The organism is Methylobacterium sp. EM32, from assembly GCF_040593685.1.
Classification (GTDB): Bacteria; Pseudomonadota; Alphaproteobacteria; order Rhizobiales; family Beijerinckiaceae; genus Methylobacterium.
Genome location: NZ_JBEXZS010000197.1, coordinates 1 through 55,618, shown reverse-complemented (window position 1 = coordinate 55,618; position 55,618 = coordinate 1). Strand labels below are relative to the sequence as shown.

At 71.2% G+C, this 55,618-nt stretch carries 52 protein-coding genes and 1 pseudogene; 26 read left to right on the top strand and 27 right to left on the bottom strand.

Annotation, left to right across the window (positions count from 1 at the left end; all coding sequences use genetic code 11):
* Positions 1–342: 342 nt before the first annotated feature.
* From ABZT49_RS26655 to ABZT49_RS26635, 5 genes are read right to left on the bottom strand one after another with little or no spacing between them, the layout of a single operon-like run.
* Positions 343–1,503 (bottom strand): DegT/DnrJ/EryC1/StrS family aminotransferase, encoded by a 1,161-nt coding sequence (locus tag ABZT49_RS26655; RefSeq protein ID WP_355290586.1) that lies wholly within the window; start codon positions 1,501–1,503, stop codon positions 343–345.
* On the bottom strand, positions 1,500–2,510 hold the full coding sequence (locus tag ABZT49_RS26650; RefSeq protein ID WP_355290584.1) for an NAD-dependent epimerase/dehydratase family protein: 1,011 nt from the start codon (positions 2,508–2,510) through the stop codon (positions 1,500–1,502). The genes ABZT49_RS26655 and ABZT49_RS26650 overlap by 4 nt, the downstream gene beginning before the upstream one ends.
* A 10-nt stretch (positions 2,511–2,520) precedes the next feature.
* Positions 2,521–3,636, bottom strand: a complete 1,116-nt coding sequence (locus ABZT49_RS26645) for a DegT/DnrJ/EryC1/StrS family aminotransferase (RefSeq protein ID WP_355290582.1) — start codon at positions 3,634–3,636, stop codon at positions 2,521–2,523.
* Positions 3,636–4,667: a Gfo/Idh/MocA family oxidoreductase gene (locus ABZT49_RS26640; RefSeq protein ID WP_355290580.1), complete on the bottom strand. Its 1,032-nt coding sequence runs from the start codon at positions 4,665–4,667 to the stop codon at positions 3,636–3,638. Before ABZT49_RS26640 ends, ABZT49_RS26645 begins: the two co-directional genes overlap by 1 nt.
* On the bottom strand, positions 4,664–5,221 hold the full coding sequence (locus ABZT49_RS26635) for an acyltransferase (RefSeq protein WP_355290578.1): 558 nt from the start codon (positions 5,219–5,221) through the stop codon (positions 4,664–4,666). Before ABZT49_RS26635 ends, ABZT49_RS26640 begins: the two co-directional genes overlap by 4 nt.
* A 248-nt stretch (positions 5,222–5,469) precedes the next feature.
* On the opposite strand from ABZT49_RS26635, the gene ABZT49_RS26630 reads away from it, so the two are divergent.
* Positions 5,470–6,282: a WecB/TagA/CpsF family glycosyltransferase gene (locus tag ABZT49_RS26630; RefSeq protein ID WP_355290576.1), complete on the top strand. Its 813-nt coding sequence runs from the start codon at positions 5,470–5,472 to the stop codon at positions 6,280–6,282.
* Between the two features lie 265 nt (positions 6,283–6,547).
* Here ABZT49_RS26630 and rplS read toward each other — a convergent pair whose 3' ends face one another.
* Complete coding sequence (gene rplS / locus ABZT49_RS26625; RefSeq protein ID WP_093567864.1) at positions 6,548–6,946, bottom strand: 50S ribosomal protein L19; 399 nt, start codon at positions 6,944–6,946, stop codon at positions 6,548–6,550.
* Between the two features lie 278 nt (positions 6,947–7,224).
* Here rplS and ABZT49_RS26620 point away from each other — a divergent pair, with 278 nt between their 5' ends.
* Positions 7,225–7,512, top strand: a complete 288-nt coding sequence (locus ABZT49_RS26620) for a GCG_CRPN prefix-to-repeats domain-containing protein (RefSeq protein ID WP_407943576.1) — start codon at positions 7,225–7,227, stop codon at positions 7,510–7,512.
* Positions 7,513–7,563: 51 nt separating this feature from the next.
* On the opposite strand, the gene ABZT49_RS26615 is transcribed toward ABZT49_RS26620, so the two are convergent.
* The 4 genes from ABZT49_RS26615 to ABZT49_RS26600 are packed head-to-tail and all read right to left on the bottom strand — an operon-like array spanning position 7,564 to position 11,127.
* Positions 7,564–9,240 (bottom strand): SpoIIE family protein phosphatase, encoded by a 1,677-nt coding sequence (locus tag ABZT49_RS26615; protein ID WP_355290574.1) that lies wholly within the window; start codon positions 9,238–9,240, stop codon positions 7,564–7,566.
* Positions 9,237–10,178 (bottom strand): GGDEF domain-containing protein, encoded by a 942-nt coding sequence (locus ABZT49_RS26610; protein WP_355290572.1) that lies wholly within the window; start codon positions 10,176–10,178, stop codon positions 9,237–9,239. The genes ABZT49_RS26615 and ABZT49_RS26610 overlap by 4 nt, the downstream gene beginning before the upstream one ends.
* Positions 10,175–10,561, bottom strand: coding sequence for a DUF1987 domain-containing protein (locus ABZT49_RS26605; RefSeq protein WP_355290570.1), 387 nt, complete (start codon positions 10,559–10,561; stop codon positions 10,175–10,177). Before ABZT49_RS26605 ends, ABZT49_RS26610 begins: the two co-directional genes overlap by 4 nt.
* A gap of 11 nt (positions 10,562–10,572) precedes the next feature.
* Entirely contained in the window at positions 10,573–11,127 is a 555-nt protein-coding gene (locus ABZT49_RS26600) for a SiaB family protein kinase (protein WP_355290568.1), read from the bottom strand.
* A gap of 461 nt (positions 11,128–11,588) precedes the next feature.
* Between ABZT49_RS26600 and ABZT49_RS26595 the strand changes: the two genes are divergently transcribed.
* From ABZT49_RS26595 to ABZT49_RS26540, 12 genes are all read left to right on the top strand, one after another.
* Complete coding sequence (locus tag ABZT49_RS26595) at positions 11,589–12,092, top strand: universal stress protein (RefSeq protein WP_355290566.1); 504 nt, start codon at positions 11,589–11,591, stop codon at positions 12,090–12,092.
* 135 nt (positions 12,093–12,227) lie between these two features.
* Positions 12,228–12,794, top strand: a complete 567-nt coding sequence (locus ABZT49_RS26590; RefSeq protein ID WP_093567869.1) for a NifU family protein — start codon at positions 12,228–12,230, stop codon at positions 12,792–12,794.
* Between the two features lie 249 nt (positions 12,795–13,043).
* Positions 13,044–13,742 carry a tRNA (adenosine(37)-N6)-threonylcarbamoyltransferase complex dimerization subunit type 1 TsaB gene (gene tsaB / locus ABZT49_RS26585; protein WP_355290563.1) on the top strand — a complete coding sequence of 233 codons (699 nt, stop codon included), beginning with the start codon at positions 13,044–13,046 and terminating at the stop codon, positions 13,740–13,742.
* Positions 13,743–13,753: 11 nt separating this feature from the next.
* Positions 13,754–14,236, top strand: a complete 483-nt coding sequence (locus ABZT49_RS26580) for a GNAT family N-acetyltransferase (RefSeq protein ID WP_355290562.1) — start codon at positions 13,754–13,756, stop codon at positions 14,234–14,236.
* 117 nt (positions 14,237–14,353) lie between these two features.
* Entirely contained in the window at positions 14,354–15,223 is an 870-nt protein-coding gene (locus ABZT49_RS26575; RefSeq protein ID WP_355290560.1) for a lysophospholipid acyltransferase family protein, read from the top strand.
* Between the two features lie 69 nt (positions 15,224–15,292).
* Entirely contained in the window at positions 15,293–16,684 is a 1,392-nt protein-coding gene (miaB, locus tag ABZT49_RS26570) for a tRNA (N6-isopentenyl adenosine(37)-C2)-methylthiotransferase MiaB (RefSeq protein ID WP_355290558.1), read from the top strand.
* 11 nt (positions 16,685–16,695) lie between these two features.
* The gene (locus tag ABZT49_RS26565; protein WP_355290556.1) at positions 16,696–17,826 is read left to right on the top strand and encodes a PhoH family protein; all 1,131 of its coding nucleotides are present in this window, start codon (positions 16,696–16,698) and stop codon (positions 17,824–17,826) included.
* Positions 17,823–18,311 (top strand): rRNA maturation RNase YbeY, encoded by a 489-nt coding sequence (gene ybeY, locus ABZT49_RS26560; RefSeq protein ID WP_355290554.1) that lies wholly within the window; start codon positions 17,823–17,825, stop codon positions 18,309–18,311. Before ABZT49_RS26565 ends, ybeY begins: the two co-directional genes overlap by 4 nt.
* A 33-nt stretch (positions 18,312–18,344) precedes the next feature.
* Positions 18,345–19,382, top strand: coding sequence for a hemolysin family protein (locus tag ABZT49_RS26555; protein ID WP_355290552.1), 1,038 nt, complete (start codon positions 18,345–18,347; stop codon positions 19,380–19,382).
* Between the two features lie 156 nt (positions 19,383–19,538).
* Positions 19,539–21,239 (top strand): apolipoprotein N-acyltransferase, encoded by a 1,701-nt coding sequence (lnt, locus tag ABZT49_RS26550; protein ID WP_355290550.1) that lies wholly within the window; start codon positions 19,539–19,541, stop codon positions 21,237–21,239.
* A complete protein-coding gene (locus tag ABZT49_RS26545) occupies positions 21,236–21,658 on the top strand; it encodes a helix-turn-helix transcriptional regulator (RefSeq protein ID WP_355290548.1) in 423 nt (140 codons plus the stop codon). Before lnt ends, ABZT49_RS26545 begins: the two co-directional genes overlap by 4 nt.
* Before the next feature lie 124 nt (positions 21,659–21,782).
* Positions 21,783–23,003, top strand: a complete 1,221-nt coding sequence (locus ABZT49_RS26540; protein ID WP_355290546.1) for an MFS transporter — start codon at positions 21,783–21,785, stop codon at positions 23,001–23,003.
* A gap of 238 nt (positions 23,004–23,241) precedes the next feature.
* On the opposite strand, the gene ABZT49_RS26535 is transcribed toward ABZT49_RS26540, so the two are convergent.
* From ABZT49_RS26535 to ccrA, 3 genes are all read right to left on the bottom strand, one after another.
* Positions 23,242–24,438, bottom strand: a complete 1,197-nt coding sequence (locus ABZT49_RS26535; protein WP_355290544.1) for a lytic murein transglycosylase — start codon at positions 24,436–24,438, stop codon at positions 23,242–23,244.
* A gap of 175 nt (positions 24,439–24,613) precedes the next feature.
* The gene (gene leuD / locus ABZT49_RS26530; RefSeq protein WP_355290542.1) at positions 24,614–25,216 is read right to left on the bottom strand and encodes a 3-isopropylmalate dehydratase small subunit; all 603 of its coding nucleotides are present in this window, start codon (positions 25,214–25,216) and stop codon (positions 24,614–24,616) included.
* Positions 25,217–25,373: 157 nt separating this feature from the next.
* Positions 25,374–26,669, bottom strand: coding sequence for a crotonyl-CoA carboxylase/reductase (ccrA, locus tag ABZT49_RS26525; RefSeq protein WP_355290540.1), 1,296 nt, complete (start codon positions 26,667–26,669; stop codon positions 25,374–25,376).
* A gap of 202 nt (positions 26,670–26,871) precedes the next feature.
* Between ccrA and ABZT49_RS26520 the strand changes: the two genes are divergently transcribed.
* Positions 26,872–28,890, top strand: a complete 2,019-nt coding sequence (locus tag ABZT49_RS26520; protein ID WP_355290538.1) for a protein meaA — start codon at positions 26,872–26,874, stop codon at positions 28,888–28,890.
* A gap of 412 nt (positions 28,891–29,302) precedes the next feature.
* Here ABZT49_RS26520 and ABZT49_RS26515 read toward each other — a convergent pair whose 3' ends face one another.
* Entirely contained in the window at positions 29,303–32,443 is a 3,141-nt protein-coding gene (locus ABZT49_RS26515) for an autotransporter domain-containing protein (protein WP_355290536.1), read from the bottom strand.
* A 273-nt stretch (positions 32,444–32,716) separates the two neighbouring features.
* Here ABZT49_RS26515 and ABZT49_RS26510 point away from each other — a divergent pair.
* From ABZT49_RS26510 to ABZT49_RS26500, 3 genes and pseudogenes are all read left to right on the top strand, one after another.
* Positions 32,717–33,603, top strand: a pseudogene (locus ABZT49_RS26510) (MBL fold metallo-hydrolase).
* 152 nt (positions 33,604–33,755) lie between these two features.
* A complete protein-coding gene (locus tag ABZT49_RS26505; protein ID WP_355290534.1) occupies positions 33,756–33,986 on the top strand; it encodes a hypothetical protein in 231 nt (76 codons plus the stop codon).
* A gap of 291 nt (positions 33,987–34,277) precedes the next feature.
* The gene (locus tag ABZT49_RS26500; RefSeq protein WP_355290533.1) at positions 34,278–34,520 is read left to right on the top strand and encodes a hypothetical protein; all 243 of its coding nucleotides are present in this window, start codon (positions 34,278–34,280) and stop codon (positions 34,518–34,520) included.
* A 4-nt stretch (positions 34,521–34,524) separates the two neighbouring features.
* Here the strand turns inward: ABZT49_RS26500 and ABZT49_RS26495 are convergent, their stop codons facing one another.
* Together ABZT49_RS26495 and ABZT49_RS26490 are read right to left on the bottom strand one after the other, a co-directional pair.
* Positions 34,525–35,292, bottom strand: a complete 768-nt coding sequence (locus tag ABZT49_RS26495) for a glycerophosphodiester phosphodiesterase family protein (RefSeq protein WP_355290532.1) — start codon at positions 35,290–35,292, stop codon at positions 34,525–34,527.
* 144 nt (positions 35,293–35,436) lie between these two features.
* Positions 35,437–35,910: a RidA family protein gene (locus ABZT49_RS26490; protein ID WP_109974542.1), complete on the bottom strand. Its 474-nt coding sequence runs from the start codon at positions 35,908–35,910 to the stop codon at positions 35,437–35,439.
* A gap of 315 nt (positions 35,911–36,225) precedes the next feature.
* Here ABZT49_RS26490 and ABZT49_RS26485 point away from each other — a divergent pair, with 315 nt between their 5' ends.
* From ABZT49_RS26485 to ABZT49_RS26465, 5 genes are all read left to right on the top strand, one after another.
* A complete protein-coding gene (locus ABZT49_RS26485; protein WP_355290530.1) occupies positions 36,226–37,419 on the top strand; it encodes an aspartate aminotransferase family protein in 1,194 nt (397 codons plus the stop codon).
* Complete coding sequence (gene argF / locus ABZT49_RS26480; protein WP_355290528.1) at positions 37,419–38,366, top strand: ornithine carbamoyltransferase; 948 nt, start codon at positions 37,419–37,421, stop codon at positions 38,364–38,366. Before ABZT49_RS26485 ends, argF begins: the two co-directional genes overlap by 1 nt.
* Before the next feature lie 437 nt (positions 38,367–38,803).
* Positions 38,804–39,841 (top strand): Hsp33 family molecular chaperone, encoded by a 1,038-nt coding sequence (locus tag ABZT49_RS26475; RefSeq protein ID WP_355290526.1) that lies wholly within the window; start codon positions 38,804–38,806, stop codon positions 39,839–39,841.
* Between the two features lie 106 nt (positions 39,842–39,947).
* Positions 39,948–40,469, top strand: a complete 522-nt coding sequence (locus ABZT49_RS26470) for a PRC-barrel domain-containing protein (protein ID WP_355290524.1) — start codon at positions 39,948–39,950, stop codon at positions 40,467–40,469.
* Between the two features lie 71 nt (positions 40,470–40,540).
* Positions 40,541–41,152, top strand: coding sequence for a LysE family translocator (locus tag ABZT49_RS26465; RefSeq protein ID WP_355290522.1), 612 nt, complete (start codon positions 40,541–40,543; stop codon positions 41,150–41,152).
* Positions 41,153–41,399: 247 nt separating this feature from the next.
* Here the strand turns inward: ABZT49_RS26465 and argE are convergent, their stop codons facing one another.
* Positions 41,400–42,584, bottom strand: a complete 1,185-nt coding sequence (gene argE / locus ABZT49_RS26460) for an acetylornithine deacetylase (RefSeq protein ID WP_355290520.1) — start codon at positions 42,582–42,584, stop codon at positions 41,400–41,402.
* A gap of 108 nt (positions 42,585–42,692) precedes the next feature.
* A complete protein-coding gene (gene apaG, locus ABZT49_RS26455; RefSeq protein ID WP_355290518.1) occupies positions 42,693–43,085 on the bottom strand; it encodes a Co2+/Mg2+ efflux protein ApaG in 393 nt (130 codons plus the stop codon).
* A 180-nt stretch (positions 43,086–43,265) separates the two neighbouring features.
* Between apaG and ABZT49_RS26450 the strand changes: the two genes are divergently transcribed.
* Together ABZT49_RS26450 and ABZT49_RS26445 are read left to right on the top strand one after the other, a co-directional pair.
* Positions 43,266–43,715 carry a hypothetical protein gene (locus ABZT49_RS26450; protein WP_355290516.1) on the top strand — a complete coding sequence of 150 codons (450 nt, stop codon included), beginning with the start codon at positions 43,266–43,268 and terminating at the stop codon, positions 43,713–43,715.
* A gap of 60 nt (positions 43,716–43,775) precedes the next feature.
* On the top strand, positions 43,776–44,861 hold the full coding sequence (locus ABZT49_RS26445) for a 2'-deoxycytidine 5'-triphosphate deaminase (RefSeq protein ID WP_355290514.1): 1,086 nt from the start codon (positions 43,776–43,778) through the stop codon (positions 44,859–44,861).
* Between the two features lie 133 nt (positions 44,862–44,994).
* Here the strand turns inward: ABZT49_RS26445 and pgl are convergent, their stop codons facing one another.
* The 9 genes from pgl to rpmH form a co-directional block, all read right to left on the bottom strand.
* On the bottom strand, positions 44,995–45,714 hold the full coding sequence (pgl, locus tag ABZT49_RS26440) for a 6-phosphogluconolactonase (protein ID WP_355290513.1): 720 nt from the start codon (positions 45,712–45,714) through the stop codon (positions 44,995–44,997).
* The gene (gene zwf, locus ABZT49_RS26435; protein WP_355290511.1) at positions 45,711–47,243 is read right to left on the bottom strand and encodes a glucose-6-phosphate dehydrogenase; all 1,533 of its coding nucleotides are present in this window, start codon (positions 47,241–47,243) and stop codon (positions 45,711–45,713) included. Before zwf ends, pgl begins: the two co-directional genes overlap by 4 nt.
* Before the next feature lie 11 nt (positions 47,244–47,254).
* The gene (gene gnd, locus ABZT49_RS26430) at positions 47,255–48,229 is read right to left on the bottom strand and encodes a phosphogluconate dehydrogenase (NAD(+)-dependent, decarboxylating) (protein WP_355290509.1); all 975 of its coding nucleotides are present in this window, start codon (positions 48,227–48,229) and stop codon (positions 47,255–47,257) included.
* 278 nt (positions 48,230–48,507) lie between these two features.
* Positions 48,508–51,339, bottom strand: coding sequence for a bifunctional transaldolase/phosoglucose isomerase (locus ABZT49_RS26425; protein WP_355290508.1), 2,832 nt, complete (start codon positions 51,337–51,339; stop codon positions 48,508–48,510).
* Between the two features lie 113 nt (positions 51,340–51,452).
* Complete coding sequence (locus ABZT49_RS26420; RefSeq protein ID WP_355290506.1) at positions 51,453–51,842, bottom strand: DUF423 domain-containing protein; 390 nt, start codon at positions 51,840–51,842, stop codon at positions 51,453–51,455.
* A complete protein-coding gene (yihA, locus tag ABZT49_RS26415) occupies positions 51,842–52,510 on the bottom strand; it encodes a ribosome biogenesis GTP-binding protein YihA/YsxC (RefSeq protein ID WP_355290504.1) in 669 nt (222 codons plus the stop codon). Before yihA ends, ABZT49_RS26420 begins: the two co-directional genes overlap by 1 nt.
* Before the next feature lie 13 nt (positions 52,511–52,523).
* The gene (gene yidC / locus ABZT49_RS26410) at positions 52,524–54,362 is read right to left on the bottom strand and encodes a membrane protein insertase YidC (protein WP_355290502.1); all 1,839 of its coding nucleotides are present in this window, start codon (positions 54,360–54,362) and stop codon (positions 52,524–52,526) included.
* 111 nt (positions 54,363–54,473) lie between these two features.
* A complete protein-coding gene (locus ABZT49_RS26405; RefSeq protein WP_355290500.1) occupies positions 54,474–54,965 on the bottom strand; it encodes a ribonuclease P protein component in 492 nt (163 codons plus the stop codon).
* A gap of 29 nt (positions 54,966–54,994) precedes the next feature.
* On the bottom strand, positions 54,995–55,129 hold the full coding sequence (gene rpmH / locus ABZT49_RS26400; protein WP_010300405.1) for a 50S ribosomal protein L34: 135 nt from the start codon (positions 55,127–55,129) through the stop codon (positions 54,995–54,997).
* A gap of 209 nt (positions 55,130–55,338) precedes the next feature.
* Between rpmH and ABZT49_RS26395 the strand changes: the two genes are divergently transcribed.
* Entirely contained in the window at positions 55,339–55,530 is a 192-nt protein-coding gene (locus ABZT49_RS26395) for a DUF1192 domain-containing protein (protein WP_355290497.1), read from the top strand.
* The last annotated feature ends 88 nt before the right edge of the window (positions 55,531–55,618 follow it).

Sequence of the window (55,618 nt, the reverse complement as noted above, 5' to 3'; positions counted from 1 at the left end):
TCAATGCGTCAGCGGCGGCCCGGTTCTCGGGCGCCGGCTTCCGGAACGGCGTGGCCCGCACCAGTCCCGACGGGGATGAGGGCGGGAAGCGGCTTCCGTCCTTCGTCCTCGACCCACCTCATCACCGCTCCCATACATCAATCTATGTATATAATTCGACATTAGCGCCGCAACGCGGCGCGCTTCGTCCGCGCTTAACAATCATCTGAAGCATGTCCAGTCAACCATATCGTTTGATAATTTTTAACGGTAAATGTCCCGCTGTGCCGAACCAGTCCAGAAAAGATCAGCGGCGGGCCTGGTGGCCCGCCGCTGCTGCGACCCGGTGATGAACCCGAAACCTCAGGCGCTGAGGGGCAGGGCGGGACGGCCCGCCAGGGCCTCCGCCAGGGCGCCCGCGACGGCGTGGACGGTGTCGTCGCCCATGCCGGAATAGAGCGGCAGCAGGATGCAGCGGTCGCGCGCGGCCTCCGAGTGGGGCAGGGGCGCTCGCAATCTCAAGTCGGCATAGGCCGGCTCGAGGTGGATGCACATCACGCCGCGGCGGCTGGCGATGCCGCGGTCGAGCAAGCCCTGCATCACGGAAACTTGATCGGCTCCGTCGTCCAGGCGCACGGCGTAGCTCTGCCAGTTCGACCGGGCCCAGTCCGGCTCGGCCGGGACCGCGACGGGCAGGCCCGCCAGGGCCTCGGCGTACAGAGCGGCGAGGCGTCGGCGTTCCGCCACGATGGCATCGAGCCGCGCGAGCTGCACACGGCCGATCGCCGCCTGCAGATCGGTCAATCGGTAGTTGTATCCCATCGTCGGGTAGTCTTCGAAGACCACCGCCCGGCTGGCGTGGCGGGCGACGTCCGAGACCCCCATCCCGTGCTGGCGCCAGAGCCGGAACTGGCGGTCGAACGCCGCGTGGCGGGTCGTCAGCATGCCGCCCTCGCCGGTGGTGAGGATCTTGCGCGGGTGCATCGAGAAGCAGGCGACGTCCCCGAGCGGCCGGCCGATCCGCTGCCACGCGCCGTCGATCCGGATCTCCGAGCCGATCGCGCAGGCGGCGTCCTCGACGAGGCGGATCCCGTGCCGGCGGGCAATGCCGATCAGCCGGGCCATGTCGCAGGGCATGCCGATCTGGTGCACCGCGAGGATGGCCTTGGTGCGCGGCGTGATCGCGGCCTCGGCGAGGTCCGGGTCGATGGTGAGGGTGACGGGGTCGATGTCGACCAGCACCGGCTCGGCCCCGCATTGCCGGATGGCGTTGGCGCAGGCGATGAAGGTGTGGCTGACGGTGATGACCTCGTCGCCGGGCCCGACGCCGGCGGCGAGCAGCGCCAGGTGCAAGCCGGTGGTGCAGTTCGAGACCGCGCAGGCATGGGGGGCGCCGACGGCCTGCGCGAACTCGGCCTCGAAGGCGCCGACCTGCGGCCCCTGGGTGAGCCAGCCGGACCGAATGACGGCGCTCGCCGCCTCGACCTCGGCTTCGCCGAGGCTCGGCTTGATGATCGGGATCACGAGGCGAGCTCCATCACGGGGGCGACGGCGGGGGCGGCGGGCCTGCTGTTCGCCCGCCACCAGGCGACCAGGGCGTCGAGGCCCTCGTCGAGGCCGATGGCTGCCTGGAAGCCGGTCAGCTCGCGGGCGAGGCGGGTGTCGGCGAGGCGCCGGGGCACCGGGTTGACGCTGCGCTCGGCCTCGTGGACCGGCACTAGGTCCGGCCGGCCCATCACCGCGGCGAGGCGTTGCGCCAGTTCGAGGAGCGAGGTCTCCTGTGCGCGCCCGACATTGAGCGCCACGTCGCTCGCCGAGGAGAGCGCCGCCAGGATGTTGGCCCGGGCGACGTCGCGCACGTCGATGAAGTCCATGGTCTGCAGCCCGTCGCCGAAGATCAGCGGCGCCTCGCCGCGGGCGATCCGCTCCATCCAGCGGATCAGCACTTCGGTGTAGCGCCCGTGCAGGTCCATGCGCGGGCCGTAGACGTTGAAGTAGCGGAGCGCGACGTAGTCGAGCCCGTTCATGTCGTTGTACGAGCGCAGCAGGCCCTCGCCGAAGCTCTTGGCCGCGCCGTAGAGCGTGCGGTTGCCGGAATGCGCCTCGGATTCGGGAGTCGGGAAGGTCGTCGCCATGCCGTAGACCGAGGCCGAGGAGGCGTAGACCACCTTGCCCACCTGTTCCGCGACGCAGAGCTCGACGAGGCTCGCGGTCGCGTCGACCATCACCTCGATCGCCTCGCGCGGCTCGGCGGCGCAATGGGTGATGCGGAGGGCCGCCTGATGGAAGACGGTGTCGCAGCCCGCCACCAGCCCGGCCATCAGGTCGCGGTCGCGGATGTCGCCGATGACGAGCTCGACCGCGCCCGAGGCCATGGCGCCCGACAGGTTCTCGGTCCGGCCCCGGATCAGGTTGTCGACCACCACGATCTCGCGGCAGCCGCGCGCCACCAGGAGGTCGACGATGTGGGAGCCGATGAAGCCGGCCCCGCCGGTGACGAGGACGCGGCCCAGCTCGCGGGAGGGTTTCACGAGAGACGGCTCACACGGCTTCAGCATAACCATCTCCCAGGCTGTCGGTGAGGGCCGAGACGACCGTCGCGATCTGGCGCTCGGTGATCTCGGGGAAGAGCGGCAGGGACAGCCACTCGCCGGCCAGGGCCTCCGAGACCGGGCAGGGCGTGCCGAGGCGCACGCAATCGGCGTAGGCCGGCTGGTGGTGCACCGCCTTCGGGTAGTGGATGCCGGTGGCGACGCCCATGTCCTGCATCCGGGCCCGCACCGCGTCCCGGTCCGGCACCCGCACGGCGTAGACGTGGTAGACGTGGTCGCGCCCGCCGGCCTTCGGCGCCTTGAGGCCGGCCTGCGAGAGCAGCGCGTCGTAGCGCGCGGCCGCCCGCCGCCGCCCTTCGGTCCAGCCGTCGAGGTAGCGCAGCTTCACCCCGAGGGCCGCCGCCTGCACGGTGTCGAGGCGGTAGTTGAAGCCCGGGCGGACGTGGTTGTAGCGCCCCTCCTGGCCCCAGTCGCGCAACGAGCGCAGGGTCTTGGCGATGTCGGGATCCTCAGTGGTGATCGCCCCGCCCTCGCCGCAGGCGCCGAGGTTCTTGCCCGGGTAGAAGCTGAAGCAGCCGACCGTCCCGAAGGCGCCGGCCCGCTTGCCGCCGCGCTCGGCGCCGTGGGCTTGGGCGGCATCCTCCACCACCGTGATGCCGTGGCGCTCGGCGATCGAACAGATCGCCGCCATGTCGGCGAGGCGGCCGTGCAGGTGGACCGGCACCACCGCGCGGGTCCGGGTTGTGATCGCCGCCGCGAAGGCCGCCGGGTCCATGGTGTAGGTCTGGGGGTCGACGTCGACCAGGACGGGCTTGGCGCCGGCATAGAGGATCGCCGCGACGGTGGCGACGAAGGTCATGCCGACGGTGATCACCTCGTCGCCCGGGCGCACCCCGGCGGCGATCAGCCCGAGATGGAGGGCGGCGGTGCCGGTCGACACCGACACGGCCTCGGCGGTCCCGCAATGGGCCGCGAAGTCGCGCTCGAAGGCGGCGACCGGGGGCCCGAGCACGTAGGCGCCGCTGCGGAGCACCGCCAGCACCGCCTCCTCCAGGGGCTCCTGCACGGCCCGGTACTGGGCCTCGAGGTCGAGAAGCGGGATCATCAGGCAGCCCTCAGGGGAGACAGGTCGATCGGGTGGCCGCGCTGGGCCAGGGACTGGGAGGCGGCCTCGAGCAGGCGCACCACGCGCAACCCGCTCTCGCCGGAGGTCAGCGGCGCCTCGCCGGTGGTGATGCAGCGGGCGAAGTGCTCGATCTCGGTGACGAGCGCTTCCTTGACCGGGATGTGCGGGGTCCAGACGTCGCCCATGCGGTAGGACGGCAGGATGCGCCGGATCTCCTCCTGCGAGGGCCGCTCGTCGATCTCGACGCCGCGGTCGTAGACCTTCACCTTCTCGCTCGGCTCCATGTCGTCGAACACGATCATCCGGCGGCTGCCGCCGATCAGGGTGCGGCGGATCTTCACCGGGGCGAGCCAGTTCACGTTGAGATGCGCAGTGACCCCGCCCTCGAGGTAGAGGGTGATGTGAGCGAGGTTCTCCGGGCTGCCCTTGATGTGGCCGGCGCCGGTGGCGGAGATCGCCAGCGTCTCGGCCGGCAGCAGGTAGTCCAGGATGGCGAGGTCGTGGACCGCCAGGTCCCAGATCACGTTCACGTCGTCCTGGAACAGGCCGAAGTTGATCCGCGTCGAGTCGTAGTAGAACAGGTCGCCGGTGACGCCGGTATCGATCAGCTCGCGGATCTTCTGGACCGCGCCGGTATACACGAAGGTGTGGTCGACCATCAGCGTGAGGCGGCGCTTGGCCGCTTCCGCCACGAGGCGGGCCGCCTCGCGGGAGGTCGGCGTGATCGGCTTCTCGACCAGCACGTGCTTGCCGGCCATGAGCGCGGCGAGCGCGATCTCGTAGTGCAGCTTGGTCGGCGTCGCGATGGCGATCGCGTCGATCTCCGGATCGGCCAGCATCCGCTGCCAGCTCCCGTCGATCGTCACGCCCGGATGGCGGGTGGCGGCCCGTCCTTGCGCGGCCGGCGACGGATCGGCGATCGCCTTCAGGACCGTGCCGTTCGCCTCCGCGACGCAGCGGGCGATGTTCGGCCCGAAATAGCCGTAACCGATGACTCCGATCCCGATCATGACGCCTCCGCGAGGTTGAGCAGGGAAGAGGGGTGGGAGAGGGGGGCGCCGGCGGCATCGCCGGACGGCTGGGCGGCTCGGGCGGGCACGCCCGCCGACTGGCCGGCTCTGGCGGGCACGCCCGCCACGTGGGCGCCGGGCGGCACGTCGCGGGTGACGACCGAGCCGGGGGCGATCCGGGCGCCGGCGCCGATCGCGAGCCCGCACAGGATCGTGGCGTTGGCGCCGATGACCGTGCCCGCCCCGACCCGGGTCGTCTCGAGGGTCCAGTCCTCCGGCCCCATCAGGGTGCCGGCGGCCGTGACGGCGCGGGGATGGCGGTCGTTGGTGAACATCACGCCGGGACCGACGGTGACGTCGTCCTCCAGGCTCACGCCCTCGCACAGGAAGGCGTTGGCGCCGATTCGGCAGCGCGCCCCGACGGCAGCGCCGCGCTGGATCTCCACGAAGGGCTCGATCCGCGTGCCCGGCCCGACCGTGCAGCCATAGACGTTGACGAGGGCGGGATCGACGAACTCCGCGCTGGCATCGATCCTCGCATTCACGACCGGCATTCCGTCCCCCGTCGCATCCCAGTGATGGGACGCTAGGCGGCCGGCGCGGCCAAGTAATCGTGCCAATGCGAGGGTACGCGTTACACCCTAATCACCCCGATCGACGTCAGAACGGCCCAGTCATTCTACCGCTTCGGATGTAGAGGCCGGCGAGAAAACCAATCCGGCGGGGAGCGACGCCTCGCCGTTTTCCGCTCTGGGCAGGGGATGCCTTCGATTCCGACACTCGTCGGCAAAGGAGCACCGACATGCCGACCATAGCGGACAAAGCCCCGACCTGCGTGGTCCGGGGCCTGAGCTTCGACGCCCTGGCGACGGCCTTGAACAGGGGCCGGACTACGATCTTCACCCTCAACATGATGCATATGCGACTCCTGGCCCGGGAGCCGGAATTCCGCGAGAGCTACCGCCAGGCCTCGATCGTCACCCTCGACAGCAACCTGCTCAACACCGTCTTCCTGCGCCGGCGGATGACGGTGGCGACCGGCAGCGACCTGGTGCAGCACCTCTCGGCCCGGCGCTCCTTACGCGACCGTTCGGTCCTGGTGATCGGCAACGTGACCGTGGAGGAGGCGTCCGCCGTGATGGCGAGCCGGCGCCTTGACGTCGTGCGCCCGCCCTTCGGCTTCATCCACGACCCGGCGGCAGTGGACGACGTCATCGCCCGGGTGCGGGAGGCCGCGCCCGACATGGTATTCATCGCCGTCGGGGCGCCGCAGAGCGAGATGCTCGCTCTGCGCCTGCGCCGCGCCGGCCTCGCCGAGCCGTCGATCCTGTGCTGCGGCGCGGCCTTCGAGTTCGCGCTCGGCAAGCAGACCCGCTCGCCGGCGATCCTGCGCCGCACCGGCCTCGAATGGGCCTGGCGGCTCGCGAGCAACCCGAGGCGGCTCGCCGGCCGCTACGCTTCGGATGCCGGCTTCCTGCTGTCGATGCTGGGGCCGCTGACCCGGCTCGCCCGCTCCGGCGCGCTCAAGGTCGGCGGGCTGCAATTGCAGTTCCGGCAGGAGGCCGGCTTGGCGCGCAAGGCCGGGTTCGGGCCGGGGGCGCTCGGGGCGGGGTAATCTGAGAACCCGGTCGGACGACTCGACAAATTTACTATCCCACCCGCAACCTCATCCGGAGGTGCTGCGTAGCAGTCTCGAAGGAGGCCTCCAGTAACCTCTGCGATCCCTGGAGGCCTCCTTCGAGGCTCCCTTCGGTCGCACCTCAGGATGAGGTCGTGGGTGGGGAAGAAACGACTCGATTGAACAGGCTCCGACATGCAAAAAGGCCGCCTCGACCCGATCGGGGAGGCGGCCTTTTCGATTTCGCGCTCTGCGAAAACTCTTACTCCGCGGCGGCGGGCTTCTTGGTCTTGCCCTTCTCGGCGCCACGCTCGGCGCGCTCGGCGATGCGGGCCGACTTGCCGCGGCGATCGCGCAGGTAGTACAGTTTGGCGCGACGCACCTTGCCGCGGCGAACCACCTTGATCGAGTCGATGTTCGGCGAGTAGATCGGGAAGACGCGCTCGACACCCTCGCCGTACGAGATCTTGCGGACGGTGAAGCTCTCGTTGATGCCGCCGCCGGAACGGGCGATCACGACACCCTCGTAGGCCTGGACGCGGCTGCGCTCGCCTTCCTTCACCTTGACGTTCACGATGACCGTGTCGCCGGGCTCGAAGTCGGGGATCGTCTTGTTGAGCTGAGCGATCTGCTCCTGCTCGAGCTGCTGGATGATGTTCATCGGTCAAACTCCTGCCGTCGCCGCCGCGCCCCGGGATGGGATCCGGCGTCAGGATTTCGGCGTCCTGTTGTGAGTTGCCGGCTCCTTACAGGAACGGCCGCGGCTTGTCGACACGCGCCGACACGGCATTTTTCGCAGCAGGCGACCGGCCAATCGCGGTCGACCGGGGAACCGAATGGCGGGAAGCGTGTTGCTTCGGCTCGGCGCGGCGTCGCCCCCCGGTGCCGGCCGCTCCTCTGGACCCACAGGTCCGGGGACCATACGGAGGACCATCCACCATGCTGATGCGTTGGAAGATCGCCGGCCTCGCGGCCCTGGCGTTCGGCGGTCTCGCCGCCGCTCCCGCGAGCGCGGCCCCGGCCGGGCCCGGCCTCGCCGGCCTGCTCGCCCCCGAGGCGCCGGTGACGCAGGTCGCCCAGGGCTGCGGCCCCGGCTTCGCCCGCGGGCCGTACGGCCGCTGCCGGCCGATGTATGGCCGCCGCTTCTATGGTCCGCCGCGGGTCTACGGCCGCCGCTGCTTCATCCGTCCGACGCCGTACGGGCCGCGCCGGGTCTGCCGGTTCTGACCGGCGACGCGTGACGATCCGGGCGGGGACCGCAACGGTTCCCCGCCTCGGTCACCCGAGCGTCGGCCGGAACGCCACCAGCGCCATGTCGTCCCGGCGCGGCTCGGGCCCGCGATGGACGGCGAGCGCCGCCTCCAGGGCCGCCACCTGCCCGGCGAGGGGCAGATCCCGGTGCTTTCCCAAAATCTCCGCGACGCCGCGATAGCCGAGGAGCCGCCGGGACGCCCCGCCCATCTGGTCGCTGACTCCGTCGGTCATCAGGAAGAAAGTCGGGGAACCGCAAAGCGGAATCTCCACCGCGGCGAGCGGCTCCTCCCGCCCGGTGCGCCGGTAGCCCAGCCCGTGGCGCCGACCCTTGATCCGAGAGGTCTCACCGTCGGCCAGCACCGTCAGGGCGAGGCCGGCGCCGGCGAAGTGCACGACCCCACTCGGCCGGTCGATCACGCAGATCCCGCAATCGAGCCCGTCATCCGACCCGTCGGGCGCGCTCGTCTCTTGCCGCAACTCTTGCCGCAGCCGCGCCCGCACCACGCCGTCGAGGGCAGCGAGAATCTCGTCCGGACGGCGCAAGCGCTGGTCGTGCAGGATCCGGTCGAGGGCGGTCGCGACGATCAGGGTCAGGAAGGCGCCGGGCACGCCGTGGCCGGTGCAATCGGCCACCACCACGATGCCGAGGCCGTCGATCTCCTCGATCCAGTAGTAATCGCCGCCGACGACGTGCAGCGGCTCCCACAACACCGCGACCTCCAGGCCGGCCCCGCGCAGGGCGGCGGGCCCCGGCAGCACCGCCTGCTGGATGCGGCGGGCGTAGCCGAGGCTCTCCATCACGAGGCCGTTCGCCTCGGCGAGGCGGGCATGGGTGCGCTCCAGCTCGGCCAGCAGGTGGCGGGCCTCGTCGCCGCTCTTCAGCCCCTCGACCATGCGGTTGAAGGCGGCGGAGATGTCGGCGATCTCGCGGCTCGGCCGCCGGCGGCCGGCGAGGTCGACCGTGATCCACTGTTTGTGCTCGACCTCGCCCATGGCGGCGAGGAGCCGGCGCAGGGGCGCCAGCACGTGGCGGCCGACCGCGAGCCGCAAGGAGAGGGCGAAGGCCAGGATCAGCGCCAGGCTGGCGCCGAGCACCATCACGAACTGCTTCTCGGCATTGGCCCGCAGGCCCTCCGCCGACAGGACCAAGGTCAGGCTGCCGGCGGGCTGGGCGGCCGCGCCGGGCTCGATCTCGGCCGAAACCTGGATGCGCTCGAAGTTGCGCCCCCGCGGCTCCTCGCCGAGCCGTCCGACGACGCCCCCCGCGGCGTCGCGCAAAAGGGCGAAGCGGAAGGCGGGATCGAGGGCGAGGGCCTGGAGCTGCGAGGCGTGGTCGCCGGTCCAGCCCGGCCGGGCCAGCGCCCGGGCGGTCATGTCCGCCATCATCTGGGCCCGCCCGCCTTCGATCCGGATCTGGTCGCCGTAATTGACCCAGGCGATCACCACCTGGGTCGCCAGCACCACGGCGGCGATCACCGGCGACAGGCGCAGGAACAGGGTATGGGCGAGGCCGTCGAGGTTGCGGCCCCGCGCCGCGCCCCGCAGGGCCCCGGGGCGCATCGTGTCGGCGCCGCCGTCCTGCGTCGTCGGCACCTCGGTGAAGCCGAGATCGGCGAGCGCATCGCCCCGGCGCAGCGGCCCGGCGCCGCGCAGGGAACCGCCGCGGCGGGGTGCTCCGTCCGCCAGAGGTTCGCCGCTCACCCCTGAGCCTCCGGGGAGGGGGCCCGCTCGATCCGGTTGCGGCCGCCGTGCTTGGCGGCGTAGAGGGCCGCGTCGGCCCGGCGCATCGCGGCTTCGAGGCTCTCCTCCGGCCCGGATGCGGCAAGGCCGATGCTGACCGTGATGCCGATCGGCCCGCCCTCGGTGGCGACCGGGTTCGCCGCGACCGCCGCGCGGATGCGCTCGGCGATCAGGGCCCCGTCCTCGGGCCCGGTCTCGACCAGGAGGATCGCGAATTCCTCGCCCCCGAGCCGCCCGACCGCGTCGAGGGAGCGCAGGGCCGAGCGGCAGGCCGCCACGAAGGCGACCAGCGCCGCGTCGCCGGCGGCGTGGCCGTTCCTGTCGTTGACGAGCTTGAACCGGTCGATGTCGAGCATCAGCAGGCAGGCCTGCTGCCCGGGGCGGCGCGGCCAGTCACGGGCGCAGACCTCCAGGAAGCGCCGCCGGGCGAGCGCCCCGGTCAGCGGGTCGGTGTCGGCGAGCCGGCGCAGCTCCGCCTCCAGGCGGGCGCTGGTCTCGATCTCGCCCGAGAGGGCCTCGTTGAGGGTCTGCAGGTCGCGCTGCTGCTCGGCGAGGCGCTTGTTGGCCTTCTGCAGGTCGGCCTGCATCCGGTCGCTCAGCCGCACCAGCCGGCGCTGCTCGCGATAGCCCCGGCGATAGGCTTCGGCCAGCACCTTCACCCCGTCCGCCACCGCGGCGAGCTGGGTCAGCATCACCTCGGTCCGGTCGAGGACGGCCTCCTCGTTGTCGAACAGGCTGAAGACGTTGGCCGGCGCGGCGCGCTTGCCGCCCTCGCTCCGCTTGCCGGCCTCGTCATGGTGCCTGTCGGGATGACCTTCTGCGGGCTCCGGGGGCGCGCCGCCGTCGGTCGTCGCGATCCGCCCGGTCGTGCGCCCGCCCTGGCCCGCCCTGGTCGTCATGCCGCCGTCTCCTGCACCATCTCGAACCGGGCATGCGAGAAATCTGCCGCAAAATCCTCGCCGGCCTCCGCGATGGTGTCGTCGCCCTCGGCGTAGAGCCAGCGGATCGTCACGTCGCGGCCCGCCTCGGCGGCGTCCTCGAGGGGCATGAACAGGTTCATCAAGGCCTTGGCGCTCGACGAGTTGAAGTACGACAGGGCGACGTCGAATGTCAGCGCGCCGCTCCCCTCGTCGAGGCAGGCGCGCAGGGCCTGGAGCAGCGGGCCGTAGAAGGCGGCGGCATCCTCGGGGTAGGATTCGCCGCGCAGGAGCAGGCGCCCGGCGGAGAAGTCGAAATCGACCAGCGGCGAGCGGCTGGTGGCGGGGATCTGGATCCGGTCCATGTCGCGGCGCCTCAGATGAAGGCCTTGAGGCAGAAGAACGCGCGGTCGTCGCCGCGCGCCTGGAAGTCGTACTCGACCGGGGCGCTCGAGCGCCGGGCGATCTCGATCAGCCCGATGCTGCCGCCGAGGCTGCCCTCGTCGGCGGGCTGGCGCAGCCGCTCGCGGTAATATTTCTTCAATTCGTCGCCCGACAGGCCGGCGATGTGGTCGAGCCGGGCGCGCAGGGTCGCGACGTGCTCGCCCGGGACCTCGTTGCCGCAGGCGACGAAGAAGCGCCCATTCTCGATCCCGACCACGATCAGGCCGGCGCTCACCATGCCGCCGGCGGGCGAGCCGTGCGGCACGAGCTTGTCGGCGGAGTAGCGGATGACGTTCTGGGCCTGCTCGACGAAGATCGAGAACACGCGCTTCGACACCGCCGCGTCGGTGTCGCCCTGCTGCATGCGCAGCTTCAGCACCTCGCCGAGGGAGAACAGCACGTTCTCGGACAAGTCGCCGCCGAACGACAGGATGATGCCGTTGCGCCGGGACGCCTCGTGGAACGCCAGGAAGTCAGTTGCGAGCACCGCTCTCTCCCGCCCGGGACATCACCGGCCCGAGGCCTTCGGCCCGGGCCGCCCGCATATCGGGGTGCGGACCCGCCGGACGCCATGTTAGCCCACAGAGGCTGACCAGAGTGTTACTGCGCCGGTCAAGGGAAGTCCCGCGCCGCGTCGAAGAAAAAATCATCGAGTGGTCGTCCGGACGCGATCTCCGGCCAGGATGCGCTGAAAAAATTCGCGATCTGCTTGCCGGTTGTGCAACCGAGGTCGATCCTGCCTCAGGGACAGGTCTCGGGCGAAGCGGTCGATCGGGGCGATAGCCGGATTCCCGTCGCGTGCGAAGTCCCGCCTTCTGGGATTTTTCGGTCGCCGATTCGTGCGGGCGGTACTGGTTGCCGCGCCCCGCATCCCCGCCCCGCATTCCTGTCCCACTTGCGGCGGGCCGGCCGCGCGGGCAGCATCGCGGCGGCGGAGCGCGTCCGGGCATGGTCGAGATCAAGCGGCGCCGGTCCTTCGAGGCCGGGCATCGGCTCAAGTTCATGGTGCTGGTCGACGAGACGCCGGAATGCGACCGCGCGGTGCATTTCGCCGTGCGCCGGGCGGCGCGGATCGGGGCCCGGGTGGTGATGCTGGCGGTGGCCGAGCCGCCCGAGACGATGGAGTGGCTCGGCGTCGGCGACGCGATGCGGGCCGAGGCCGAGGCCGAGACGGCCGCGCGCCTGGAGGCCCTGGCAGCCGCCGCGCGCCAGGCGGCGGGCGTCGATCCGGAGCTGGTGGTGCGCACCGGCGAGCGCGCCGACGCGATCCTGCGCCAGATCGAGGCCGACGAGGATATCGGCTTCCTCGTGCTCGCCGCCGCCCCCGGCAGCGACGGGCCTGGGCCGCTCGTCACCTCGATCGCCGGGCGCAGCGCCGGCAGCTTCCCGGTGCCGGTGGTGATCGTGCCCGGCGCCCTGAGCGAGGCGGAGATCACGGCGCTCGCCGGTTGAGCCCTCTGCTCCATTGAGCTTTCGCCGGTTCGGGTCCACATCTGCCGGCAGGCGCGAGGGGCCCTGGCTCAGGAACCCGCGCGCCGTTCCCGGCCGGCCTTGAACCGGCGCAGAGAACTATTTCGAGGATCACCGATGTTCATCCAGACCGAAGCCACCCCGAACCCCGCCACCCTGAAGTTCCTGCCCGGCAAGGTCGTCTTGTCCGACGGCACCTTCGAGGCGCGGGACGAGGGCGCCGCGGCCCGCTCGCCGCTCGCCCGCGCGCTGTTCGGCGTCGAGGGCGTCTCGGGCGTCTATCTCGGCCACGACTTCATCTCGGTGACCAAGGCCGAGGGCGAGCCCGGCTGGCCGCAGGTCAAGCCCGCGGTGCTCGGCGCCATCATGGAGCACTTCATGTCGGGGGCCCCGGTCCTCGAGGCCGGCCACGCTCCGGAGGAGGCGGCCGAGGAGTTCTTCGACGAGGCCGACGCCGACACGGTCGCCACGATCAAGGACCTGCTCGAGACCCGGGTGCGCCCGGCGGTGGCCGGCGACGGCGGCGACATCACCTTCCGGGGCTTTCGCGATGGCGTGGTCTTCCTGGAGATGAAGGGCGCCTGCTCGGGCTGCCCGTCCTCCACCGCCACCCTGCGCCAGGGCGTCCAGAACCTCTTCCGCCACTTCCTGCCGGACGTGCGCGAGGTCCAGGCGGTCTCGTGAGCCGGCACGGCGCCTGAAACGGCGCCGCTTTCCACCGTCGGCGGTTTCCCCGGCGGCGAGGGATGATCTAAAGGCTGAGCCGAACCGGGCCGCCCCGCCTGACGCGGGGTGGTCCTTCTTGTGTTAACCTGTGCGTGCCATGCTGGGATTCCAGCGGCGGGTCGGCGAACGACCCGGCGCGGCCGGCGGCACGGACCCGGCCGCGGCGTTCAAGACCCGCGGGCGGCGAGAGGGCGGAGCCTGACGGTGATGCGGATCCTGGCCATCGACACGGCGCTCGAGCGCTGCGCGGCCTGCATCATGGCGGACGATTCGCCCGAGCCCCTCGCCCAGGAGAGCATGGACCTCGCCCGCGGCCACGCCGAGGCGCTGCTGCCCCTCGTCGAACGGGTGACGGCCCGGGTCGAGGGCGGGTTCGAGAGCCTCGACCGGGTTGCCGTCACGGTCGGTCCCGGCTCCTATACCGGCCTGCGGGTCGGCCTCTCGGCCGCACGCGCCGTGGGCCTCGCCTGCGGCATCCCGGTCGTCGGCGTCACCACCCTGTCGTCCCTGCTGGCGCCCTTGCTCGCCGCCGAGGAGGATTACCTCGGCCAGGGCTACCTGCTCGCCGCCGCGATCGACGCCCGCCACGGCCACGTCTACTTTCAGGCCCTGAGCCAGGACGGCGGCATCGCCGTGCCGCCGACCCTGCTGCCGCTGGCGGACGCCGTGCGGCTCCTCGGGCCCGGCCCCGCGGCGCTCGCCGGCTCCGCCGCCCCGGCGCTCGCCGCCGCGGCGACGGGGCAGGGGCAGCGCGCCGTGGTGCCGCAGGGCCACATCGCCCCGCAGATCGCCTGGGTCGCCTCCCTCGGCCTCGTCGCCGACCCGGCCCACGCGCTCCCCCGTCCCCTCTACCTGCGCGGGCCGGACGCCCAGCCGCAGGACCATGCCCGCCTCGCCCGCCGCTGACGGAGACCCCGATGAAGTGGATGCCGTTCCGCTCCCCCCCGACCGCCCATGTCGCGCCCCTGCTCTCGGCCGACCGGGCCGGGGAGCTCGCGGCGCTCCACGCCACCGCCTTCGCGCGGCCCTGGGAGGCGGACGAGTTCGAGCGCATGCTGTGCGAGCGCGGTCACCTCGCCCACGCCCTGATGCTCGGCACGGTGATCGGCGGCTTCGTGCTCTCGCGTCAGGTGCTCGACGAGGCCGAGATCCTCACCATCGTGCTCGGGCCGGCCTCCCGCGGCGCGGGCCTGAGCCGCCAGCTCCTGCGCGCCCACCTCGTCGCCCTGGAGGATGCCGGCGTGCGCCGGGTCCATCTCGAGGTCGACGACGGCAACGCCCCGGCGCTGGCCCTGTATCACCGGCTCAAATTCACCGAGACCGGCCGCCGGGCGAGCTACTACGCCCGGCCCGACGGCAGCCGCGCCAACGCGATCATGATGCAGGCGGCGTTGGGGTAGGGGGCCCGGGCGGTGGACGCTCGTTGCCGGACTTGATATGCGGCGAAGGCCGCGCGGCCAGGACCGCGAGGCCTCCCAGACGCCCCCTTCCCGAGCCAAGCCCCCGCCGTCCGAACCATGACGTACCTCGTCGCCGGCCTGCGGCTCCTCGCCTACGCCCTCACTTTCGCGCTCCTCGCCGGGCCGCACTGGCTGGTCCTGAAGCTCGGGCGCAGCCATCTGGCCGGCCGCGCGCCGGCCTGGCTGCACCGGGTCTTCCTGCGCCTGTTCCAGATCCGCATCACCGTCACCGGCACGCCGCCGGCCCCGGGCGAGGCGGCGCTCGTCATCGCCAACCACATCTCCTGGCTCGACATCCCGGTACTGGGGGCGCTGCGCCCGCTCTCGTTCGTGGCGAAGTCCGAGATCGCCGGCTGGCCGGTGATCGGCACCCTCGCCCGGCTCCAGCGCACGGTGTTCATCGACCGCGCCCGCAAGCGCCACACCGCCGTGGTCAACACCGAGATGAGCCGGCGCCTGCGCGACGGCGAGCTGATCGTGCTGTTCGCCGAGGGCACGACCGGCGACGGCACCCGGCTCCTGCCGTTCCGCACCTCCCTCGTCGGCGCGGCGCGGGCGGCGATCACCGAGGGCGGGCTCGACCGGGTGCGGCTCCAGCCGCTCTGCATCGCCTATACGGGCCGCAACGGCCTGCCGCTGACCCGGGCCGAGCGCCCGGACATCGCCTGGTACGGCGACATGGAGCTCGGACCCAGCGTGAAGCTGTTCTTCGAACGCGGCCCGATCGACGTCCGGGTGGCCTGGGGCGAGCCGATCGCCTTCGCGGCCGGCACCGACCGCAAGGCCGCGACGGCGCGCGCCGAGGCCGCGGTGCGCCGCGCCCTCCAGGAGGCGGTGACCGGCCGCGCGCCCGTGCCCGAGCCCGCGGCCATCCCGCGCCCCGTGCACGAGGCGCCGCCTATTCTCATTCCGGCCGCGACGGCTTAAATGACGGGAGCGGTCCCCCGGGCCCGCCCCCGCCGCATCCGATCATCGTCATCCTCCAGGGCCGGTTCGTTGAAGAAAGCGTTCGTCAAATCCTACGGCTGCCAGATGAACGTCTACGACGCCTCCCGCATGGTCGACCTGCTCGGCCGCGAGGGCTTCGTCGAGACCGGTGCCGTCGAGGAGGCCGACGTCGTCGTCCTCAACACCTGCCACATCCGCGAGAAGGCGGCGGAGAAGGTCTATTCCGAGCTCGGCCGGCTGCGCGTCCTGAAGGGCGAGCGGGCGGAGGCCGGCCGTGACACCACGGTGGTGGTGGCGGGCTGCGTCGCGCAGGCCGAAGGGCGCGAGATCCTGAACCGCGCGCCGGGCGTCGACGTGGTGGTGGGCCCACAGAGCTACCACCGCCTGCCGCAACTGCTCGCGGCGTCCAAGGACGGCCGCGTCGTCGATACCGAATTCCCGGTCGAGGACAAGTTCGACCACCTGCCGCTGCGGCGCACCCCGGGCGTCTCGGCCTTCCTCACGGTGCAGGAGGGCTGCGACAAGTTCTGCGCCTTCTGCGTCGTGCCCTATACCCGCGGCGCCGAGGTCTCGCGCCCGGTGGAGAAGATCGTGGCGGAGGCCGAGCGCCTGGCCGCGGCGGGCGCCCGCGAGCTCACCCTGATCGGCCAGAACGTCAACGCCTATCACGGCGCGGGTCCTGACGGGCGCGACTGGACGCTCGGGGAACTGCTCCACCGCATCGCGGCGATCCCTGGCATCCTGCGCCTGCGCTACACCACCAGCCACCCGCGCGACATGGACGAGGCGCTGATCGCGGCCCATCGCGACCTGACGGCCCTGATGCCCTACCTGCACCTGCCGGTGCAGTCGGGCTCGGACCGGATCCTGCACGCGATGAACCGCAAGCACGACAGCGACACCTATCGCCGCATCATCGACCGGGTGCGGGCGGCGCGGCCCGACATCGCGCTCTCCTCCGACTTCATCGTCGGCTTCCCGGGCGAGACCGATGCCGACCACGCCGAGACGATGCGGCTGATCGCCGATATCGGCTTCGCCAGCGCCTTCTCGTTCAAGTACAGCCCGCGCCCCGGGACGCCGGCGGCGGAGAGCGACGACGCGGTGCCCGAAGCCGTCAAGAGCGCCCGGCTCGCCGAGCTGCAGGCGCTGCTGGAGCGCCAGCGCCAGGACTTCAACCACGCCACGGTAGGCAAGACCGTGCCTGTTCTGCTGGAGAAGCCGGGGCGGCATCCGGGCCAGGTCGCCGGCAAGTCGCCCTATCTCCAGGCGGTGCAGATCGACGGCGACGTTGCGGCGGTCGGCACCGTGATCCCGGTGCGGATCACCCGGGCCGGCTCGAACAGCCTGTTCGGCGAGGCGATCACCGAAGCTCCGGCAACCACGGCGACGAGCGCGGCCGCAACGACGGTCAATGCGGCCGCACCGGCCGCCGCGTGAGGAACGACAGGATGGCGACGGGAGAGGCGGGCGGGCGCGGGCCGAGAGGGCGCGACTCCGCGCGCGAGCGGGAACTCGCCCCGCGGGCGGTGGCGGGCCTGAGCGAGGCGGCCGAGATCGCCCTCACCTTCGACGACAACCGCCTGGCAAGCCTGGTCTTCGGCCAGTACGACCAGAACGTCGCCCATCTCGAGCGGCGGCTCGGCGTGGTGGCGACCGCGCTCGGCAACCACGTCGTGGTCAAGGGCCCGCCCGATTCGACCGAGCGGGCGCGCCGGGTGCTGGAGCTGCTCTACGCCCGCGTCCGCGACGGGGGCGGGACGCCGCTGACCCTCGGCGACGTCGACGGGGTGATCCAGGAATCCTCGCTCCAGGGCAACCTGTTCTCGCCGGCCGAGGCGCCGGCGAACGGCGAGCGGCCGTCCTTCGACCAGATCGCCACCCGCCGCCGCGGCGGCGTGCGGGCCCGCAACGCGGCGCAGGACGCCTACATCAAGGCGCTGCGCGCCCACGAGCTGGTCTTCGCCGAAGGCCCTGCCGGCACCGGCAAGACCTGGCTCGCCGTCGGCTACGCCGTCTCGCTCCTGGAGCAGGGCCATGCCGAGCGGCTGATCCTGTCGAGGCCCGCGGTCGAGGCCGGCGAGCGACTGGGCTTCCTGCCGGGCGACATGCGCGAGAAGGTTGATCCGTACCTGCGCCCGATCTACGATGCCCTCTACGACTTCATGGAGGCGCGCCACGTCGACCGCGGCCTCCAGACCGGCATGATCGAGATCGCGCCGCTCGCCTTCATGCGCGGGCGGACGCTGACCAACGCGGTGGTGCTCCTCGACGAGGCGCAGAACACCACCTCGATGCAGATGAAGATGTTCCTGACGCGGCTCGGCGAGAACTCGCGCATGATCGTCACCGGCGATCCGAGCCAGATCGACCTGCCGCCGGGCCAGAAATCCGGCCTCGTCGAGGCGGTGCGGATCCTCGACGGCGTCGAGGGCATCGGTCGGGTCACCTTCCGGGACGTCGACGTGGTGCGCCACGACCTGGTGCGCCGGATCGTCACGGCCTACGAATCGGACGCGCACGAGCATCGTGACGAGCCGACCCAGCGGCCGACGCCGCCGCGCCGGGGGCCGCTGCCGTGAGCGAGTTCGACAACGAGATCGACGTGGCAATCGAGGACGAGCGCTGGGAGACCGTCGCGCCCGACCTCGAAGGCTTCGTCGCGAAGGCCGTCGAGGCGGCGCTCGCGATCGTGCCGCCGGGCGGGCCGATCGAGATCAGCATCGTGCTGACCGACGATCCCGCGGTGCAGGAGCTGAACCGGACCTGGCGCGGCAAGGACAAGCCGACCAACGTGCTGTCCTTCCCCAACGAGCAGCCGCATGGCGGCGGCCCGCGCCTCCTCGGCGACGTGGTTCTTGCGTATGACACACTCCTGCGCGAGAGTGGGGAGCAGTCCAAGCCCCTCGACCACCACCTCGCCCATCTCGTGGTTCATGGCACGCTGCACCTCCTCGGTCACGACCACGAGCTCGGCGACGCCGAGGCCGACGCCATGGAGGCGTTGGAGGTCGCGGCCCTGCGGCGCCTCGGCGTGCCGGACCCGTATGGCGACGCGGCGGCCTAGGCCGCGGACGCCCTCACCCCAGACGCGAGAGACATGAGCAACGATCGAAGTCGCAGCGCCGCCGCGACCGCGCAGGCGATCCCGGAGGACGACAGTCCGGGGCGCGAACCCTGGTATGATCGCCTTCTGAACATCTTTCACCTGAAGCCGCGCGACGCCCAGCGCGACGGCCTCTCGGACGCCCTCGCCGAGATGCAGACCGGCGACCACCCGGTCTCCGCGGTCGAGCAGGCGATGCTCAAGAACGTGCTGAGCCTCCATCGGGTGCGGGTCGACGACGTCATGATCCCCCGGTCCGACGTGGTGGCGGTCTCGATCGACACCGCGCTCGGCGACCTGCTCAAGGTCTTCCGCGGCGCCGGCCATTCCCGCCTGCCGGTCTACGGCGAGAGCCTGGACGATCCCCGCGGCATGGTCCACATCCGCGACTTCGTCGACTACATGGCGAGCCGGGCCGAGGCCGGCGGCGACCGCCTGCCCGACCTCGCCGGGGTCGACCTCACGGCGACGCTGGCCACCACCCGCATCCTGCGGCCGGTGCTGTTCGTGCCGCCCTCGATGCCGGCGATCGACCTGCTCGCCCGGATGCAGGCGAGCCGCACCCACATGGCCCTCGTCATCGACGAGTATGGCGGCACCGACGGCTTGATCTCGATCGAGGACCTGATCGAGGTCGTGGTCGGCGACATCGAGGACGAGCACGACGTCGCCGAGACCCACCGCGTCCTCAAGGTCGACGGCGAGAGCGGGATCTTCGTCGCCGACGCCCGCGCCAGCCTCGACGACGTCGCCGAGGCGACCGGGGTCGATCTGGCGGCGGCGGTGGGGGAGGCGGCTGAGGAGGTCGACACCCTCGGCGGCCTGATCGTCACCCTCGCCGGCCGGGTCCCGGCTCGCGGCGAGGTCATCGCCGTGCCGGGCGATTTCGAGGTCGAGGTGCTGGATGCCGATCCGCGGCGCATCAAGCGCTTGCGCATGCATCGCGGCCTCGCCCGGCTCGAAGGACCGGGGACGCCGCTCGCCCTGCCGCCGCCCGGCGGCGAGGCCGTGCGGGCCGATTCCGCGGCCTGAGCCCGGCCTTGGCCTCGCTCGCGGTCGCGCGTCCCCGGCGGGCCGCGGGACCGACCACGCGGGCGGCCGGTGCCGGAGCGGCCATGATGTAGAAACAATGACCTGAGAGGAACGGGCCGCGCGGTTCCGCTCGGGTGCCGCTCACGAGCCCGCTTCATGCACGACACCGATACCGGCAGGGTGGCGCTCACCCTCCCGGCAGCGACCTTCGGCCTCGCGCCGCTCGCCCACCGCGTCGCCCTCACCGCCGGCTGGACCCGCCTTGCCCTGGCCTGGCTCGCCGGCGCCTGCGGGGCGCTGGCGATGCCGCCCTTCGGCTTCCTGCCCGCACTCTGCATCGCCCTGGTGCCGACGGTCTGGCTGCTCGACGGGGCGGCCACCGCCTCCTCGCGCCTGGGCCGGCGCGCCGGCACGGCGCTCGCCGCCGGCCTGATCGGCTGGGCCTGGGGCTTCGGCTATCTCACCGCCGGCCTGTGGTGGCTCGGCGCCGCCTTCCTGGTCGAGGCCGACCAGTTCGCCTACCTGATGCCGCTCGGCGTGCTCGGCCTGCCGGCGGTCCTGGGGCTGTTCTACGGCGCGGGCTTTTCCGCCGCCCGTCTCCTGTGGTCGCCGGGGCCGGGCCGGATCGCCGCGCTCGCCTTCGGGGTCGCCGGGGCCGAGTGGCTGCGCGGGCACCTGTTCACCGGTTTTCCCTGGAACGCGCTCGGCATGGCGCTCGGCCAGAACCTCTGGCTGATGCAGGCGGCCTCCGTCATCGGTCTCTACGGGCTCACCGTGCTGGCGGTCCTCTGCGCAGCGGCGCCCGCCACCCTCGCCGATGGCGGCGGAGGAGTTCGGCGATGGGGTCCGCCCGTCGGCGCCCTCCTCGTCCTCGCGGTCCTGGGCCTCGGCGGCGCGTTGCGCGTGCCGGCCGGGCCGATGCCGGAGGTGCCCGACGTGCGCCTGCGCCTCGTCCAGGCCAACATCCCGCAGGATGCCCGCTTCAACCCGCGCAATCGCGAGGGCATCCTCGAGCGCTACCTCGGCCTCAGCGACAGCGCCACCGCGCCGGACAGGCAGGGCCTCTCCGACGTCACCCACCTGATCTGGCCGGAATCCTCGTTCCCGTTCCTGATCCAGCGCGATCCGCAGGCGCTGCGGCGGATCGGGAGCGCGCTGCCGCCCGGCACGCTGCTCGTCACCGGCGCCGCGCGGGCCGACGAGCCGCTGCCCGGCGAGCGGCTGCACTTCTACAATTCGATCCTGATGATCGGGCAGGACGGTCTCGTCGGCGGGCGCTACGACAAGCTCCACCTCGTGCCGTTCGGCGAGTACCTGCCGGGACCGGTCGACAGCCTGCTGCGGGCGCTCGGTCTCAAGCAGTTCGTGGCGGTGCCGGGGGGCTTCACCGCGGGCGAGTCGCATGAGCGGCCGCCGCTCGCGGTGCCGGGCCTGCCGCCGGTGGCGCCCTCGATCTGCTATGAGGCGATCTTCCCCGGCGCCGTCGCCTCGCACCGGGAGCGGCCCGGCCTGCTCCTCAACGTCACCAACGACGGCTGGTTCGGCGACACGCCCGGCCCGCGCCAGCACTTCGCCCAGGCGCGCCTGCGCGCGGTGGAGGAAGGGATTCCTCTGGTGCGGGCTGCCAATACCGGGATCAGCGCGGTGGTCGATCCGTACGGCCGGGTGACGGGCATGTTGTCGGTCGGCACCGAGGGCGTCCTCGACCGCAACCTGCCAAGAAACCTTAGGGAAAGGACGACGTACGTACGTTTCGGCGATGTTTTTTTCACTATCATGCTCTTAGGGTGCGGGGTGATGGCCCTTGTGGCGCGCGTCCGGCGCGCGCCTGTCCCGCCCCGCGGAGCGTCGATGTGAAGAAGGCACCCGATCCGGTTGATCGTCATGTCGGGCACCGCGTGCGCGTCAGGCGGCTTCTCGTCGGCGTGAGCCAGGAGAAGCTGGGCGACGCCCTCGGCGTGACGTTCCAGCAGATCCAGAAATACGAGAAGGGGACCAACCGGATCAGCGCCAGCCGGCTGCGCCAGATCGCCGACATGCTCGGCGTGCCGGTGAGCTTCTTCTACGAAGGGGCGCCGCGCGCGGATGGCGGGCGCGAGGAGGGGGCCGCCGAGCCCGCCTCCGACATCGCCGCCCACGACGTGTTCTGGACGAGCCAGGACCTGCAATTGGTGCGCGCCTTCCAGCGCATCACCGACCACCAGGTGCGCCGGCGCATCATCAGCCTGGTCGAGGCGATCGGCACGAGCACCGCGCCGCCGGACGCCACCGAGTGACGGATCCGGCGGGCCGGGGTTGCAAAGGTTTCGCTGCCCACCCCGACGCCATCGCGATATGACCCTCCCGAACGCGCGCACAAGCGCGACGCACTCGCGCGGATGCGCGACGGGGAGGGACACCTTGCGGAGCATCGAACGGGAGCCCGGCGCCGGGATCGCGCAGCCGGAGCGGGCAGGGGCCGGCTTTTCCCCGGTCCTGATCGGCCTCGGGCTGATGCTGGTCGCCTTCAATCTCCGGCCCGCCCTGTCGAGCGTCGGCCCGCTCCTGCCCGGCATCCGGGCCGAGACCGGCCTCTCGGGCGCTCTCGCCGGGGCGCTGGTGACCCTGCCGGTCCTGTGCCTCGGGGTGTTCGGCCGCCTCGCACCGCTGCTGGTGCGGCGCATCGGGCCGGATGCCGGGGTGCTGGCGGCCCTAGTGGTGCTGGCGCTCGGCCTCGGCCTGCGCGGCCTCGGCGGAGTGCCCCTGCTCTTTCTCGGCTCGGTGGTCGCCGCCGCGGCGATCGGGATCGTCGGGGTGATCCTGCCCGGCATCGTCAAGCGCGACTTTCCCGACCGGGCCGGGCTCATGACCGGCCTCTACACGGCTCTGCTCTGCCTCGGCGCCGCCGCCGGGGCCGGCTTCACCGTGCCGGCGCGCCGCGCCCTCGACCTCGGCTGGGACGGGGCCCTGATGCTGTGGGCGGCCCCCGCCCTGGTGGCCGCCGCCGCCTGGCTGCCCTTCGTGCGCGGCCGGCCGCTGCCCTCCGCCTCGGCCGCGCGGCCGAGCGGCCGGCTCTGGCGCGACCCGCTGGCCTGGCAGGTCACCGCCTTCATGGGCCTGCAATCGTCGCTCGCCTACATTGTGTTCGGCTGGCTGCCCGCCGCCCTGGTCGACCGGGGCTTCGACCTCGTGACCGCCGGCCTCGTCGCCTCGGTCTCGGCGCTGGCGCAGGGCGCGCTCGCCCTCGTCGTGCCGACGCTCGCCGCGCGCCGGCCCGACCAGCGCCCCTGGGTGGTGCTGGTGATCAGCCTGCCGCTCGTCGGCTTCACCGGACTCCTGCTCGGGCCGCTGGCCTTGGCCTGGGGCTTCGCGCTGCTGCTCGGCCTCGGCCTCGGCGGCTGCTTCGGCCTTGCGCTCACGCTGATCGTGCTGCGGGCCGGCGATCCCCGCGCCGCGGCCGAGCTCTCCGCCATGGCGCAGGGCGTCGGCTACTGCTTCGCGGCCCTCGGGCCGTTCCTGGTCGGCATCGTGCACGATCTCAGCGGCGGCTGGGGCCTGCCGGCGGCGCTCTACGCGATCCTGTGCGTCTCGGCCGGAAGTTTCGGGCTGCTCGCTGCGCGGGACCGGACGGTGCGGATCTGACCGGCGACCCGGAAACGCCTAAGAAACGCTTCCGCTCCTCCCATCCACGACCTCATCCTGGGGTGCGAGCGTCAGCGAGCCTCGAAGGAGGGCTCCAGATATCGCAGAGACCTCTGGACCCCTCCTTCGAGGCTGCTACGCAGCACCTCAGGATGAGGTCGTGAGTGGGAGACATGGGCGAACCAGTCTCCACCTTCCCGTGTGCCGATGCACGAAGAGGGGAGACCGAATCGTCCCGTCAGTTGCGCACCAGTGCCTCGAGCACCTTCGCCCCGGGCCGTCCGGTCTGCGGCATGCCGAGGCGGCGCTCGATGTCCTTGATCGCCTCGCGGGTCTTGGCGCCGACCCGGCCGTCGGGCTCGCCGACGTCGTAGCCGCGGGCGGCGAGCGCGCTCTGGAGGCTGCGGCGCTCGGCGCGCGACAGGGGCGGGTCGTCGGTCGGCCAGGCGGTCTGGACGCCGGCCTTGCCGCGCAGGCGGTCGGACAGGACCGCGATGGCGAGGCCGTAGGATTCTGCAGCGTTGTAGGAGTAGATCGCGTCGAAGTTCTTGGTCACCAGGAAGGCCGGGCCATTGGCGCCAGCCGGTGCCAGGATGCCGACCGGCCCCTCGGCCGAGAGCGGCCGCCCGTCGAGCCGGGTGACGCCGAGGGAGGCCCAATGCGCCACCGGCTTCTTGTTCTTGCGCCCCGCCGCCGAGACGTTGAAGCCGGAGGGCAGCCGCACCTCGTAGCCCCAGGGCTGGCCGTTATGCCACTTGGCGACGCGCAGGAAGTTGGCGGTGGAGCCGACCGCGTCCGGCACCGAGTCGACCACGTCGCGCCGCCCGTCGCCGTCGAGGTCGACGGCGAGGCGGTGATAGGTGGTCGGCATGAACTGGGTCTGGCCGAAGGCGCCGGCCCAGGAGCCGGTCAGACGCTCGGGCGCGATGTCGCCCTTGGCGATGATCTTCAGGGTGGCGATGAGTTCGCTGCGGAAGAACTCGCGCCGGCGGGTGCCGCCGCAGGCGAGCGTCGCGAGCGACTGGACCAGCGGCATCTTGCCGAGGTTCTTGCCGAAATTCGATTCGACGCCCCACACCGCCGCGATGGTGTAGCGGTCGACGCCGTAACGCGACTCGGCCAGGGCGAGGGCGCTCGCGTGCTGGCGCATGGCGGCGCGGCCGTCATCGACCCGCTCGTCGTCGACGAGGGCGGCCATGTAGTCCCAGATCGGGGTCTTGAACTCGGGCTGGGCCTGCGACAGCTCGATCACCTTGTCGTCGAAGGTGATGCCGGCCGTGGCCGCCTGGAACGCCGCCGGCGAGACGCCGGCCGCTGCCGCATCCTGGCCGATCCCGGCGAGGCAGGAGCGGAAATCCGCCAAAGCCGCCTGCGGCAGGCCGATCCCGGCGAGGCAGAGCAGGGTGGCGGCCTTGAGGGTCGCGCGCCGCGTCATGAGCAAGAAGTCTCTCCCGTTTCGCCGATCCAAGCACCGGAATAGGGCGGCATCAGGGTTAAGGAAAACCTGACGGGATCGGCGATCGGAGGGGATTCGCCGCGGCGAACCGCCCTCCGACCTTGCGGGATTATCGGTCGAGCGTAGCCGTACGCTCCCTGACGGTGCCTTGACGTTACGCCCAGGGCCGCTCGGCAAGCTTTTGCTCGTAGGCGTCGATCGCCGGCGCCTTCTCGAGGGTCAGGCCGATGTCGTCGAGGCCGTTGATGAGGTTGTGCTTGCGGCCTGGATCGATGTCGAAGTGCAGGGTGCCGCCGTCCGGTCCCTTGATGACCTGGTTCTCGAGGTCGATCGTCAGCGTCGCGTTGGCGCCGCGATTGGCGTCGTCGAGGAGCTTCTCCAGGTCCTCAGGCGCCACCGTGATCAGCAGGATGCCGTTCTTGGCGCTGTTGTTGAAGAAGATATCGGCGAAGCTGGTCGAGATGATGCAGCGGATGCCGAAATCGGCCAAAGCCCACGGGGCGTGCTCGCGCGAGGAGCCGCAGCCGAAATTGTCGCCCGCCACCAGGATCTTGGCGTTGCGATAGGCCGGCTGGTTGAGCACGAAGTCGGGATTCTCCGAGCCGTCGTCGCGGTAGCGCATCTCGGAGAACAGGCCCTTGCCGAGGCCCGTGCGCTTGATCGTCTTGAGGTACTGCTTGGGGATGATGCGGTCGGTGTCGACGTTGACGATCGGCAGCGGCGCCGCGACGCCCTCCAGCACGGTGAACTTTTCCATGATTCGTGTCGTCCGAGCGTCGTTTCGTCCGAACTGACGCCGCGCGGGGAAAATCCCCGCGCGGCGTCAGTTCGGAGGTGTTCTAGCAAGTCGCCGGTGCGGCGGGAAGCGCGAGCCGCATCACCGCCACGCGGATCGCGTCATCGCGAGCGGGTCGCTATCGCGACCCCGACAGCTCCAGCACGTCGTCGAAGGTCCGCAGGCCCGGGCGCGGCGAGTTCACCAGCACCGCCATGTTGCCCGGCGCGTGCTGGTTCTTCCACATCTTGGTGTGGGCCTCCGGGATCTTGTCCCAGGGGAAGAGCTCGCTCATGCAGGGATCGACCCGGCGGTCGATGACGAACTGGTTGGCGGCGGCCGCCTGCTTCAGGTGGGCGAAGTGCGAGCCCTGGATGCGCTTCTGGCGCATCCAGACGTAGCGGGCGTCGAAGGTGATGTTGAAGCCGGTCGTGCCGGCGCAGAACACCACCATGCCGCCGCGCTTCACCACCAGGGCCGAGACCGGGAAGGTCGCCTCGCCCGGGTGCTCGAACACGATGTCGACGTCGTTGCCCTTGCCGGTGATGTCCCAGATCGCCTTGCCGAACTTGCGGGCTTCCTTGGTCCACTCGTTGAATTCGGGCGAGTTGACCTTGGGCAGCTGGCCCCAGCAGTTGAAGTCCTTGCGGTTGATGACGCCCTTGGCGCCGAGGCTCATGACGTAGTCACGCTTCGACTCGTCGGAGATCACCGCGATGGCGTTGGCGCCGGCCGCCGCGCAGAGCTGCACGCCGAACACGCCGAGGCCGCCCGAGGCGCCCCAGATCAGCACGTTCTGGCCCGGCTTGATCGTGTGCGGCGCGTGGCCGAACAGCATCCGGTACGCCGTGGCGAGGGTGAGCGTGTAGCAGGCGCTCTCCTCCCAGGTCAGGTGCTTGGGCCGGTGCATCAGCTGGCGCGACTGCACCCGGCAGAACTGGCCGAACGAGCCGTCCGGCGTCTCGTAGCCCCAAATGCGCTGGGACGGCGAGAACATCGGGTCGCCGCCGTTACATTCCTCGTCGTCGCCGTCGTCCTGGTTGCAGTGGACGATGACCTCGTCGCCCACCTTCCAGCGCTTCACCTTGGCGCCGACCGCCCAGACGATGCCCGAGGCGTCCGACCCGGCGACGTGGAAATCGGCCTTGTGGACGTCGAACGGCGAGATCGGCTCGCCGAGGCCCGCCCAGACGCCGTTGTAGTTGACGCCGGCAGCCATCACGAGGACGAGCACCTCGTCGTCGCCGATCGACCAGGTCGGCAGCACCTCGATCTGCATCGATTGTTCCGGCGGGCCGTGCCGTTCACGCCGGATCGCCCAGGCGTACATCTTCGACGGGACGTGGCCGAGCGGCGGGATCTCGCCAATCTCGTACAGGTCCTTCCGCTCCGGTCCACCCTTCGCAACCGGTTCCACCGCGGCGCTCGCTGCCATCGCGGACCCCTCCCTTGAAATGATGCACTGCACCGTGGATTCTAGCGTCGTTCCAGGGGGCCTCAATAGCCCTTTTGGCGGCGTGGCCTACTTGTGGGCCTTACGTCAAGGATGACGGTCAAGCCGGGTGTGGTTACCATCCTGTTTCGCGGCGGGCATCCGGGCCCGCGGGCGACGGGACGAGAGAGGGGCGAGGGCGCAGATGGGCGAACCGGACGTCAAGCGGGACAAGCCGTGGATCATCCGCACCTATGCGGGCCACTCGACGGCGGCGGAATCGAACGCGCTCTACCGCGGCAACCTCGCCAAGGGGCAGACCGGCCTGTCGGTCGCCTTCGACCTGCCGACGCAGACCGGCTACGACCCCGACCACGAGCTCGCCCGCGGCGAGGTCGGCAAGGTCGGCGTGTCGATCGCGCATCTCGGCGACATGCGGACCCTGTTCCAGGACATCCCGCTCGCCCAGATGAACACCTCGATGACGATCAACGCCACGGCCCCCTGGCTGCTGGCCTTGTATCTCGCGGTGGCGGAAGAGCAGGGCGCGCCGTTCTCGGCGCTGCAGGGCACGACGCAGAACGACATCATCAAGGAATACCTGTCGCGGGGCACCTACGTCTTCCCGCCGGGGCCGTCCCTGCGGCTCACCAAGGACGTGATCCTGTTCACGACGAGCCAGGTTCCGAAATGGAACCCGATGAACGTCTGCTCCTACCACCTGCAGGAGGCCGGGGCGACGCCGGTCCAGGAATTGTCCTACGCGCTGGCTGTGGCCATCGCGGTGCTCGACACGGTGCGGGACGACCCCGCCTTCGACGAGGCGAGCTTCGCCGATGTGGTCGGGCGCATCTCGTTCTTCGTGAATGCGGGGATGCGGTTCGTCACCGAGATCTGCAAGATGCGGGCGTTCTGCGATCTCTGGGACGAGATCACCCGCGACCGCTACGGCATCGACGATCCGAGGAAGCGCATCTTCCGCTACGGCGTCCAGGTGAATTCCTTGGGGCTCACCGAGCAGCAGCCGGAGAACAACGTCCATCGCATCCTGATCGAGATGCTGGCGGTCACCCTGTCGAAGCGGGCGCGGGCCCGCGCGGTGCAGCTGCCGGCCTGGAACGAGGCGCTCGGACTGCCGCGCCCGTGGGACCAGCAATGGTCGATGCGGATGCAGCAGATCCTCGCCTTCGAGACCGACCTTCTCGAATACGACGACATCTTCGACGGCTCGACCGCCATCGACGCCAAGGTCGAGGCCCTGAAAGCCGAGACCCGGGCGGAGCTGGCCCGGATCGGCGGGCTCGGCGGCGCGGTGACGGCGATCGAGACCGGCCTGATGAAGCGGGCTCTGGTCGAGTCGAACGCCAAGCGCATCGCGGCGATCGAGCGCGGCGAGCAGGTCGTGGTCGGCGTCAACAAGTTCCAGAACGGCGAGCCCTCGCCCCTCACCTCCGGCGACGGGGCGATCTTCACCGTCTCCGAGACGGTCGAGATGGAGGCGCAGACCCGCATCAAGGCCTGGCGCGCGCAGCGCGACGCGGCCGCGGTGGCGGCGGCACTCGACGCGCTCGAGGCCGCGGCGCGCGAGGGCCGCAACGTGATGCCGGCCTCGATCGCCTGCGCCAAGGTCGGGGTCACCACTGGTGAGTGGGGCGAGCGCCTGCGCCAGGTCTTCGGCGAGTACCGGGCACCCACCGGCGTGACGCCGGAGACCGTGACCTCGGGGGCGGCGGAGGAGGCGCGGCTGCTCATCGCCGATCTCGGCGAGCGCTTGGGCGAAGCGCCGAAGCTCGTCGTCGGCAAGCCCGGCCTCGACGGCCACTCGAACGGCGCCGAGCAGATCGCGCTCCGCGCCCGCGACGTCGGCTTCGACGTGACCTATGACGGCATCCGCCAGACCCCGGCCGAGATCGTCGCCAAGGCCCGCGAGCGCAACGCCCACATCATCGGCCTGTCGATCCTGTCGGGCTCGCATGTGCCGTTGGTGCGCGAGGTGCGGGCGCGCCTGCGCCAGGAAGGCCTCGACCACATTCCGGTCGTCGTCGGCGGCATCATCTCGTCCGAGGACGAATTGGTGCTGAAGAACATGGGGGTCGCGGCGATCTACACCCCGAAGGACTACGCCCTCGACACGATCATGGTCGGCCTCGCCAAGGTGGTCGAGCGCTCGATCGCCCGGCGCGAGGCGGAAGAGGCGGCGCCGCGGCGGGAAGAGGTGTTCTGAAGCGAGAGGGGTGTTCCCGGGGGAAGCGGCTTCCCCTGGGTACCTTCGGCGGCTCGGTGCGCGTGATCGCGCTCGTTGCGTGACGCCAGTACCTTTTTCCCAACCACAACCTCATCCTGAGGTGCCGGCCGATCGAAGATCGGCTGGCCTCGAAGGAGGCCTCCTTCGAGGCCGCTGCGCGGCACCTCAGGATGAGGTCGTGAGTGGGATAAGGTTTTGCCGATCGAGTCGACAGGCATTCCAGTGATACGAATTCCGGAAGATCCCTTCCGGAATTCGTATCACCAGCCCGCGCGGCAACTGAGCGAAGCCGAAATCCGCATTGCGAAGCAATCAATCGAAATTCGTATGAATTCAGCGGAAAGGCCCGCCGCCTCGTCCCCGAGGCGGCGGGCCTTTCCGTGTCACCGCATCAGAACCGGTACGTGAAGTTGCCCTTCACCGCATGGTCCTGCGCCCGCTCGCCGGCCTGGCCGGTATAGGACACGCCGAGGGTCGCCGCCGGGGAGAAGGCCCAGTCGATCCCGGCCTGCGCCACCACCGCGTCGCGGTTGATCGGCACGCCGGCGACCAGGAAGCCGGTCTGGCCGGCCCCGAAGGCGAGGAGGGCCTTCGGCACCACGTCGCCATAGGCCCGGCGCCAGCCGACGAGGCCGGTGAGAGTTACCGGCAGGTCGGCCGAGAGCCGGGTCGAGCCCCGCACGCCCACCGTCGTGGCGGCCAGATCGTTGTCGCGGCCGAGGCCGGAGAGGGCCGCCGGGCCGCCGCGCTCGGCGAAGGCGTCCTGGCCGATGCGGATCGCGGCCGCGCCGACGAAGGGCTCGATCACAGCCGCCCCGAAGGCCAGCCGGTAGCCGACCTCGCCGAAGACCTGCGCGGTGAGGCCGCCGTAGCGGGCGCTCAAGCCCTGCGCGAAGCCCGGCGCCAGGATGCTGCGCCGGAGCGACAGGCTGTTGCCGCCGGCCACGCCGCCGAAGCGGAAAGCCACTGGTCCGAGGGTCGTGCCGGCATAGAGGCCGCCGAAGCCGCTCTCGATCACGCCGGAGGCGGCGCGGCCGGTGATGTCGAGGCTGGTATTGGTGTAGCCACCGGCGACGCCGACGCGCCAGCCGCCGGGCAGCCCGCCGAGATCGAGCCGGGTGTCGGCGCCGAGCACGAAGCCGCTGATCTGCCGCGACAGCGAGGCGGCGTTGCCGTCGCTCCGGGTACGGCCGAAGGCGCCGAAGCCCTGGCCCCAGACAGCGTAGGGGCGCGGCTCAACGAGCTGCGCCGGCACCTGGACCGGCGGCGCGATCCGGCCCGGCAGGTCGGCGGAATAGGCCGCCGGCAGGCTCGGAGCGGAGAGGCCCGGGAAGACGGGAGCGTCGCCGAGGTCACCCCGGCGCAGCCGGTCGAGGATCGCCTCGCGGACGAAGAACGCGGTCTCGAACTGCGCCGTCACCGCGCTGGCATGGACCTCGCCCGACAGGGACGCGAAGGCGCTGCGGGCCGCCCCGGCATCGGTGTTGACCAGCACGGTCTCGTAGAGCGGGTTGCCAAAGCCCAGTCGCTCGATCGCCCCGCCCGTCGCCGCCTGGTTGCGGGTGGCGCCGATCGACGCGAAGGTCGTGGCGTTGCGCCCGAACGTCAGGCCGATGCTGTTCGGGTCGTAGTCGAGGCTCGCCCCGATGAAGGTGTAGCCCGGCGTCACGGCGTCGAAGCGGCCGGTGATCCCTTGGGCCGCCGACAGGATGGTGGTGCGCTGGCCGAGCAGCCCGCGCAAGGCTCCGGGGCTCAGGGGCGTGCCCGTCCCCTCGGCCGCGACCGTTACGGTGCCGCCGTCGATCAGCGCCGCGCCGGTGGCGCTGATGCGGTCGCTCACGCCCGGTGCCACCTCGACGGCGTAGAGCGAGCCTTGGGCAAAGCTGACATTGCCGGCGACGTTCAGCGTGCCGATGCTGTTGCCCGGCGCCACCGTGCCGCCCGCGCGGACAGCGAGCCCGCCGAGCGTGCCGGTGCCGCCCAGCGTGCCGCCGGCATTGACGGTGGCGGCCGAGGTGATCGAGCCGTTGACGGCGAGGAGCCCGCCATTGACCTCCGTCGCGCCCGTATAGGTGCTGGCGCCGGTGAGGATCAGCGCGCCGTTCCCGGCCTTGGTCAGCCCGCCCTGGTAGATGCGGGTGAGGAAGGCCTGATCGCGCGCCTCGCGGTAGGTGTATTCCACCTGCTGGTCGGACGTGGCGCCGGCCGGCAGGCCGTTGCTCCAGCCGCGGGCGGCCTTGTCCTGCAGCCAGGTCGCGTGCTCGGCCGAATCCTCCACCTGGCGCTGGCGCAAAGCCGCGTCCGAGATGTCGTTCGACCAGGTGTCGACCGTGCCGCCGGGCAGGGTGGCGGTGAAGCGGCCGAGGAACTGGCCCGGACCGTTCATCGCCCGGCCGAGGTCGATCTTGCCCCAGCCGAAGGTCTCGTTCGGCCGGTCGGCCGGGCCGCTGCCGAGATGGGTCGCGGTGGTAAGCAGCACGTCGCGTGCCTGCTCGTTGGTCATGTAGGGGAAGCGCTCCATCACCAGCGCCAGCGCGCCGGTGACGTGGGGCGCCGACATCGAGGTACCGCTCTTGTTGCCGTAGCCGGCCACTCCGGCGGTCGAGGTGACGGTGCTGAAGATGGTGCGGCCGGGCGCGGCGACGCACCAGTACTTGGCGAGGCCACAGCGGTTGAACGCCGTGCCGTCGTCGATGGTCAGGCCCGATGCGGCGATCCAGCGCGATTCGAGGTCGGGCTCGAAATAGGGCAGGGCGGCCCGCACCGTCGGGTTGTTCACCCCGGCATTGCCGGCGGCGAAGACCATGATCGTGCCGTATTGCCGGGTGGTCTCGGCCACCGCGTCGAGCCAGTCGGGCCGGCCCTGGAACTTGGCGTAGCCGGCCGCGACCCCCGCGATCGTGTTGTAGTTCTCGGAAGGAGGCGGGCTGCCCCAGGACGAGTTGATCGCCCGCGCCCCGGAGGCCGCCAGGTTGCCGTAGGCGGCCTTGAAGTAGGTGTAGTCCTGGTTGGCGCCGTAGATCGACGAATCGGTGGCGTTGGTGTTGGTGGCGAGCAGGGTCGCCCCGAAGGCGACGCCGTGCATGCCGGCGCCGTCGCGCCGCGCCACGATGGTGCCGTCGACATGGGTGCCGTGGTCGTCGTTGGTGCCGCGGATCCAGGTGCCCGGCACCGAGAACGGGGTACCGGCCGAGAACAGGTCGCTGCGCACGCCCGCGGCGGTCTCGTAGCGGTAGCCGTTCGCCAGGTAGGTGCCCTGGACCGTCAGCGGCGTCACCTGCCCGACGAATTCCGGATGGGTGGCGAGGAAGCCGGAATCGACCGAGCCGACCACGACGCCGCGGCCGGTGATGCCACGGGCATAAGCCTGGTCGGCCCGCATCGAGGTCAGGCCCCAATCGGCGAGATATTCCGGCGTCCGCCAGCTCGCGGCGTCGCCGACGCGCCCCGGATCCTGGGTGCCGGACGACTGCGCCAGAGCTGCGTAAGAGATCGTCGAGCAGAGGAGCGAGATCAGGCCGCGCGCGGCCATCACCTTGCGTCTCGACGTTGACTGCATTTGCATCAAATTGCCTCGATCTGGCCGCGATTTGTGGCGACTTCTTCTTCAAGGACGACGCACCTGGGCGCCGACAACGATGCTAGCCGCGAAAAAGCCCGATTGGGGACGCGGATGTTTCGCAATCGTGTATTTCCCGCGCGTCGTGGCAGAAACGTCACGAAACCGGCACGCCCCGGCGCCGCCGGCGGGAACTGATACTCCTTGGGGGCATTGAGCCGGGCAGTCCCGTCGCGAGGTGCCGGCATGCCCCAGCAGATCCCGATCGGCCCCGATTCGGTCTCCGACGAGCCCGCCGGCCCGGACGGCACCCACGGCCTGCGCCCGGACCTCGCCTATCAGCGCCACGTCCTCGTCAACGTCGCGTATCTCGGCGCGCCCGGCGCCGGCGACCGCGGCTGGGTGCTGGTCGATGCCGGGATCATCGGCTCGCGCGGCGCCATCGAAGCGGCCGCCGCGTCGCGCTTCGGCGCGGGCGCCCGGCCGGCGGCGATCGTGCTCACCCACGGCCATTTCGACCATGTCGGGGTGCTGGAGGACCTCGCCGAGGCCTGGGACGTCCCGGTCTGGGCCCACCCCCTGGAGCGCCCCTATCTCGACGGCAGCGCCGCCTATCCGGCCCCGGATCCGAGCGTGGGCGGCGGCCTCGTCGCCCGGCTCTCGCCGCTGTTCCCGACGAAGCCGGTCGATGTCGGCGCCCGCCTGCGCCTCCTGCCGGAGGATGGCGGCGTGCCGCCACTGCCGGGCTGGCGCTGGATCCACACGCCGGGCCATTCCCCCGGCCACGTCTCGCTCTGGCGCGCCGCCGACCGGACGCTGATCGCCGGCGACGCCTTCGTCACGACGGCGCAGGAATCGGTCTACGCCGTCGCGACCCAGGCGCCCGAGATGCACGGCCCGCCGCGCTACCTCACCACCGACTGGGACGCCGGCGGGCGCTCGGTCGCGGCGCTGGCTCAGCTCGAGCCCGAGCTGGCGCTCACCGGCCACGGTCGACCCCTGCACGGCCCGGGCCTGCGCCAGGCCCTGCACGACCTCGCCCGCGACTTCGCGGCGTCGCGGTGCCGGAGCAGGGGCGCTACGTCGAGGCGCCGGTGCGCGCCGGCGATCCGGAGGCGACGCGGGCGCCCTGAGCGTCGCTCTCCCCGTTATTCACATCCCCTGCCATATAGGCCGGCGCAGGCACGAACGCAGCTTGACCGGGGCGGCCTCGCCGTGGCTTGTTCATGTTATGTTCTAACGTGAGTCGGCGATGGCCGGCTTCATGCAGCGGCGAGCCAGATCCATGAGTCACGAGCCGGCGGAACGACGGGACGGGCGGGCGCCCGGCGTCGAGACGATCGCCGTCGCCTACCTCACCGCCGCCGGGGGCGATGCGGGCCTCGCGCTGCGCCGGGCGATCGCCGACGCGCTCGCGGATCTCGGCGAGGCCGAGCGGCGGACGCGCCAGAGGGACCGGCTGATCTCGCGCGGCTACGTGCGGGCGGGGCGACTGGCTCCGACGCCGCCCACCTGAACCCTCCCCCCTCTGCGGGGGAGGGTGCCCCACGGAGTGGGGCGGGAGAGGGGACGCGGCTTCCGGAGAGGTCGCGACCTCGTTGAAGGTCGCCAACTGAATCAACGTCGCGCTGCCCCTCTCCCGGCCTGCTCCGCAGGCCACCCTCCCCCGCAGAGGGGGGAGGGGTCGGGCGTCGCGCTTCACCTAGACATCCTCTCCCCACACGACCCGTCGCGCCGCGTGCGCGCCGGCACATCGAGCATGCCCTGACCGGACCTACAGCATCCATCACCAGCCGGGACGTCCGCCATGTCGATCCAAAGCATCCATCACGACGTCATCCGCTACGACATCCGCCGCGACCGCGCCGGCTGGACGGTCTACGACGTGCGTTCCGGCGCTATCGCGGTGATCGACGAGGTGCTGCAGGTCGGCCTCGCCATGGACGAGGCCGATGCCGTGGCGGACGCGCTGAGCACCGAGATCCCGCCCGCCTCGTTTCCCGGGATGGCGCCGCGTTTCGCCTGGTTCCAGGATCCGGCGCGGCCCTGAGCCGCTAGGCCCGGAAGCCCTCGAACACCATCTGGTCGGCATGCGCCCGCGCGAGCCGCACCTGCGCCTCGTTGCGCACGGTCCAGGTCATCACCGGCATGCGGCCGAGTAGGCGACAGAGATGGGTCGCGGCGTTCGGCAGGTCGTCGACGCGCCAGGACAGGAAGTCCGGCCGGCTCTCCGAAAAGTGCAGCAGGTGCGCCAGCCCGTGCCGCTGCGCCTCGGTCAGGGAAGCGTAGGCTGGATCATCGTGATGGCTCTCCGCCACGATGCCGCGCGGGATGCCGGGCGCGAGATCGGCGAGCGCCCCGACGATCGCGGGATCGAACGACTTCAGCGCCACCGGGCCGCCATCGGCCGCAACATGGGCCGCGACGACCTCCGCGGTGCGGCGGGCGAGAGCCAGGTCGCCGTCGAACCGGGTCTTCACCTCGACGACGAGCGGCGTGCGGCCGGCGATTTTCTTCAGGAACTCCGCCAGGGTGGGGACGCGCTCGGCGCTGCCGAGCACCGTCAGTTCCCTGAGATCGGCGGCGTCGCGCTCGCGCACGAGGCCGTCAGTCCCGGTGAGCCGGCCGAGGCCGGCATCGTGAAAGACCATCGCCTCGCCGTCCCGGCTGAGCTGGACGTCGCACTCGATCGCATAGCCGCCCGCGATCGCGGCTTCGGCCGCCGCGATCGTGTTCTCGGGGATGCCGGCATTGCGGTCGTGCAGGCCGCGATGGGCGATCGGGCGGGCGGTCAGCCAGTCGGGGGCGAGGCGGTCTGTCATCGGTCGCAGCCTGTCTGATGGGTATGGGCGTTCAATCCTACCCGCACGCTCATCCTGAGGTGCTGCTTGCAGCAGCCTCGAAGGACTGACACCTCAGGATGGGGCCGCTGATAGGAATAAAGTGAGACGCTGCTCGGACCAGTCTCAGCGAACCTCGAACAGGCCCTCGACCTCGACCACGGCGTCGAGGGGCAGCTCGGCGACGCCGATCGTCGAGCGGGCGTGGCGGCCGCGCTCGCCCAGCACCTGCACCATCAGGTCGGAGGCGCCGTTCATCACGCCCGCCACCGCCGAGAAGCCCGGCGCCGTGTTGATGAAACCGCCCAGCCGCAGGCAGGCCACCACCGCGTCGTCGAGGTTGCCGGCCGCGGCGCGCAGCTGGGCCAGCACGTTGAGGGCGCAGTGCCGCGCGGCCTCGGCCGCCGCCTCCGGCGAGACCTGGGCCCCGACCTTGCCCTTGTGGGCCGGGTCGATCTGGCCCTGCGCGTTGAAGGGCAGCTGGCCCGAGATCACCACCAGGTTGCCGCTGCGCTGGAAGCCGACGTAGTTCGCCACGGGTGCCGCGGCGGGCGGCAGGGTGAGGCCGAGCTCCTTCAGGCGGTCGAGGGTCGCGCTCATCTGTCTGGTCTCCCACCAGGCCCGCCCCGGGGCATCGAAGGGGCATCGATCCGCCGGGCATGCCGGGCCGGTCCGTCGTCCCGCGGCGCCCCCGCCGCGGCGCGGCCGGGGACCGGCCGCCCGAGGGTCTGTGCCCCGAAGGAAGTCCCGCCGCAACCCCGGGCGAGAGGGCATCGCAATGTCATCTCGGCGTCATCTTCACGGGGCGGCGTTGACACAGCGCGCTCGTTCCATAGTATCCGCGCGCGCCGCCCTTCGAGGCGGCGCTTTGTTTTCCGGTCGACCGACTCACTCGACCGCGACGGAGACGAGATCGTGACCTCCTCGCTGCTGCCGACCTACGCCCGGGCCAAGGTGTCCTTCGAGCGCGGTGAGGGCGCTTGGCTCATCGCCCGAGACGGCTCGCGATACCTCGATTTCGGCGCCGGCATCGCGGTCAACTCGGTCGGCCACGGCCATCCGCACCTCGTCGCCGCGCTGACCGAGCAGGCCCAGAAGGTCTGGCACGTCTCGAACCTGTTCGAGGTGCCGGAGGCCGAGCGGCTGGCCCAGCGGCTGACCGAGGCGAGCTTCGCCGACGTGGTGTTCTTCGCCAATTCCGGTGCCGAGGCCAACGAGGCCTGCATCAAGATGGCGCGCAAGTACCACGCCGCCGGCGGCCATCCGGAGCGCTACCGGATCGTCACCTTCGAGGGCGCCTTCCACGGCCGCACGCTCGCCACCATCGCGGCCGGCGGGCAGCAGAAGTACATCGACGGCTTCGGCCCGAAGGTCGACGGGTTCGACCAGGTGCCGTTCGGCGACCTGGAGGCCCTAAAGGCCGCCATCACCCCCGAGACCGCCGCCCTGATGATCGAGCCGATCCAGGGCGAGGGCGGCCTGCGCGTCGTCTCGCACGAGTGGCTGCGCACCCTGCGCTCGCTCTGCGACGAGCACGGCCTCCTGCTGATCATGGACGAGGTCCAGACCGGCATCGGCCGCACCGGCAAGCTCTTCGCCCACGAATGGTCCGGCGTGACGCCCGACATCCTGTCCTCGGCCAAGGGCATCGGCGGCGGCTTCCCGATGGGCGCCTGCCTCGCCACCAGCGAGGCGGCCCGCGGCATGGTGGTGGGGACCCACGGCACCACCTTCGGCGGCAACCCGCTCGCCATGGCGGTGGGCAACGCCGTGCTCGACATCATCCTGGCCCCCGGCTTCCTGGAGCACGTGCGCCAGACCGGCCTGCTCCTGAAACAGCGCCTCGCCGCCCTCAAGGACCGCTACCCGGACGTCGTCGACGAGATCCGCGGCGAGGGCCTGATGATGGGCCTGCGCCTCGTCGTCACCAACACCGACTTCGCCGCCGCCGCTCGGGACGAGCACCTCCTGGTGATCCCGGCCGGCGACAACGTCGTGCGCCTCTTGCCGCCGCTGATCATCGGCGAGGCCGAGGTCGGGGCGGCCCTGGACAAGCTGGAGGCGGCCTGCGCCGCCATGGAAACGAGGGGCCGGAGGGCCGCAGAGTGATGAACGCGCCCGTGAAGATCGCGCCGGCCCCCCGGCACTTCCTCGACCTGACCGATTTCTCCGGCCCCGAGCTGCGCACGGTGCTGGACGCCTGCGCCGAGCTGAAGCGCCGCCGCCGCAAGGGCGAGCCGCCGGCCGAGCGGCCGCTCGCCGGCAAGTTCTTAGGGATGGTGTTCGACAAGCCCTCGACCCGCACCCGCGTCTCGTTCGACGTGGCGATGCGGGAGCTGGGCGGCGAGACCCTGATGCTCACCGGGCGGGAGATGCAGCTCGGCCGCGGCGAGACCGTCGCCGACACCGCCCGGGTCCTGTCGCGCTACCTCGACGCGATCATGATCCGCATCCTCGACCACGGCATGATGCTGGAACTGGCGGAGTACGCGTCCATCCCGGTCATCAACGGCCTGACGAAGGACTCGCATCCGTGCCAGATCATGGCCGACGTGATGACCTTCGAGGAGCATCGCGGCCCGATCAAGGGCCGCACCGTCGCCTGGTCGGGGGATTCCAACAACGTGCTGGCCTCCTGGGCCCACGCCGCGGCCCGGTTCGATTTCAAGCTCAACGTCGCCTGCCCGCCGGAGCTGCCAGTGCCGGAGAGCCTGATCGCCCGCGCCAAGGCGGAGGGCGCAGAACTCAGCGTCACCGCCGACCCGTTCGAGGCGGTGGCCGGGGCCGACGCGGTCGTGACCGATTGCTGGGTCTCGATGGGTGACGAGGACGAGGCGCACCGCCACAACCTCCTGATGCCCTACCAGGTCAACAACCGGCTGATGGCGGCGGCTGCCAAGGACGCGGTGTTCATGCACTGCCTGCCGGCTCATCGCGGCGAGGAGGTCACCGCCGACGTGATCGACGGACCGCAATCGGTGGTGTTCGACGAGGCCGAGAACCGGCTCCACGCCCAGAAGGGGATCCTGGCCTGGTGCCTCGGCGCCGTCGCCTGACGGCGTGCTTCGGCCTGCATGACGGCAGCTGACACCCTCCGCGGCATCCCGGGGCTCGCCGAAGGCGAGAACCCGGGATGCCGCGGAGGCTTCAGAATAAGTCGGAACGCACACCGCCTCATCCGGCCTCCTCAGCGGTGATGGATCCCGGGTTCCGCGGCGCGGCCCCAGGATGACGCAGAGCGTGTCAGGACCATCGGGTTCGATCCGGCCAGCCCCGATGCTCCGGCCCGCGCGGCAACCCCTTCGAAAACATCGCTCCGCCTCCCATATACCGGGATACGCCGGTCTCTCGCCGCGGCGTCTCCCGCCCCTCGCTCCGCCGTCTCGCCCTCCCCGGAGACGTGCGCCGCGACCCGTACGGAAGGCGCCCCGCCGGGAGACCTTCTTTGTCCTGCACGAGTGCCGGGCCTCGTCGGGCCGGCGGCGGTGAGAGCATGTCCGAGACGACCCCTTCCCAGAGCCTCGCCCAGAGCCATGACGGCCGCGACGACGCGATCCTGCCCTTCGCGGTCGAGCCCCTCGACGTGCGCGGCCGCGTCGTGCGCCTCGGCCCCTCGGTCGACACCATCCTGCGCCGGCACGGCTATCCCGACACCGTCGCGCGGCTCCTCGGCGAGGCCGCGGCGCTGACCGTGCTGCTCGGCTCCTCACTGAAGTTCGAGGGCCGGTTCCAGCTCCAGACCAAGTCCGACGGCCCGGTCGAGATGGTGGTGGTGGATTTCGAGGCACCCGACCGGGTGCGCGCCACCGCCCGCTTCGATGCCGGGCGCGTCGCCGCGGCAGGGCCCCGCGCCGGCACCGCCCAGCTGCTGGGCCACGGCCACCTCGCCATGACCATCGACCAGGGCTCGGCCCAGAGCCGCTACCAGGGCGTGGTGGCGCTCGAAGGCCAGGGCTTCGAGGAGGCGGCGCACCAATATTTCCGGCAATCGGAGCAGATCCCGACCCGGGTCCGCCTCGCCGTCGCCGAGCAGGTCGAGGGCGGGGGGGAAGGGCCTGGGAATTCCTGGCGCTCCGGCGGCCTGCTGGTGCAGTTCCTGCCGCACTCGCCCGACCGCGCCCGCCTCGCCGACCTGCCGCCCGGTGACCTGCCGGAGGGGCACGCGCTGCTCGACGACAGCCGGCCGCAGGAGGACGATGCCTGGGTCGAGGCGAAGTCGCTGATCGCCACGATCGAGGATCACGAGCTCGTCGATCCCACCGTGTCGAGCGAGCGCCTGCTCTACCGCCTGTTCCACGAGCGCGGCGTGCGGGTGTTCGAGGCGCAGGGCGTGCACGAGGCCTGCCGCTGCTCGCGCGAGCGGGTGATGGGGATGGTGCGTAATTTCTCGCCCGAGGAGCGCCGCGAGATCGTCGGCGAGGACGGCCGCATCGGCATCACCTGCGAGTTCTGCTCGCGCCACTACGACCTCGACCCGGCCGAGGTGGAGGCCGAGATCGCCCGCGACGAAGGGCACGGCCCACAGGGCTGAAACGGGGCCTGCCCCCAGGGAAAGCGGGTGTGCGAGGGAACCTTTCGCACCGCAACCGACTCATCATGCGCCCGAGCGTGTCGGGCGCACGAAGCCGGAGCCCTCGATGTCTCGCCCCCTCCTCGCCGCCGTGGTCCTCCTCGTCGCCGGCGCCAGCGCCGGTCTGGCGCAGGATGCGAGCGGTCCCAAACCCGTGCCGGGCGCCCCCGCCACCCTCGCCAACGACCTGCGGCCGACCTTCGTCGCGCAGGAGCCGAGCGACCTCATGGCCTCGAAGATGATCGGCCAGAGCATCGTGAACGGCGCCAACGAGACGATCGGCTCGGTGGCCGACATCGTGCTCGGGCCGGACCTGGCCGTGAAGTCCTACGTCGTCGGCGTCGGCGGCTTCCTCGGGCTGGGCACCAAGTACGTCTCGGTCGCCAGGGAAGCGCTGCAGGTCTCCCGCGTCGACGACAAGACGCTGAAGGCGGTGATCAACACCGACAAGGACCAGCTGCGCGCCGCCCCGGAATACGTCTATCTCGGGCAGCAGCCCGCCAAGACGGACGCGAGCAAGACGGAAGCTCAGAAGTCGGACGTCCCGGCCGCCACCGGCACCACCACGACCCAGCCGGCGCAGCAGTAGAGTCCGAGCTTGGCGGGGCGGCATCGTGCGTGGCACGCTGCGGTCCGGTTCATCCCCGGACACGTCCCGCCATGCCCCTCGACCTCTATCTCGGCTTCGTCGCCGCGACCCTCGTCCTGATCCTGATCCCGGGTCCGAACGTCGCCCTCATCGTCGCCAACAGCGTCGCCCATGGCAGCCGCTACGGCCTCGTCACCGTGGCGAGCGTCGGGGCGGCGCTCACCGTGCAGCTGGCGCTGACGGTCGCCGGCCTCTCGGCGATGCTGGCCGTGATGGCGACGTGGTTCGAGGTGCTGCGCTGGCTCGGCGTCGCCTATCTCGCCTGGCTCGCGTTCCGCGCCTGGCGGGCGCCGGCGACCGACCTTGCCCAGACCGCCCCGGAGCCCCGGGCCGTCCGGGCCATCGCCCTGCGGGGCTTCCTGGTGGCGCTGACCAACCCGAAGACGCTGCTGTTCTTCGGTGCCTTCCTGCCCCAGTTCGTCAGCCGCGACGCGGCGCCGTTCGGTCAGCTGGTGCTGCTAGCCGCGACCTTCCTGGTGCTGGCGGCCGCTGGCGACGTGGTCTGGGCGGTGCTGGCGGGGCGGGCGCGGGTCGTGCTGGCGAAGGGGCGCTGGCGCAACCGGCTGACCGGCGGGCTGCTGCTCGGGGCGGGTCTGGGGCTGGCGCTGGCCCGGAAGCCGTGAGGTTAGCGAAGCGTGAGGCGGGGCAGGCTGCTCTCAGGTCTGTTCTCATCCTCAGGGTCATTCCGGGGCCGCGAAGCGGAGCCCGGAATCCAGAAGCGCTGGACTTTCAGAATGAAGCGGACCTGATCAGCCTGTTTCTCCTTCACCTGCGTTTCTGGATCCCGGGCTCTCGCCGTTGGCGAGCCCCGGGATGACCCTGAGCGGTGGGAGCGGATTGACTACAATCCTCAGCTTGGCTGAAGCGGTCTCAAACCGGGCTCCATCCCGCCGCGCAATCCCGCACCAGCTGACGCAGGAACACTTCCCCCGCCTCCAGGGCCGCGAGCGTGATGTACTCGTCCGGCTGGTGCGCCTGGTCGATCGAGCCCGGGCCGCAGACCACGGTCGGCAGGCCGGCGAGCTGGAAGCGGCCGGCCTCGGTGGCGTAGGGCACCGTGATGGTGTGGTTGCGGCCGGCGAGCCGCAGGGCCAGGCGCTCGGCCGGCGAGCCGGGCTCGGGCGCCAGCCCCGGCACCGCCGCGTCCTCCTCGGTCTCGATATGGCCGTAGGCCCCGAAGCGGTTGAGCCGCTCGCGGGTCACCCGCTCCACCTCGGTCGCGAACAGGTTCGGGATCTCGTCGCGGGGAAGGTCCGGCAGGCCGCGGAATTCCCACTGGAACTCGCAGGATTTCGGCAGGATGTTGCGGGCGGTGCCGCCGCCGATCACCCCGACATGGACCGTGGTGTAGCCCGGATCGAACCGGCCGCCGGCATCGCCCCGCGCCGCCATCTGGTCGGCGATGCGGTTGAGCCCCGCCACCAGCTCGGCCGCCGCCATCACGGCATTGGCGCCGAGCGCCGGCTTCGAGGAATGCGCCTCGTGGCCGTGAACGGTGGTGCGGTAGGTGTAGATGCTCTTGTGGGCGTCGGCGACATCGAGGTCCGTCGGCTCGCCGACGATCACCGCGCCGGGCCGCGGCAGATCCTGGCCGAAGCGGGCGATCACGTCGGCGACCCCGAGGCAGGTCAGTTCCTCGTCGTAGGAGAGCAGGATGTGGATCGGCGTCTTGAGGTCGGCCGCCAGCATCTCCGGCACCAGGGCGAGGCAGAGCGCGTCGAAGCCCTTCATGTCGACGGCGCCGCGGCCATAGGCTTTGCCGTCGGCGACGCGGAGCGTGTAGGGATCGCTGGTCCAGGATTGGCCCGCCACCGGCACCACGTCGGTATGGCCCGACAGCACCACGCCGCCGTCCCGCATCGGCCCGATCGTGGCGAAGAGGGCGGCCTTGTCGCCGGCCTCGTTGGGGGCGACGATGGTGGGCACGCCCCAGGCGTCGAGGTAGTCACGGACCCACGCGATCAGCGGCAGGTTCGACTTCTGGCTCTCGGTGTCGAAGGAGACCAGCCGGGCGAGGAGTTCGAGCGGGGTCAGGCGGGGGCCGGTCTGGGTCATCGGGGCGGGCGGTCTCACAGGGGGAAAGTCCAGGTCTTAGCCCAAGCCCGCCGCCCCCGACAGCCGCGCCAGCGCAAGGACCCCCGGATGCCGGAGCACGGCTGGACGTCAGTGCATCACCCGGCGGACATGCGGCGAGTCGAGCGAGAAAGCGGGGATCGCCGCCTCGAAGCTGCGGCCGTCCGAGGTCGCCATGGTGTAGGTGCCCTCCATCGTGCCGTCCGGCGTCGTGAGGGGGCAGCCGCTGGTGTAGCTGAACGACTCGCCGGGCCCGAGCACGGGCTGCTTGCCGACCACGCCGGCGCCGCGCACCTCCTGCATCTCGCCGCGACCGTCGACGATGCGCCAGTGGCGGGAGCGCAGCTGCACCTGCTCGCTGCCGTTGTTGGTGATCTCCACCGTATAGGCGAAGAAGTAGCGTCCGCTGTCGGGCGAGGATTCCTCCTCGACGAAGCGCGGCTGCACGGACACGCTGATGCCGCGGGTCTCGGCCTTGTACATCAGGGAACCTCCGCTGGCGGCCCGCGGGCAAGCGCGACGGCCGACGGGGGTCGTGGTACGTCCGGCCTTCCGGATCGTCAATCACCGGCGATCACGGTCGGTAATTCTGCACGAGGCGCGCCCATCCCGGCCATGAGGTTCCTTCGCTCGTCCACAACCGTCGCGGGACTTCTCGCCGCGTTGAGCCTGGCGCTCCGCGCCGACAGCGCCGCCCTCGTGCTGCTCGCCCTCTGGTGCGGGCTGGCGCTCGTCGCGGCGCGGCGCGAGGGGGCGGGGGAGACGCCCTGGATCCGCCTCGCCCTCGCCGGCGCGCTCGCCTGGCGGTCGCCCGGCGGGCCGGCGGCGGCGCTCGTCGCGAGCCTTCTCCTCGAGATCGCGGTGGCGCGGCTGACCGCGCGCGCCGCCGCCCGGACCGGGACCGCGCTTCCCGGCCCCGACCTGCATTCGCTGATCCTCGCCGGCGGGCCGGGGGCCGACCTCGTCGCCGCCCTCGGCTTCGCCGCCCTGATCCTGTGGCCGGAGACCCTGCCGCTAGTCGCCAGTGCGCTCGCCGGCCTCACCGCCATGGGGGCGATCGCCCGGGCGAGCCTCGCGGTCGCCGTGGTCCGCGGTGTCCGCGACGAAGCCTGAGCCTCTTCACCTCGTCGAAACCCTGGCCTACGACAATACGCTATCGCGGATGGACGGGTCATGGTGAAGCTCGAGGACGGGATTCAATCGGCGGAGGCCATCGCGGCGCTCGCCGGCGCCGGGGTGATCCGTCCGGCCAGTCCCTTCGCGGACGACCAGATCCAGCCGGCGAGCCTCGACCTGCGGCTGGGCGCCCGGGCCTGGCGGGTGCGGGCGAGCTTCCTGCCGGGCCGCACCCGCGACGTCGCCGCCTGCCTCGCCAAGCTCCAGCTGCACGAGATCGACCTGCGCCAGGGCGCGGTGCTGGAGACCGGCTGCGTCTACATCGCCGAGTTGCAGGAGGGCCTGGCCCTGCCGCCGGACCTCGCCGCCAGCGCGAACCCGAAAAGCTCGACCGGGCGCATCGACGTGTTCACCCGGGTCATCACCGACCAGGCGCGGGAATTCGATATGGTCGAGGCTGGCTATGCCGGCCCGCTCTTCGCCGAGATCTCGCCGCGGACCTTCCCGGTGCTGGTGCGCACCGGCTCGCGCCTGTCGCAACTGCGCTTCCGCCGCGGCGCGGTGCGGCTCGACGACGCCGCGCTCGCCCGCCTGCACGCGGCGACCCCGCTGGTCGACGCCGCCGATCCCTCGTTCCAGGGCGGGGTCGCGGTCTCGGTCGACCTGTCGGGCTTCGACGGGCTGATCGGCTACCGCGCCAAGCGCCATACCGGCCTCGTCGACGTCGACCGGCCCCGCACCTACCCGGCCTCTGAGTTCTGGGAGCCCCTGCGGACCGACGGCTCCGGCACCCTGATCCTCGATCCGGGCCAATTCTACATCCTGGCCTCGAAGGAGTCGGTACAGGTGCCGCCGGACTTCGCCGCCGAGATGGTGCCGTTCGATCCGCTCGTCGGCGAGTTCCGGGTCCATTACGCGGGCTTCTTCGATCCCGGCTTCGGCCATGCCGAGGCCGGCGGCACCGGCGCCCGCGCGGTGCTGGAGGTGCGCTCCCGCGACGTGCCGTTCATGCTGGAGGACGGCCAGATCGTCGGCCGCCTCGTCTACGAGCGCATGGCCCAGCGCCCGGCCGCCCTCTACGGCAGCGCCGCCGGCTCGAACTACCAGGCCCAGGGGCTGAAGCTCTCGAAGCACTTCGTGTGAGCGCCTGACCCCCGCGCCGGGACAACGGCCGAAGGCGTGCGTCACGGCGTGGCGCGTCACCTCCCGGCGCAGCGTCTCCGATTGTCGCGACGGACGGACTCGCCGGTCCGCATCGGGGCGCTCGCCGAGACCGTCAGCCCGCGGCAGCCTGATCGAGCAGCCACACCGTCTCGCCGAGGGCCCGGGCCTGGCCGGAGGGCAGGGCCTCGCCGGCGGCGAGGCGGGCGAGCGGCGCCCGCTTGCCCGCGCCGGTGACCAGGAACAGGATCAGCGGCGTCGCTCCGAGCGCCGGCAGGGTCAGGCTCACCCGCGGCACGAAGGGGGCGAGGCCGGCCTCCGGTACCGCCACCACCCAGGCCTCGCCCTCCCGCGCCTCGGGCTTGCCCGGGAACAGCGAGGCGGTGTGGCCGTCCTCGCCGAGGCCGAGGAGCACGAGGTCGAAGAGCGGCCGGGCCGGGTCGAGCCGGTCCGCACCGTACCAGGCCCGCAGCTCCGCCGCGTAGGCCTCGGCGCAGGCCGGCACGGCGCGGTCGGTCGGGATCGAGTGCAGGTGACCGCCGGGCACGAGGTCCCCGAACGCCTCCTCGGCCAGGCGCCGGTTGCTGCCGGCCTCCGGCCCATCGCCGACGCGCTCGTCGCCGAAGAACCAGTGCAGGCGCTCCCAGGGGAGGCGGTCGCGGAAGTCCGGCCCGGCGAGCAGCCGGTAGAGCAGCTTCGGGGTCGAGCCGCCCGACAGGCAGACCCCGATCCGCCCCTGCCTGGTGGAGGCCACGGCCACCAGCCGCTCGGCCGCCGCCCGGGCGACCGCGCCGGCGTCGGGCAGGATGCGGGCCCCCGGGGGGAGGGCGCTCACGACCCGTGCTCCAGCGAGCGCCAGTCCCGTCCGTCGCGGGTCAGGAGGTCACGGGCTTGGTCCGGCCCGGCGCTGCCGGCCTCGTAGGGGAGGGTGGCGAGCTCGCCCTTTGCCGCCGCGTCGAGGATCGGCTGGACGATGCGCCAGCCGGCCTCGATCATGTCGGCGCGCTGGAACAAGGTCGGGTCGCCGATCATCGCGTCGTAGATCAGGGTCTCGTAGCCGGTGCTGGGCTCGGTCTTGAAGTAGTCCTTGTAGCAGAACCGCATGTCGACGCTGCCGAGCCGCACCGCCGGGCCCGGCACCTTGGCGCCGAATTGCAGCGAGATGCCCTCGTCGGGCTGGAGTTGCAGCACCAGCCAGTTCGGCACGTCCTCGTGCACGTTGGTGCCCTTGAACAGCGACAAAGGCGCCTGCTTGAAGCGGATCGCGATCTCGGTGTCGCGCCGGGTCATCGCCTTGCCGGTGCGCAGGTAGAACGGCACCCCGGCCCAGCGCCAGTTGTCGATGCCGAGCTTCAAGGCGACGAAGGTCTCGGTGTCGCTGTCCTGCGCGACGTCCGGCTCCTCGCGGTAATCCTTTACCGCCTTCCCGTTGACGGTACCGGCCGTGTAGCGGCCCCGCACCGCATCCTCGACCGTGGCCGAGGGGGTCGCGAGCAGCACCTCCTCCTTCTTGTCGCGCACGGCCTCGGCCTCGAACGAGATCGGCGGCTCCATCGCGACGAGCGTGTAGAGCTGGAACAGGTGGTTCGGCACCATGTCGCGCAGCGCGCCGGTGGCCTCGTAGAACTTCCCCCGCCCCTCGACCCCGACGGTCTCGGCGACGGTGATCTGGACGTGGTCGATGTGGTCGCGGTTCCACAACGGCTCGAACAGGCCGTTGCCGAACCGGAACGCCATGATGTTCTGCACCGTCTCCTTGCCGAGGAAGTGGTCGATGCGGAAGATCTGGTCCTCGGACAGGACCTTCAGGATGTCGGCGTCGAGCTGTTCCGCCGAGGGCAGGTCGTGGCCGAACGGCTTCTCGATGATGACCCGGCGCCAGCGATCCTCACCCTTCTTCACCAGGCCGGCCTCGCCGAGCTTGGCGATCGTCGTCCCGAACAGGCTGGCGGCGACCGCGAGGTAGAACAGGACGTTTCCGCCGCTCTCCTTACCCGACACCTCGGCGATCGCGCCCTTCAGCTCCTCGAAGAAGCCTGAATCCGAGAGGTCGCCCGAGCGGTAATGGACCCGCCCGACGAGGTCGTTCCACACGCCCTCGTCGAACGAGCCGCCGCCGGCCTCACCGCCCTTGGCGGTGATGAAGCCGCGCACGGTCTCGCTCAGCTCGGCGCGGAACTCCTCCGACGACATCTCCGTGCGGCTGACGCCGATCACGGAAAAGTCCTTCGGCAGCAGGCCCCAGCGGCCGAGATTGTAGAGGGCCGGCATCAGGAGCCGGTGGGTGAGGTCGCCGGTCGCCCCGAAGATCACCAGGGTGCAGGCGGGCGGGGGCGCGGCCCCCTCGGCCATGACACTCGTCATTTCGGCGCTCGTCATTTCGGCTCCTGGTGGCCGCCGAAGCCCTTGCGCATCGCCGAGAGCAGCTTGTCGGCGTAGGTGGCGCTCTGGCGCGAGCGGAAGCGGGCGTAGAGGGCGGCCGACAGCACGTGGGCCGGCACGGCCTCCTCGATCGCGGCGTTCAGCGTCCAGCGGCCCTCACCCGAATCGGCGACGTGGCCCGAGAAGGCATCGAGGTTTTCGTCGCCGGCGAGCGCGGTCGCGGTCAGGTCGAGGAGCCAGGACGAGACCACGCTGCCCCGGCGCCACACTTCAGCGATGTCGCCGATATTGAGGTCGAAGCGCTGCGCCTCCGGCAGTTCCGTGGAATTGGCGTGCTTGAGGATGTCGAAGCCCTCGGCATAGGCCTGCATCAGGCCGTACTCGATGCCGTTATGGATCATCTTGACGAAGTGGCCGGCGCCGCTCGGGCCGGCATGGATGTAGCCGTGCTCGGCACGGGCGTCGCGGCCGTCGCGGCCGGGGGTGCGCGGCACCTCGCCGAGGCCGGGGGCGAGGGTCGAGAAGATCGGGTCGAGCCGGTCGACCGCCGCCTTGTGGCCGCCGATCATCATGCAGTAGCCGCGCTCCAGCCCCCAGACGCCGCCGGAGGTGCCGACATCGACGTAGTGCAGGCCCTTCTCGTCGAGGATCGCAGCGCGGCGGATGTCGTCCTTGTAGAACGAGTTGCCGCCGTCGATGATGACGTCGTCGGGCTGCATCAGCCCGGCGATCTTCATGACGGTCACTTCGGTCGGATCGCCCGCCGGCAGCATCACCCAGGCGGTGCGCGGCACGTCGAGCTTCGCGACGAAGTCCTCGAGGCTGTCGGCGCCGACCGCGCCCTCCTGGACCAGGGCCGCCACGGCCTTGGGATCCTGGTCGAACACCACGGCCGTGTGTCCGTTGCGCAGGAGCCGCCGGACGATGTTGCCGCCCATCCGACCGAGACCGACCATGCCGAGTTGCATCGCGTCACTCCTCGCCGGCGAGGCCGGGGCCGGCGGCCCGTGGGCGTGGGGCCCGTTGTCTTATGTCACTGGCGCGGTCCCCCTCTCCCGTGTGGGAGAGGGGCTAGGGGTGAGGGTGACACGCTGCCGATTAGAGCTCAGACCGTCGTGCTGGCAGCGCCACGGTTAGTTCTTCACACGGAGCCGTAGCACCCTCACCCCCGACCCCTCTCCCACACCTCGCAGCGATACCGGGCAAGCCCGGCATCGCCTGGAGAGGGGAGGCTGCGCTTTAGCCTCTAACTAAGCGCCGACTTCAGCCGGTCGAGCCCCTTGCCCACATCGCCCTTGATGTGAACGCGCAGGGCCCGGCGGCCGCGCTCGGAGAGCACGCCGAAATCGCCCCGGGCCTGCGCGGCGATCACGGTCGCGAAGCCGAGGCTGCGGCCGGGAATGGCGAGGTCGGGGGCCTCCGAGGTGATCTGCAGGAAGACGCCGCTGTCGGGCCCGCCCTTGTAGGCCTGGCCGGTCGAGTGCAGGAAGCGCGGCCCGAACTCGGCGCAGGTCGCGACGTGCTTCGCTTCGCGTAAGCGCACTCGGGCTTCCTGGAGCGGCGCCAAGTGCTCCGGGTTGCGGGTGACATAGGCGAGCAGCGCGACGTAGTCGCCCGCTCCCACGCGCCCGATCTGCGCCTTGATCCAGCTCTCCGGGTCCACGCCGGCGCCGGCCTTGCGCAGGGCGTCGGCATTCGTCGGGTCGGTGTAGAGGGCGAACCCGTCATCCTCCGCCACCGGCGTCTCGGCCGGCAGGGCACCGTTCGTCTCGGCGGCGGAGAAGAGCTCCCGGGTCTTGATCTTGCTCGCCTCGACGTCGGGCTGATCGAACGGGTTGATGCCGAGCACCGCGCCCGCCACCGCGGTGGCGATCTCGAAGCGGAAAAATTCCTGCGGCAGGCTGGCCTTCGAGGCGAGCGCGATCCGCACCACCGGGTGGCCCGCCTCCTCCAGCGCCTCGACGGCGGAATCCTGGCCCGCATCCGCCCCCTCGTCGAGGCGCAGATAGACGAAGAACCGGTCCTTGCCGTAGGCGGCGGGCGCGGCGAGCGGCTCGTTGTCGATCGGGATGAGGCCCTTGCCCTCCTTGCCGGTCGATTCGGCGATCAGCTGCTCAGCCCAGGCGCCGAAGGCGTCGATGCCGGGCGAGGCGATCAGCGTGACCTTGTCGCGGCCTTCCGCCGTCGCCGCGATGCCCATGGCGAGGCCGAGCTGCACGCCGGGATTGAGGTCCGGCGGCACGTCGGAGCCGCAGGAGCGCACCATGGTGCGGGCGCTCGCCAGGAAGGACGCGACGTCGAGGCCCATGGCGGCGGCCGGCACCAGCCCGAAAGCCGAGAGCACGGAGTAGCGCCCGCCGATCTGCGGCACGCCGTAGAAGATGCGCCGGAAGCCGTCGTCCTTGGCCGCCTTCTCCATCGCCGAGCCCGGATCGGTCACGGCGACGAAGTGCCGGCCGGCCTTCTCGTCCCCGACCACGTCGCGCATCCGACCGAGGAAGTAGTCGCGGAAGACGTTGGGCTCGAGGGTCGAGCCCGACTTCGAGGCGACGATGAACAGGGTGCGCTCGAGGGTCACCGCGGCCTCGACCGCGCGGACCTCGTCCGGATCGGTGGAATCGAGGATGCGCAGGCGCGGGAAGCCGGCTTGCGGCCCGTAGGTCTCGGCCAGCACCTCCGGCCCGAGGCTGGAGCCGCCCATGCCGAGCACCACCACGTCGGTGAAGCCCTCCCGCTTCACCTGGTCGGCGAAGGCGGCGTACTCGGCGGTCTTCTTCGATTCATCCTCGACGATGGTGAGCCAGCCGAGCCACTTCGCCTCGTCGGCGCCGCTCCACACCCCGGCGTCGCGCTGCCACAGGCGGCGCACCAACCCGTCCTTGCGCCAGGTCTCGATCGCCGTCTTCAGCGGCGCGTCGAGGCTGCCGAGGGCCAGGGCCTGCCGGTCGAGGCCATGATCGAGGAATTTCTCGCGCTTGCCGGCAACCGCACCCAGCACCTTGTCGGCGGCGTCGACGAAGAGCTGCACGCCCTCCTCGACCAGCTGGCGCGCCACGGCATCGAGGTCGATCCCGGTCTTGGCGAGGTGGGCGAGCACCCGCTCGGCCTCGTCGACGCCCTCTTCCAGGCTCGCTCGCACCTTTCCGTGATCACGGAAGGCGTCCATCGTCGCCGGCGGAATGGTGTTGACGGTGTTGGGGCCGATCAGCTCCTCGACGTAGAGCACGTCGGAATAGGCCTTGTTCTTGACGCCGGTGGAGGCCCAGAGCAGGCGCTGCGGATGGGCGCCCTTGGCGGCGAGCTTCTGCCAGCGCTCGCCGGCGAACAGGCGCTTGTAGCGCCGATAGGCGAGCTTGGCGTTGGCGATCGCGACCTTGCCCTTCAGGCCCTCCAGGGCCGCCTTCTCGTCAGGATCGTTGGCCGCTGCGATCTTTTCGTCGAGCAGCTTGTCCACCGCCGCGTCGATGCGGCTGATGAAGAAGCTCGCGACGCTCGCGACCCGGTCGATCGCGCCGCCGCTCGCCGCGAAGCGTTCGAGGCCCTCGATATAGGCGTTCGCCACCTGCTCGTAGGCATCCTGCGCGAAGAGCAGCGTGACGTTGATGTTGATGCCGTCGGCGGTGAGGTCGCGGATCGCCGGGATGCCCTCGGGCGTCGCCGGCACCTTCACCATCAGGTTGTCGCGGGCCACCGCCTTGTGCAGGCGGCGGGCCTCGGCGAGGGTCTCGGCGGTGTCGAGGGCGAGATACGGTGACACTTCCAGGCTGACGAAGCCGTCCTGGCCGCCGCTGGCGTCGTAGACCGGGCGCAGCACGTCCGCCGCCGCCTGGATGTCGGCGATGGCCAAGCCCTCGTAGAGATCGATCACCCGCTCGTCGCCGGCGCGTTTGAGGGCGTCGTCGTACTCGTCGGAATGGCCGATCGCCTTCTCGAAGATCGCCGGGTTCGAGGTCACGCCGCGCAGGCCGTCCTCGTCGACGAGGCGCTTGAGCCCACCCTCCTGAACGAAGCCCCGGGCCACGAAATCGAGCCAGACGGCCTGGTCCTGTTCGGCGTGCAGCTTCTTGAGCGGGTTCATGCCTGCGGTCTCCGCGTGTTTGCGGCAGATGTGGCCCGCAGGCGTGTGATGTCCAGGGGGAGAGCCGAGGGAAGCTTGGCCTTGAGGGCGGAAACGACGCTCGGGACGGCTCGTTAGTGCCTGGCCGGCCAGAGGCCCGCGACCGCCACCAGCACCCAGCCGAGAATCAGGATCATGCCGCCGCTCGGCGCCGCCATGGGGAAGAGCGGCACCTGCAGCAGCGCCCGGACCGAGAGGTCGCCGGAGAACAGGGCGAGGCCGAGCGCGAGGGCGAAGCCCGCGAGCCGCGCCGGGACCGGAGGCACGCGACCGCTGCCGGCCAGCAGCGCGAGGCCGAGCAGGGCAGGGGCGTGGAAGAGGAGGAACTGCGCGGCCGTCGCGAGGCTCGTGGCGCCAGCGATATGGGCCGCCGCCGCCGACAACCCGACGCCGAGCGCACCGGCGAGCCCGGCGAGCGCGATCAGGGCGCGGTCGGCAGCGGAATTCCCGTTGAAGGTCTGCATCACTCGCCGCGCTCGGCGAGCAGGCGGGCGATGCTGGCGCGCAGATCCGCGACGCCGTCGTCGGTGCGGCTCGAGGTCAGGATGATCTCAGGGTAAGCCGCCGGGCGCCGCGAGATCGCCGTCGCGGTGGCGCTGAGCCGCGCGTCGATCTCGCCCTTCTTGAGCGCGTCGGCCTTGGTCAGCACGATCTGGTAGGAGACCGCCGCCTTGTCGAGGCCGTCCAGCACCTCGGCGTCGATCGGCTTGATGCCGTGGCGCGAGTCGATCAGCACGTAGACCCGGGCGAGGTTGGCCCGCCCGCGCAGGTAGTCGTGGATCAGCTCGGTCCAGGCCGCGACCTTCGCCTTCTCGACCGCGGCGTAGCCGTAGCCCGGCATGTCGACGAGGACGAGCTTGCCGCCGCCTATGTCGAAGAAGTTGAGCTGCTGGGTGCGCCCCGGCGTGTGCGAGGTGCGGGCCAGCGCGTTGCGCCCGGTGAGCGCGTTGATCAGGCTCGACTTGCCGACGTTGGAGCGGCCCGCGAAGGCGATCTCGTGGCCCCGCATCGGCGGCAGGATCGCGAGCTTGTCGGCGGCGTAGAAGAAGTCGGCCGAGCCGGCGAAGAGCAGCCGCCCTGCTTCACGCAGGGCGGCAACCTTCTCTTCCTCAGAACGAGGATCGTCCTGCATCAGCTCCTAGCCTTCAGCTCTTGGCCTTGGCGGCCTTCGGCGTGCGCGAGAACGTCGAGCGCAGGTTGTCCCACAGCTCCACCTTCACCCCGTTGCGCCGCATGATCACGTATTGCTGGATCACCGACAGGGTGTTGTTCCAGGCCCAGTAGATCACCAGGCCGGCCGGGAACGAGCCGAGCATGAAGGTGAAGATGATCGGCATGAAGGTGAAGACCTGGGCCTGGACCGGGTCCGGCGGCGCGGGGTTCATCTTCATCTGCACGAACATCGTCACGCCCATGATGAGCGGCCAGATGCCGAGGTGGAGGAAGTCCGGCGGGGTGTAGGGCAGGAGGCCGAACAGGTTGAACAGCGAGGTCGGGTCCGGCGCCGCGAGGTCGCGGATCCAGCCAAAGAACGGCGCGTGCCGCATCTCGATGGTGACGAACAGCACCTTGTAGAGCGCGAAGAAGACCGGGATCTGCACCAGCACCGGCCAGCAGCCGGCGACCGGATTGATCTTCTCCTTCTTGTACAGCTCCATCATCGCCTGCTGCTGCTTGACCTTGTCGTCACCGTAGCGCTCGCGGATGGCGGTCATCTCCGGCTGGACGGCCTTCATCTTGGCCATCGAGACGTAGGAGCGGTTGGCGATCGGCAGGAAGAACAGCTTCAGGATGAGGGTGACGACCAGGATCGAGACGCCGAAGTTGCCGAACAGCCGGTAGAAGAAGTCCAGCGCCTTGAACATCGGTTTGGTGATGAAGTAGAACCAGCCCCAGTCGATCAGCAAATCGAAGCGCTTGATGCCGAGCGACTTCTCGTAGCCATCGATGGCGCCGACCTCCTTGGCGCCGGCGAACAGGCGCTGGCTGGCCTGCACGGAGGCGCCGGGAGCGAGCTGCTTGGCCTCGCCGAGGCTGCTGGCCTGGTAGACCTTGGTGGCGCCCTCGTCGCGCTCGGTGAACGAGCCGGTATAGGGCGCCGCCTGGTCGGGGATCGCGGCCGCGGCCCAGTACTTGTCGGTGATGCCGAGGAAGCCGCCGGTCACGCCGGTCCATGAATGGCCGCGGGTGCCGGGGGCGCCGAGCGGGTTCTCCTTGGCCAGCTTGTCGTAGGTGTATTCCTGCAGGCCCTGGTCGCCGAGGACGCCGATCAGGCCCTCGTGCAACACGTAATAGCCCTGCGTGTGCGGCTTGCCCCAGCGCGAGACGAGGCCGTACGGGTAGAGGGTGACGGCGTTGCCGCCCTTGTTCTCGACCGCGTCGGCGACCGTGAACATGAACTTGTCGTCGACCGTGATGGTGCGGCGGAAGGTGAGGCCGGCGCCGTTATCCCAGGTCAGGACCAGGGGCTTCTGCGGCGTCAGCACGTCGCCTTCGGCCGTCCAGAGCGTGTCGCCGCCCGGCAGCGGGCCGGCATTCTGCCCGACCCAGCCGAACTCGGCGTAGTACGGGTTGGCCGAGCCGGTCGGCGAGAGCAGCTCGATGCGCGGCGACGAGTTGTCGACGGTCTCGTGGTAGTTCTTCAGCAGCACGTCGTCGATGCGGCCGCCCTTCAGCGCCACCGAGCCGGCCAGAGCCGGGGTGTCGATCTTCACCCGCGGCGAGCGAGCGAGGGCCTCGGCGCGGCTCGCGGCGAGCGCCGGGCTGCCGGCGGGGGCGCCCGGCAGGGTGCCGGGCAACGGCGCCGCGGGGCCGCCCTCGCGGGGGCTCGCCGCCGGGCCGTCCTTCGCGGCCTGGGCCTGCTTGGCGGCCTGCTCCTGGCGCTGGCGCTCCACCTGCGGCGCGCTGACGAAGTAGTTCCAGCCGAGCAGCACTGCCAGGGACAGCACCACGGCGATGATCATGTTCGTCTTGTCGTTACCCATGGACCCGCGACGCCTGCCGCCTAAAGAGCGGGACCGAGGGCGGGCCTGGCGGCCCGCGTCCCGGCCCTCACGACCAACACGACGAGGCGATTCCGGCTGGCCGGGATCGCCTCACGAATTCCGTTCCGGGGGTCTCGGCTCCGGTCGCGGGGTCGTCCCCGCTCCGCCCGAGCCCCGCTTGCCGCGTCCCGCCTTGCGGGCGGGCTGCCCACCCTCGGGGGAGGGCGGCTTCGGCGCCCGCGGCTTCGTGACCGCGCCGAGGGCCTGGCGGACGTCCTCGACCAGCTGCGCGAAGGGCGCCGCCAGGGCGTCGCGCCGGCCGATCAGCACCACGTCGGCCGCCTTGTCCCGCTGCGCCGGACCGGCCTGCGCCGCCGCGATCTGCGCCGCGACCTTGAGGCGGCGGCGGATGCGGTTGCGCTCGGTGGCGTGGCCCTCGCGCTTCGTCACGGTGAAGCCCACGCGCAGGCCGCCCGGCGGTCCATCGTCCCGCAGGCGGCCCTGTGCCGTCAGGCGCTCGGTATGAAAACGGCGGCCCTTGGCCGCCGCCAGATAATCCGGGCGCCGGGTGATCCGGCCGATCGGCGGCGAACCACCGGTCATCGCGGCGCTTGTCGGCACCGCGAGGGGCCTTACGCCGACAGGCGCTTGCGGCCGCGGGCGCGGCGGGCGGCGATGACCTTGCGGCCGCCGACGGTGGCCATGCGGGCACGGAAGCCGTGGCGGCGCTTGCGCACGAGCTTCGACGGTTGATAGGTTCTCTTCACGGCTCGTTCTCCGAAGGCCGGGGCCGGCTTAAGCGCGACGCGCTGCCGAGGCCCTCGTGGTCCAGAATGTCTTGGCGAAAGCGAACCGCGCCCGAATGGGGCGCGGTCACGTCGCGCCGGTGTATGGCGGAATGGTCCGGGCGAGTCAATCGCGTTAAGGATCGCGCCGCGCGGGGACATGAGGGCGTCCGCGCGCGAGGGAGACGCCGATGTTCGACGACGCCGAGACCCGCAAGCCGCCGCAGACCGCGCACCTGATCGGCCAGGACCTCGCCGCCCTGTCCGTCTCCGACCTCGACGAGCGGATCGAGGCCCTGCGCCGCGAGATCGCCCGGCTGGAGGAGGACAAGCGGCGCAAGCAGGCCTCGCAGGAGGCGGCCCGGGCGGCGTTCAAGTTCTGACGCCGGGCGAGTTCCGAAGCGGGACGGGGGCGGGGGAGGGTGTCCCGGTTTGGGGCGCTGGGGCGGCGATGCCTGGACGACGTAGAGG

Bases quoted from the DNA above. Each gene is read 5' to 3' on its own strand.
- ABZT49_RS26645 (WP_355290582.1), bottom strand. From the start codon at position 3,636: ATGATCCCGCTTCTCGACCTCGAGGCCCAGTACCGGGCCGTGCAGGAG.
- ABZT49_RS26640 (WP_355290580.1), bottom strand. From the start codon at position 4,667: ATGATCGGGATCGGAGTCATCGGTTACGGCTATTTCGGGCCGAACATC.
- ABZT49_RS26635 (WP_355290578.1), bottom strand. From the start codon at position 5,221: ATGCCGGTCGTGAATGCGAGGATCGATGCCAGCGCGGAGTTCGTCGAT.
- ABZT49_RS26630 (WP_355290576.1), top strand. From the start codon at position 5,470: ATGCCGACCATAGCGGACAAAGCCCCGACCTGCGTGGTCCGGGGCCTG.
- rplS (WP_093567864.1), bottom strand. From the start codon at position 6,946: ATGAACATCATCCAGCAGCTCGAGCAGGAGCAGATCGCTCAGCTCAAC.
- ABZT49_RS26620 (WP_407943576.1), top strand. From the start codon at position 7,225: ATGCTGATGCGTTGGAAGATCGCCGGCCTCGCGGCCCTGGCGTTCGGC.
- ABZT49_RS26610 (WP_355290572.1), bottom strand. From the start codon at position 10,178: ATGACGACCAGGGCGGGCCAGGGCGGGCGCACGACCGGGCGGATCGCG.
- ABZT49_RS26605 (WP_355290570.1), bottom strand. From the start codon at position 10,561: ATGGACCGGATCCAGATCCCCGCCACCAGCCGCTCGCCGCTGGTCGAT.
- ABZT49_RS26595 (WP_355290566.1), top strand. From the start codon at position 11,589: ATGGTCGAGATCAAGCGGCGCCGGTCCTTCGAGGCCGGGCATCGGCTC.
- ABZT49_RS26590 (WP_093567869.1), top strand. From the start codon at position 12,228: ATGTTCATCCAGACCGAAGCCACCCCGAACCCCGCCACCCTGAAGTTC.
- tsaB (WP_355290563.1), top strand. From the start codon at position 13,044: ATGCGGATCCTGGCCATCGACACGGCGCTCGAGCGCTGCGCGGCCTGC.
- ABZT49_RS26580 (WP_355290562.1), top strand. From the start codon at position 13,754: ATGAAGTGGATGCCGTTCCGCTCCCCCCCGACCGCCCATGTCGCGCCC.
- ABZT49_RS26575 (WP_355290560.1), top strand. From the start codon at position 14,354: ATGACGTACCTCGTCGCCGGCCTGCGGCTCCTCGCCTACGCCCTCACT.
- ABZT49_RS26565 (WP_355290556.1), top strand. From the start codon at position 16,696: ATGGCGACGGGAGAGGCGGGCGGGCGCGGGCCGAGAGGGCGCGACTCC.
- ABZT49_RS26555 (WP_355290552.1), top strand. From the start codon at position 18,345: ATGAGCAACGATCGAAGTCGCAGCGCCGCCGCGACCGCGCAGGCGATC.
- lnt (WP_355290550.1), top strand. From the start codon at position 19,539: ATGCACGACACCGATACCGGCAGGGTGGCGCTCACCCTCCCGGCAGCG.
- ABZT49_RS26535 (WP_355290544.1), bottom strand. From the start codon at position 24,438: ATGACGCGGCGCGCGACCCTCAAGGCCGCCACCCTGCTCTGCCTCGCC.
- leuD (WP_355290542.1), bottom strand. From the start codon at position 25,216: ATGGAAAAGTTCACCGTGCTGGAGGGCGTCGCGGCGCCGCTGCCGATC.
- ccrA (WP_355290540.1), bottom strand. From the start codon at position 26,669: ATGGCAGCGAGCGCCGCGGTGGAACCGGTTGCGAAGGGTGGACCGGAG.
- ABZT49_RS26520 (WP_355290538.1), top strand. From the start codon at position 26,872: ATGGGCGAACCGGACGTCAAGCGGGACAAGCCGTGGATCATCCGCACC.
- ABZT49_RS26515 (WP_355290536.1), bottom strand. From the start codon at position 32,443: ATGGCCGCGCGCGGCCTGATCTCGCTCCTCTGCTCGACGATCTCTTAC.
- ABZT49_RS26505 (WP_355290534.1), top strand. From the start codon at position 33,756: ATGAGTCACGAGCCGGCGGAACGACGGGACGGGCGGGCGCCCGGCGTC.
- ABZT49_RS26500 (WP_355290533.1), top strand. From the start codon at position 34,278: ATGTCGATCCAAAGCATCCATCACGACGTCATCCGCTACGACATCCGC.
- ABZT49_RS26495 (WP_355290532.1), bottom strand. From the start codon at position 35,292: ATGACAGACCGCCTCGCCCCCGACTGGCTGACCGCCCGCCCGATCGCC.
- ABZT49_RS26490 (WP_109974542.1), bottom strand. From the start codon at position 35,910: ATGAGCGCGACCCTCGACCGCCTGAAGGAGCTCGGCCTCACCCTGCCG.
- argF (WP_355290528.1), top strand. From the start codon at position 37,419: ATGAACGCGCCCGTGAAGATCGCGCCGGCCCCCCGGCACTTCCTCGAC.
- ABZT49_RS26475 (WP_355290526.1), top strand. From the start codon at position 38,804: ATGTCCGAGACGACCCCTTCCCAGAGCCTCGCCCAGAGCCATGACGGC.
- ABZT49_RS26470 (WP_355290524.1), top strand. From the start codon at position 39,948: ATGTCTCGCCCCCTCCTCGCCGCCGTGGTCCTCCTCGTCGCCGGCGCC.
- ABZT49_RS26465 (WP_355290522.1), top strand. From the start codon at position 40,541: ATGCCCCTCGACCTCTATCTCGGCTTCGTCGCCGCGACCCTCGTCCTG.
- argE (WP_355290520.1), bottom strand. From the start codon at position 42,584: ATGACCCAGACCGGCCCCCGCCTGACCCCGCTCGAACTCCTCGCCCGG.
- apaG (WP_355290518.1), bottom strand. From the start codon at position 43,085: ATGTACAAGGCCGAGACCCGCGGCATCAGCGTGTCCGTGCAGCCGCGC.
- ABZT49_RS26445 (WP_355290514.1), top strand. From the start codon at position 43,776: ATGGTGAAGCTCGAGGACGGGATTCAATCGGCGGAGGCCATCGCGGCG.
- zwf (WP_355290511.1), bottom strand. From the start codon at position 47,243: ATGACGAGTGTCATGGCCGAGGGGGCCGCGCCCCCGCCCGCCTGCACC.
- gnd (WP_355290509.1), bottom strand. From the start codon at position 48,229: ATGCAACTCGGCATGGTCGGTCTCGGTCGGATGGGCGGCAACATCGTC.
- ABZT49_RS26425 (WP_355290508.1), bottom strand. From the start codon at position 51,339: ATGAACCCGCTCAAGAAGCTGCACGCCGAACAGGACCAGGCCGTCTGG.
- ABZT49_RS26420 (WP_355290506.1), bottom strand. From the start codon at position 51,842: ATGCAGACCTTCAACGGGAATTCCGCTGCCGACCGCGCCCTGATCGCG.
- yihA (WP_355290504.1), bottom strand. From the start codon at position 52,510: ATGCAGGACGATCCTCGTTCTGAGGAAGAGAAGGTTGCCGCCCTGCGT.
- yidC (WP_355290502.1), bottom strand. From the start codon at position 54,362: ATGGGTAACGACAAGACGAACATGATCATCGCCGTGGTGCTGTCCCTG.
- ABZT49_RS26405 (WP_355290500.1), bottom strand. From the start codon at position 54,965: ATGACCGGTGGTTCGCCGCCGATCGGCCGGATCACCCGGCGCCCGGAT.
- ABZT49_RS26395 (WP_355290497.1), top strand. From the start codon at position 55,339: ATGTTCGACGACGCCGAGACCCGCAAGCCGCCGCAGACCGCGCACCTG.